This window comes from Streptomyces sp. YS415 (assembly GCF_023544665.1).
Lineage (GTDB): Bacteria > Actinomycetota > Actinomycetes > Streptomycetales > Streptomycetaceae > Streptomyces.
The window spans coordinates 1-43,698 of sequence record NZ_JAMJFL010000042.1; the positions used below are offsets into that span (position 1 = coordinate 1).

Sequence of the window (43,698 nt, forward strand, 5' to 3'; positions counted from 1 at the left end):
GCCCCGTACGTCGACACCTCCCTCTACCCGGCCTTCGACCTGCTCTCCACCGCCGAGGCCACCGGGGTGAAGGACTACAACCTCGCCTTCGTCACCGACGGCGGCGGCTGCACGCCCAAGTGGGGCGGGGTGACCGACCTGGCGAGCGACGCGGTGGCCGCGCAGATCAGCGCCCTGCGCGCCAAGGGCGGCGACGTCCGGGTCTCCTTCGGCGGCGCGGCCGGCAGCGAACTGGCGACGACCTGCTCCTCGGCGGACGCCCTGGCGGCGGCGTACGGCAAGGTCGTGGACGCCTACGACCTCACCAAGGTCGACTTCGACGTCGAGGGCGGCGCGCTGCCCGACACCGCGGCCAACACCCGCCGCGCACAGGCCATCGCCAAGCTCCAGAAGGCCCACCCGGGCCTCGACGTCTCCTTCACCCTCCCGGTGATGCCGGAGGGCCTGACCCAGCCCGGCGTGGACCTGCTGGCCGACGCCAGGAAGAACGGGGTGGGCATCGACACGGTCAACATCATGGCGATGGACTACGGGCCCGCCTACAGCGGCGACATGGGCACCTACGCCGAGCAGGCGGCCACCGCCACCCAGGCGCAGCTCAAGGGCGTCCTCGGCCTCTCCGACAGCGCCGCCTGGAAGACCGTCGCGGTCACCCCGATGATCGGCGTCAACGACGTCGTCACGGAGATCTTCACCGTCGAGGACGCCGCCCAGCTGGTGAACTTCGCCAAGGCCAAGGGCCTCGGCTGGCTGTCGATGTGGTCGGCGACCCGCGACAAGGCCTGCCCCGGCGGCCCGAAGCCGGCGGCCGACGCGACCTGCAGCTCCGTCGACCAGGACAAGAACGCCTTCGCCAAGGCGTTCGCGGCCTACAAGTAAGGCCCACGAGTAAGGCCTACAGACAAGGCCTTCAAGCAGCCGGAAGGACCGGGGCGCGGCGCCCCCGCAAGGCGCCGCGCCCCGCCCCCCGTCAGACCGACTCCACCTCCGGCAGGGCCCCCGACCGCGCCGCCTGTCCGTACCACAGGGCGCTCGACTTCGGGGTCCGCTCCAGGGTCGTGTAGTCGACGTACACCGCGCCGAAGCGCTTGCTGTAGCCGTAGGACCACTCGAAGTTGTCCATCAGGGACCACAGGTAGTAGCCGCGCACGTCCGCGCCGTCCTCAATGGCGCGGCGGACCGCCGAGAGGTGGCCGTGGAGGTAGGCGATCCGCTCCGGGTCGTGGACGCTGCCGTCGGGCTCGGGCTTGTCGTCGTAGGCCGCGCCGTTCTCCGTGATGTACAGCGGCAGACCGGGGGCCATGCGGGAGTAGCGCATGATCAGGTCGTGCAGGCCGGTCGGGTCGATCGTCCAGCCCATCTCGGTGCGCTCGCCCGGGGTCTGGTGGAACGCGACGTCCTCCGCGGCCGGCCAGGGGGAGTGCGCGCTCTCGCCGTGACCGTCCGCCCGGGGACCCGCGGGGGCCGACGCGGCGGACGACACCAGGCACGGCGTGTAGTAGTTGAGGCCCAGCGCGTCCAACGGCTGGTGGATCAGCGCCAGATCGCCGTCCTCCACGAACGACCAGTCCGTCAGCGACTCCGTCGCCGTCAGCAGCGACTGCGGGTAGGCGCCCTGCATCATCGGGCCGTGGAAGACACCGTTGGCCAGGTCGTCGATCCGCTGCCGGGCCGCCAGGTCCTCCGGGCTGTCCGAAACCGCCCTGACCACCGACGAGTTCAGGCTCACCGCCACCGAGTTGCGGGCCGGCATCACCGAACGCAGGGCCGAAGTCCCGAGGCCGTGCGCCAGGTTCAGGTGGTGCGCGGCGCGCAGCGAGGCCGCCGGGTCGGTCCGGCCGGGCGCGTGCACGCCCGAGGCGTACCCCAGGAACGCGCTGCACCAGGGCTCGTTGAGCGTGATCCACTGCTCCACCCGGTCGCCGAGCGCCTCCCCGACGATCTGCGCGTACTCGGCGAACCGGTAGGCCGTGTCCCGCTCCGGCCAGCCGCCCGCGTCCTCCAGCTCCTGCGGCAGGTCCCAGTGGTAGAGCGTCACCGCGGGCTTGATGCCGTGCGCCAGCAGCTCGTCCACCAGATTGCGGTAGAAGTCCAGACCCCGCTGCACGGCCGGGCCCCGGCCGGTCGGCTGCACCCGCGACCAGGAGACCGAGAAGCGGTACGCGGTCAGGCCCAGGTCGGCCATCAGCGCCACGTCGTCGCGGAAGCGGTGGTAGTGGTCGACAGCGATGTCACCGGTCTCACCGCCCGCCGTCTTGCCCGGCGTATGGCTGAAGGTGTCCCAGATCGAGGGGGTACGGCCGTCCTCCCGCACCGCCCCCTCGATCTGGTACGCGGAGGTGGCTGCCCCCCAGAGGAAGGCGGGTGGAAAGGTCACCGGTGTCGCCGGCTGTGCGGACTCAGGCATGGAAGCGCTCCCAGTGAAGGTCGTGGAGACCGACGGGTAGGGGGAAGTGGGGTGGAGGCGGGGGAGAAGGGGCCGGAGCGACGGTGGCCCGGCCCCTGGGAATCAGGGGCGGTACGGCGGCGTCAGCCCTTGACCGCGCCCTGCATGATGCCGCCGACGATCTGCTTGCCGAAGATCGCGAAGACGAGCAGCAGCGGCAGCGTGCCCAGCAGTGCGCCCGCCATGATCAGGGACTGGTCCGGCGTGTAGCCGCGGCCCAGGCCCGCGACCGCCACCTGCACGGTCGGGTTGCCGTTCTGGGTGAGCACCAGGAAGGGCCACAGGAAGTCGTTCCAGGTCTGCACGAACATCAGCATGCCCAGCACCGCCATCGCGGGCCGGGCCGCCGGGAACACCACGTGCCAGATCACGCGCCAGCTGCTCGCGCCGTCCACCCGCGCCGCCTCGATGATCTCGTCCGGCAGCGCCTGGATCAGGTACTGCCGCATGAAGAACACGCCGAACGCGCTCACCAGGGAGGGCAGGATGACCGCCTGGAGCTGGTCGGACCAGTCGAGCTCGGCGACCATCATGTACAGCGGGATCACACTGAGCTGCGGCGGCACCATCATGGTGCCGATCACGATCAGCATCATCGCGCCACGGCCCTTGAAGCGCAGCTTGGCGAAGGCGAACCCGGCGATCGTCGACAGGAACACGATCGTCAACGATGACACGCCCGCCACGAAGGTGGTGTTGAGGAACGCCTCGCCCAGGTTCGCGTCGTTCCAGGCGAGATCGAGGTTGTCGAAGAGGTTCGAGCCGAACCAGAACGGCGGCGGTGTCTCGGCCAGCCGCTGGTTGTCGCGGGAGGCGGCGATCGCCGTCCACACCAGCGGGAACAGCGAGCCGATGGTGAACAGCGCGAGGATCACGTACGCGATCGGTCCCGCGTGCAGGGTCCCGCCGGCCCGTGCCGCCTTGGGCCCTCGCACACGTCGGCGCTCCTGCGGAGCCTCGGGTTTCGTCAAGGTCGTCGTCACGGCCGGTCTCCTAACTACTGGCGCGCAGCCGGCGCGAGATGACGTAGTTGATGATCCCGACCAGGATGAGGATCAGGAACATCGTCCAGGCGATGGCGGAGGCACGGCCCAGATGCTGGTTCACCCAGCCCTGTTCGTACAGATACAGGCCGAGCGTCTGGAACTGGTGCTGGGATCCGCCCGAGGCGCCCTTGTTCGCGTCGAACAGCAGCGGCTCGCCGAACACCTGGGAGGCACCGATGGTCGACACGACGACGGTGAACAGGATCGTCGGGCGCAGCGAGGGCAGCGTGACATGGAGGAACTGCTGCCAGCGGCTCGCCCCGTCCAGCGCGGCCGACTCGTACAGGTCCTGCGGGATCGCCTGCATCGCGGCCAGGTAGATCAGCGCGTTGTAGCCGGTCCAGCGCCAGATGACGATCGTGGAGACCGCGATCTGCGAGGCCCACTTGTCGTTCTGCCAGTCGATGTTGTCGATCCCGACCGTGCCGAGCGCCCAGTTGATCATGCCGTAGTCGCGGCCGAAGAGCAGCACGAAGACCAGCGAGGCGGCGGCGATCGAGGTCGCGTACGGCGCCAGCATGGCGACCCGGTAGAAGGTCGAGGCGCGCAGCTTGTAGTTGAGGATGTGCGCGATGCCCATCGCCATCAGCAGCTGCGGAACGGTCGAGATGATGCCGATGGTCAGGGTGTTCTGGGCCGCGTTCCAGAAGAAGTCGTCATCGAAGATCCGGGTGTAGTTGCGCATGCCGACCCAGTTCATGTCGGTCGGCGCGGTCAGCTCCACCTGGTGCAGCGAGGCCCAGCCCGTGTACAGCAGCGGGAACAGGCCGAAGGCGAGGAACAGCAGGAAGAACGGCGAGACGAAGGCGTACGGGCTCCACCGCACGTCCCGCTGCCAGCGGCGGGAGAGCCGCTTGCGGCGCCGCAGCTCCTCCTCGGGTACCGGACCGCCGCCCAACGGGCGGCCCGGGGCCGCGCCCCCCTCCTTGGAGGGGGACGCGGCGGCGGTGTCGTGCCCAGTGGTCATACGGGTCACTGGTCCAGGGCGTTGTCGATGGTCTTGACGGCGTTGTCCCAGGCCTCCTTGGGCGACTTGCCCTGGGTGACGAGAACCACACCGTTGTCGGTCAGGCCCTGCTGGATGATCTGGTCCTTCGGGCCGATGGTCTGGACGGGGATGTTCTCGGCGGCCTGCGCGAAGATCGTGCCGATCGGCGCGTCACCGGTCATGTCGTTCTTGGCGCTCGTCACCTCGGCCGACTCGTAGGCGGCCGGGGTGGACGGGAAGCTGCCCTGCACACCGAAGAGCTTGGCCTGCTGCTCGGGAGCGGTCAGCCAGGCGGCCAGCTTCGCCGCCTCCTCCGCGTTCTTGCCGGACTTGGGCACCGTCAGGAAGGAACCGCCCCAGTTGCCGGACTGCGGCGCCTGGGCGATGTCCCACTTGCCGGCCGCGTCGGGCTTCGACTTGCCCTTGATGTAACCGAGCATCCACGGCGGGCAGGACATCGCGGCGAACTTGCTGTTGGCGATCGTGGTGTCCCAGGCGGGCTGGAACTGCGTCTGGTTGCCGATCAGCCCGGCCTCGGCCGCTTCCGCGGTGAGGTCGAAGGCGTCCTTCACGGCCGGGTTCGTCTTGTAGATGACCTCACCGGAGGAGTCGTAGAACCGCTCCTTCTCGCCGCTGAGGATCGCCTGGAGCAGACCGCCGGGGGAGTCCAGGAAGGTGGTGCTCTCACCGGCCTTCTTCTGGTACTGCTTGCCGACGTCGACGAACTTCTCCCAGCTGCCCTCCCACAGCTTGCCGACCTCCTCGCGGTCGGTGGGCAGACCGGCCTTCTCGAAAAGGTCCTTGCGGTAGCAGATGGCCATCGGGCCGATGTCGGTGCCGACACCGATCGTCTGGCCCTCGGGCGTGGTCGCCTGCTGCCACTTCCATTCCAGGTAGTCGCTCTTCTTGCCGTACTTCGACAGGTCGAGCAGCTTGTCCGACTGCGTCTGGACGATTTCGGCGATGTTGCCGACCTCGACCATCTGGATGTCCTGGAGGCCGCTGTTGGTGGTGAGGTGGTTGAGCAGCGCCGGGTAGTAGTTCTCGTTGCGCTCCACGACCGTCTGCTGGATGTCGATGTCCGGGTGGAGCTTCTCGTACTCCTTGTACAGCCCGGACTCCTCGAATCCGGCGGTGCCGAACAGGCCAAGAGTGATCTTGGTCTTGCCGCCACCGCCCTCGGTCGACGAGCTGTCGTCCTCTTTGCCGTCGTCGGCACAGCCGGCCAGCAGCCCGGTGCCCAGCGACGCGACCGCCGCGAGGACTACCGCCTTGCGGCGGATTCGGGTAGATGCTCGCATTGCGTCCTCCTGTTGCCCTGACGTGCCGACCCCCCGGCCAACTGCACTGTTGGGCCCGTTTGTTCTCGCTGCGGCTCGGGCGGGGAACGTGCGGGATGTGTATGTGTCAGGTACTGTGGGAGCGCTCCCACAAGTGATGTGTTGAAGAGTCGTCGGTCCGGGCGGGGGTGTCAAGGGCACGGGGGCGGAGAGATGCGTTCAGTTATCGGGACGTTAACTGAGGGGTCAGGGCACGCCACGGGAAGCGCGGCCACCGGCTGCCCGCCGCCGGTCGGCTCCGGGCAGCCCGTCCGCCGGACGGTCACGACCGGGGGCTGGGCTGTTAAATTCCAGGCCAGCGACAAGACGACGGCGAAAGGCGGAGCCCATGGCAAGCCACGGAGCGCGGGGGCGGAGTGGCGGGCGGCCTACTCTCGAAGAGGTCGCCGCGCGGGCCGGCGTCGGTCGCGGGACGGTGTCCCGGGTGATCAACGGTTCGCCCCGGGTCAGTGACGCCACCCGTGCCGCCGTGGAGGCCGCCGTCGCCGAGCTCGGTTACGTCCCGAACACCGCCGCCCGGGCTCTCGCCGCCAACCGCACCGACGCCATCGCCCTCGTGGTGCCCGAGCCGGAGACCCGGTTCTTCTCCGAGCCGTACTTCTCCGACATCCTCAAGGGCGTCGGGGCCGAACTGTCCGAGACCGAGATGCAGTTGCTGCTGATCTTCGCGGGCAGCGACCGCGAGCGGCAGCGGCTCGCCCAGTACCTCGCCGCGCACCGGGTCGACGGTGTGCTGCTGGTCTCGGTGCACGCCGACGACCCGCTGCCCGACCTGCTGGCCCAGCTGGAGATACCGGCCGTGATCAGCGGCCCGAGATCCGCCGCGGAGACGCTCACCTCGGTGGACTCCGACAACTACGGCGGCGCCCGCCAGGCCGTGGAGCATCTGCTCTCCCGCGGCCGCCGCGAGATAGCCCACATCACCGGCCGCCTCGACGTGTACGGCGCCCAGCGCCGCGTCGACGGCTACCGCGACGCCCTGCGGGAGGCGGGCCAGACCGTGGACGAGCGGCTGATCGAGCCGGGCGACTTCACCGAGGACGGCGGCCGGCGCGCGATGACCGCGCTGCTGGAGCGCCGGCCCGGCCTGGACGCCGTCTTCGCCGGCTCGGACGTCATGGCGGCGGGCGCCCGGCAGGTGCTGCGCGAGGAGGGCCGCCGCATCCCCGAGGACGTGGCGCTGGTCGGCTACGACGACTCGGCCATCGCCCGGCACATGGAGCCCCCGCTGACCAGCGTGCGCCAGCCGATCCAGGAGATGGGCCGCCGGATGATCGACCTGCTGCTGGAGGAGATCGCCGACCGGCGCCCGGCGGTCTCCCGGGGCCTGGAGCGGCGGCAGGTGGTGCTGGCCACCGAGCTGGAGGAGCGGGCGTCGTCCTGAGCGGCCTCAGCGGTGCCAGCCCCGGCGGGCGCGCCGTGCCGGGCGTTCGGTGTGGTGGGTGACCAGCCAGGCGGCGCCGAGCAGGACCGCGCCGGTCAGCCAGACGGAGGCCACCAGCCAGGTGCCGGTGGAGCTGCCGGGGTTGTTGGCCTCCCCCTCGGCCGCGGCCAGCGCGACCACGAGCCACAGCAGCATCGCCAGGTTGAACGTCAGGACCAGCCACGTCAGCAGCCGCCACCGATGAATCCGCTGCGACCCCATGGCGAGCCTCCCTGCTTCACAACCGGCTCATGAGCAAGGGTACGCGGGGTCGGGAACGCGATCAGCCGGTGACCTTGATGCAAGGTCACCGGCTGATCGCTCAGGGTGAGTGACGGGACTCGAACCCGCGGCATCCTGGACCACAACCAGGTGCTCTACCAGCTGAGCTACACCCACCATGACCGGCGGTTTCCCTGGTGGTTCACCGACCGGCCGAGAAAAAGTGTACAGGGTCCGAAGGGGTGCTCGCGCCCGGCTTTTCCGGGGGCCCGGGCGCGGGCCTCTCCCGGCGCTACTGAGCAGGCAGGACGTGCTTCGCGGCGATCGTCCGGGCGGTCTCGCTGTCCGGCCCGGGCTGGGGCACGAAGACGGCCTCGCGGTAGTAGCGCAGTTCCGCGATGGACTCGCGGATGTCGGCGAGGGCGCGGTGGTTGCCGTTCTTCTCCGGGCTGTTGAAGTAGGCGCGCGGGTACCAGCGGCGGGCGAGCTCCTTGACGCTGGAGACGTCCACGATCCGGTAGTGGAGGTAGTTCTCCAGCGTCGGCATGTCCCGCAGCAGGAAGCCGCGGTCGGTGCCGACGGAGTTGCCGCACAGCGGGGCCTTGCCCGCTTCCTTGACGTGTTCGCGTACGTACGCCAGGACCTGGGCCTCGGCCTCCGCCAGCGTCGTACCGCCGGCGAGTTCGTCCAGGAGTCCGGACGCGGTGTGCATCTGACGCACCACTTCCGGCATCGTCTCCAGGGCCGACTCCGGCGGCCGGATGACGATGTCCACACCGTCACCGAGGATGTTGAGCTCGGAGTCGGTGACGAGGGCGGCAACCTCGATGAGCGCGTCGTCGGACAGCGAGAGGCCGGTCATCTCGCAGTCGATCCACACCATGCGATCGTTCATGCGACCACCCTAAAGCTGACGTCGGCTTTTGCAGCACCCCGTGTCGCCTCCGGCCCTCGCCGAGGGCTGGCACGCGAACGCCGGACGGGCTGGTGGGCCCGTCCGGCGTGCGGTCCGTCACGTCGGCTCAGGTCGCGCTGCGCTGCCCCGGCAGGCTGGCCCGCGCCGCATAGGCCTCCCGGCCGTTGTCCGAGGACGCCGCCGCCAGCGCCTGGCCCACCGTGCTCGGGGTGCGGCGGGCCTGGAGCGGGACCGGCCCGGGCTCCGGGTGGAGCGTGGGCGTCGGACCGGGGGCGGTGTCGGCGTCCGCCGTCGGCCGTTCGGCCTGCGGGCGACGGGCCCGGTAGGCCGCCCGGTACGCCGCCGGGGAAGAGCCCAGCTGGCGGCGGAAGTGGCCGCGCAGCGCCACCGGCGGGCGGAAGCCGCAGCGGCCCGCGACCTCGTCCACCGAGTAGTCGGACGTCTCCAGCAGACGCTGTGCCTGGAGCACCCGCTGGGTGATCAGCCACTGCAGCGGGGCCGACCCGGTCAGCGAGCGGAAGCGCCGGTCGAAGGTGCGGCGCGACATGTACGCCCGCGCGGCCAGCGTCTCCACGTCGAACTGCTCGTGGAGATGCTCCAGCGCCCAGGCGACGACCTCGGCGAGCGGGTCGGCGCCGATCTCCTCCGGTAAAGAGCGGTCCAGGTAGCGCTCCTGGCCTCCCGTCCGGCGCGGCGGGACGACCAGGCGACGGGCCAGCGCACCGGCCGCCTCGTTGCCGTGGTCCGTCCGCACGATGTGGAGACAGAGATCGATTCCGGCCGCCGTACCGGCGGAGGTCAGTACGTCTCCGTCGTCGACGAACAGCTCTCTGGGATCCACGTGCACCGACGGATAGCGCTTGGCCAGCGTCGGTGCGTACATCCAGTGGGTGGTCGCGGGGCGGCCGTCCAGCAGGCCTGCCGCCGCGAGGACGAAGGCGCCGGTGCACAGCCCTACGATGCGGGCGCCCTCCTCGTGTGCCCGGCGCAGTGCGTCGAGCGCGTCGTCCGGCGGTGGCGAGGTGATCGAGCGCCAGGCCGGCACGACGACCGTGCCCGCCCGCGCGATCGCCTCCAGGCCATGTGGCGCGGTGAGTTCCAGCCCCCCTGTGGTCCGCAGCGGGCCCTCTTCGCCGGCGCAGACCAGCAGTCGGTAGCGCGGCACGCCGGCGTCCTGGCGATCGATGCCGAACACCGACAGTGGTATGGAACTCTCGAAGATGGGGCCGCCGCTGAACAGCAGCACCGCGACGATCTCCTTGCGGCGTCGCCCGGAAAGTTTCCGGGCCGCGGCTTCCGGCGCGGCAGTGGAGTCGTGGCTCATACTGCTAAGCCCCCCTCGGTGGTCGCGGCTCCTCGGTTGTGTCGCTCCTGCACGTTTCCCCTCGGTCCTGCACGAGTCCCCCGCCGTAGACAGTCAAGATCGAATCTACTGTGTCGCCTCGCGCCGGAGTGGCCGGTTCGCCACTCGGCACATTGTCGACTTGGCAACTTGGCGTGAAGCATTCGATCACGAAGCGTTGCACTCGCGGGCCGTGCAGGGAAGTGCGCCTCGTCGCAGTGGCCAATCCACGTAGGGTGCGCAGCACCCCCGACACCCTTTTCGTGCAGGTCGAACGGGGGTTGGGGGGTGGTTCGGGCAACCGATGCCGGGTGGCCGGAAGTTGGCTGAAAAGAAGCGCCCGAGGGCATAGAAACCGGTCAACCGCCCGGTGTATTTCCCCCGGAGTGGCGTCCGCCCCGGTGCCCGCCCGTTCCACCGCGGTGGTGGCGTCCGTGACGGGGCGCGAGCGCGGCGGGTTCCTCGGCGAGCGAGCGGGCCGCGCCGCGCTCGGACCGGCGCAGCAGGACCCGGCAGACGGCGGTGACGGCGGCCAGGCCCAGGGCGGTGCCGGTGGCGCCGGCCAGGGAGGTGCCGTACCAGAGGAGGACGACGGGGACGAGGACGCAGGAGAAGGCCGCCCAGCGGACCACGTCGGTGGTGCTGTCCTGGTGCTGCTGTCCGGCCATGCCTGCTCCCGGTGTCGGTGGCTCACGGAGATCAACGCGTGGTCGGACGGTCGGTCACTGTGCGGTCCGCCGGAGGGCGGACGACCTGCCTCGCGCGGGCACCCTGGGCAAACCGCCTGTACGGCGCAGCAACCATTGCGTTACGGGCACACCCTCGTGCATGCTCCCTGGAACCCCCGCGGAGCACATCGCGGGATATGGGCTAAGGAGGCGTGCCGCCGTACCCTTGGGGGTATGGGGTTGGGAAGATGATTCCCGGACACAGCTCCGTCGCACCCTGTCATCCCACCCACACAAGGATCACAACGCCGAGACAGCCATGGCCGGTCACGAATTCTTCGAACCCGCGGACCGCAAGCGGCCCGTCGCCGATCCCACGGCGGCCGAGCCCCTGGCGGCGGAAGAGCCACGTCATTCCTGCGACCCCGCCTTCAAGCACGGCGTCGTGGTCGGCTTCGACGGCTCCACCTCCAGTGAGCGCGCCCTCGCCTACGCCATCGGCATGGCCCATCGCTCCGGCTCGGCCCTGATCATCGTGCATGTCGCCAACCGGCTGCCCACCACCGTGTGGGCCGGCTGCGAGCCGCCGGTCTTCGTGGACGTCCCGGACCACCGCACCGAGGTGCTGGGCCTCGAGCTCGCCTGCGCGGACTATCTGGCCGAGGTGCCGTGGATCCTCGTCGAGCGCGGCGGTGACATCTGCCACGAACTCGAAGAGGTGGGCCGCGAGTACGAGGCGGACGCGATCGTCGTGGGCTCCACGCACGGCATCGTGGGGCGGATCTTCGGCTCCGTCGCGGGGCGGCTCGCCAAGCGGGCGAAGCGGCCCGTCGTCGTCATCCCGTAACTCCCGCCCGTTTCGGGCGAGATGCGCCCTCCGCGCGTCCCCCCTCCCCTCCCTGATGCATGAATCCACTGCCGCGCACAGGTGTTTGTGCCTTTGTGAAGGGCATATGGCCAGTACGCGCGTGCCGCCGGCCGGGGTTGTGACGGCCACCGGCCAGCAGCGCAGGCCGGGGGGCGGGCGGCTCCCCGGCGAAGGGAACGGCCCCCCGCGTGGTGGGTGGCAACACGCGGGGGGCCGTTCCTGAGGGGTCGACTACTCGACCGTCACCGACTTGGCCAGGTTCCTCGGCTTGTCGATGTCCCGGCCCAGGGCCAGGGCCGTGTGGTAGGCGAGGAGTTGGAGCGGGATGCCCATCAGGATGGGGTCCAGTTCGTCCTCGTTCTTCGGGACCACGATCGTCTGGTCGGCCTTCTCCTGGGGCTGGTGGGCCACCGCGAGGATCTTGCCGCTGCGGGCCTTGATCTCCTCCATGGCCGCGCGGTTCTTCTCCAGGAGGTCGTCGTTCGGGACGATCGCCACCGTGGGGAGGGCCGGCTCGATCAGGGCCAGCGGGCCGTGCTTGAGCTCGGAGGCGGGGTAGGCCTCCGCGTGGATGTAGGAGACCTCCTTGAGCTTCAGCGAGGCCTCCCGGGCCACCGGGTAGCCGCGGACCCGGCCGATGAAGAGCATCGAGCGGGCCTCGGCGTACTCCTCGGCCAGCTTCTTGATCTCGTCCTCCTGCTCCAGCATCTCGGAGATCTGGCCGGGCAGCTTGCGCAGGCCCTCGATGATCCGTTTGCCGTCGCGGACCGAGAGGTCACGGGTGCGGCCCAGGTGCAGGGCGAGCAGGGCGAAGGCCACCGTGGTGTTGGTGAAGCACTTGGTGGAGACCACGCAGACCTCGGGGCCGGCGTGCACGTAGATGCCGCCGTCCGCCTCGCGGGCGATGGCCGAGCCGACGACGTTGACGATGCCGAGGACCCGGGCGCCCTTGCGCTTGAGCTCCTGGACGGCCGCGAGGACGTCGTACGTCTCACCGGACTGGGAGACCGCGATGTAGAGGGTGTCGGGGTCCACGACCGCGTTGCGGTAGCGGAACTCCGAGGCCGGCTCGGCGTCCGCGGGGATCCGGGCCAGCTCCTCGATCATCTGGGCGCCGATCATGCCCGCGTGGTACGAGGTGCCGCAGCCGAGGATCTTCACGCGGCGGATCCGGCGCGCCTCGCGGGCGTCCAGGTTGAGGCCGCCGAGGTGCACGGTGGAGAAGCGGTCGTCGATCCGGCCGCGCAGCACCCGGTCCACGGCGTCGGCCTGCTCGTGGATCTCCTTGTGCATGTAGGTGTCGTGGCCGCCCATGTCGTAGGAGGCGGCCTCCCACTCGACGGTGGTGGGCTCGGCCGTCGTCCGTGTGCCCTCGGTGGTGTAGGTGCGGAAGTCGTCGGCCTTGAGGGTGGCCATCTCGCCGTCGTCGAGGGTCACTATCTGCCGCGTGTGGGCGACCAGCGCGGCGATGTCCGAGGCGACGAACATCTCCTTCTCGCCGATGCCGAGGACGACCGGCGAGCCGTTGCGGGCGACCACGATCCGGTCCGGGAAGTCGGCGTGCAGGACGGCGATGCCGTACGTGCCCTCGATCAGCCGGAGCGTCTCGCGGACCTTGTCCTCCAGCTTCTCGCCCTGCGCGCGGGAGATGAGGTGGACGAGGACCTCGGTGTCGGTCTCGGAGAGGAACTCGACACCGTCCGCCTCCAGCTTGCGGCGCAGGTCGGAGGCGTTGTCGATGATGCCGTTGTGGACGACGGCGACCTTGCCCTCGGCGTCCAGGTGCGGGTGGGCGTTGACGTCGGAGGGGGCGCCGTGGGTGGCCCAGCGGGTGTGGGCGATACCGGTGGTGCCCTTGAAGCGGACCGGGACCTTGGCCTCCAGGTCACGGACCCGGCCCTTGGCCTTGACCGTCCTCAGACCGCTGCTCTTGGGCGAGGTGACCGCGATGCCCGCCGAGTCGTAGCCGCGGTACTCCAGGCGCTGGAGGCCTTCGAGCAGCAGCGGGGCCACGTCGCGCTTGCCGATGTAACCGACGATTCCGCACATGTATGGGTATTCCTAGCCGTAGACGATCCGGCGCAGCTGCCGGAGGGTGAGCTCCGGCGGTGCCACCGCCCGGTATTTCAGGTCCGCCTCGATCCGTTCGAAGATCGCCGTGTTCACCAGGCCCTGGGCCTGGAGTTCGCGGTGGCGGCGACGGACGTACTCCTCGGTCGTCTCGTCGAAGTAGGCGAGCACGTCCTGGATCACGCGCAGCGCCTCGCCCCGGTTGAGGGGCGTGGACCGCGTCAGATGATCAACAAGTTCGTCGTGCACCCGCTAGATCCTGGGGTACCGGCCGTTCATTCGCAAGAATCCTGCCCGATTTCGGGCAGGGTCGTGTCGGTGGCTGGGGAAGAGCGTCACATTCGCTTGAGAATCGCCTGTTTTGCCAGGGCGAACTCCTCGTCCGTCAGGACGCCCGTGCGGTGCAGCTCGCCGAGCTCGCGCAGCCGTCGCAGCAGCGCGTCGTGGTCGTCCTCGGCGGTGGCCGGCAGCGCGGGGCGGGCGTCCGCCGGCTCCGGCCGCCGTACGTCCGCGGCGGCCGCCGGGTGCGGGAGCCGGGCCTGGACGGCCGCCGCGACCAGGGCCATCAGCGGGTCCTTCTTGAAGCCCCACAGCTCCACGGCGTTGGGGTCGTACTTCGGCGGGGCCTTGGTCGGGGCGTTGCGGACGGTGAAGCGGAGGTGGCCGTTCTCCAGGCCCACCGCGGGATGCCACTCCACGGCGGTGATGTCGGTGAGGCCGAGGACGCGGGCCCCCGCGGCGGCCTTGGCGTCCTCCGTCTTCCAGTTCCACTCCAGCCGGATCCGCTCGCCGTCGAAGCTCGCGGTGCCGTCACCGGCGGACACCGACAGCGGCACCGCCGGGCCCGGCAGCAGGTAGGCGTCCACCGGGTCGGCCGGGACCTGGTCCAGCAGGAGGGCGTTGCGGACCTCGTCCGTGAAGTACTCGGCGACGCCGTAGCGGTCGGACTCCACGAGCAGCTGGTAGGGGTCGTGGGGCTCGGTGAGCCGGCCGCCCGAGGCGTGCAGCAGGGGGTCGGCGCCGTCGCGCAGCCGCAGTCTGAGCCGCCCGGCCTTCTTGCCCTGCTCGAACGAGATGCCCGCCAACGCGCCCAGGGGGACGACGAGTTCGCCGAGGGTCTTGCGGAAAAGGCTGACGTTCTTGTCCCGGCCGGGCGTCAGCCGCAGCGCCTCCCCGTCGAAGACCCAGGTGCCGTCCTTCTGGATGATTTCCGCCATGGGGGTGATTGTTCCACCGGACTCGCGAGAGAGTGGTCTGTACCTATCGGAGCTCACCGAAGGGACCGACTGTGAGACAGCGCCACAGAACGCTTCGCCTCCTCGGCTCGCTGCTGCTCGTCGCGGCGGCCGGCGTCTCCGCGACCGGCGCGGTGCCCGCGGGGCCGGGGCCGACCGCGATCCCGCTCGACCGGGTGGTTCCCGCCCCGGCCTCCGTCGCGCCGGGCGGTTCCCCGTACCGCATCACCGACGGCACCCGGATCCGGGTCGACGACTCGCGCGAGGTGCGCCGGGTCGGGGAGTACCTCGCGGGCATCCTGCGGCCCTCCACCGGCTACCGGCTCCCGGTCACCACCCACGGCGGCGGCATCCGACTGCGCCTCGCCGAGGGGGCGTTCGGCGCGGAGGGCTACCGCCTCGACAGCGACCGCCGGGGTGTCGTCATCACCGCGGCCAGGCCCGCCGGGCTCTTCCACGGCGTCCAGACCCTGCGCCAGCTCCTCCCCGCCGCCGTGGAGAAGGACTCCGTGCAGCCCGGGCCCTGGCTGGTCGCGGGCGGCACGATCAAGGACACCCCGCGCTACGGCTGGCGCGGCGCGATGCTCGACGTCTCCCGGCACTTCTTCTCCGTCGACGAGGTCAAGCGGTACGTCGACCAGTTGGCGCTGTACAAGTTCAACAAGCTGCACCTGCACCTCAGCGACGACCAGGGCTGGCGGATCGCCATCGACTCCTGGCCGCGGCTCGCGACATACGGCGGCTCCACGCAGGTCGGCGGGGGTCCCGGGGGCTACTACACCAAGGACGACTACAGGGAGATCGTCCGCCACGCCGCCTCCCGGCACCTGGAGGTCGTCCCCGAGATCGACATACCGGGCCACACCAACGCGGCACTGGCCTCGTACGCCGAGCTGAACTGCGACGGGGTGGCGCCCCCGCTCTACACCGGCACCGAGGTCGGCTTCAGCTCGCTGTGCGTCGGCAAGGACCTCACGTACGACTTCGTGGAGGACGTGATCCGGGAGCTCGCCGCGCTCACCCCGGGCCGCTATCTGCACATCGGCGGGGACGAGGCGCACTCCACGCCGCACGCCGACTACGTGAAGTTCATGGACCGGGTGCAGCCCGTCGTCGCCGAGTACGGCAAGACGGTCATCGGCTGGCACCAGCTGACCGGGGCCTCGCCGGCGAAGGGGGCGCTCGCCCAGTACTGGGGGCTCGACGGCACCAGTGCGCAGGAGAAGGAGCAGGTCGCCGCGGCGGCGCGGGCCGGAACGGGGCTGATCCTCTCGCCGGCCGACCGGATCTACCTCGACATGAAGTACGACGAGAGCACTCCGCTGGGGCTGTCCTGGGCGGGGTACGTCGAGGTGCGGCGGTCGTACGACTGGGACCCCGGGGACTATCTGGCCGGGGTGCCCGAGTCGGCGGTGCGCGGGGTCGAGGCGCCGCTGTGGAGCGAGACGCTGCGGACGTCGGAGGACATCGAGTACATGGCGTTCCCGCGGGTTGCCGGGGTGGCCGAGCTGGGGTGGTCGCCTGCGGTGACGCATGACTGGGACGCATACAAGGTGCGGCTTGCTGCGCAGGCTGAGCGGTGGGAGGCGCTGGGAATTTCTTTCTACCGGTCGCCTCAGGTGCCTTGGTTGTGATTCGGGTGCGGGGCGGTGGGGGTTGATCGCGCAGTTCCCCGCGCCCCTAGGGAGTTTGTGCTGACGGGTGCCCAGGAGGACCGTCTCCTGGGCACCCGTCTGGCTTTGTCAGAACCCTGCTATGGGGTTCTTCAGCGTGCCGATCAGTTGGAGGGCGCCTGCTGGGTCCGCGAGGTCGACCATCTGCTGGTTGTTGCGGAGCTGGAGGCGGTTGAGGCAGGAGAGGGCGAACTCCGGGGCGAACATGTCGTACTGGCGGAACTTGTCCGCCAGTTCCGGCACCGTCGCCTGGTACGCGCGCGTGACCTCCGCGACCGTGCGCCAGAAGTCTTCCTCCGTCAGGACGCCCTCGGTCGCGAGGTTCGCGGCGAGGAAGCGGAAGTAGCAGTCGAAGACGTCCGTGAAGATCGACAGCAGTTTCGTGTCCTCGGGGACGTCCACGCGCAGCCGCTCCACCGTCGGCGGCAGCACCGCGTCCGGGTCCATGACCGCGATCTCCTCGGCGATGTCCTTGTAGATCGCGCGCTGGACGACACCGTCCTTCAGGACGAGGATCACGTTCTCGCCGTGCGGCATGAAGACGAGGTCGTAGGCGTAGAAGCTGTGCAGCAGCGGGGTGAAGTACGCCGTCAGGTAGCGGCGCAGCCACTCCGTCGGCGCCAGCCCCGACTGCTCGATCAGGGCGGTCGCGAAGGATGTGCCCTCGTGGTCGACGTGGACCAGGGAGGCCATGGTGGCCAGCGTCTCGCCGTCGCGGAGGGAGGGCACCGGGCTCTCCCGCCACAGCGCGGCCAGCATCTTGCGGTACGGCGAATAGCGGTCCGTCGCCGCCTCGTACTCCAGGTGCCGGTAGCCGACCGCCGCGCGCTCGCGGATGATCGACAGGCCCGTCTCCTTGAGCACCGGGTCGTTCTCGATGAGCTGGGCGAGCCAGTCGTTGATGGCCGGGGTCGCCTCCATGTACGCCGCCGACAGGCCGCGCATGAAGCCCATGTTGATGACGGACAGAGCCGTCTTCACGTAGTGCTTCTCGGGGCTGGAGGTGTTGAAGAAGGTCCGGATGGACTGCTGGGCCAGGTACTCGTCGTCGCCCTCGCCCAGGCACACCAGGTGCCCCCGGGCGACCTCGGCGGCGAAGGTGACCGTCAGCTTGTTCCACCACTGCCAGGGGTGGACGGGGATGAGGAAGTAGTCGGCGGGGTCCAGGTCCTGCGCGCGCAGGATGCCGTGGAACCGCTCGACGGTGTCCTCGCCCAGTTCGTCCCGGATGAAGGACTCGTACTCCAGGCCGACGCCGGCCGTGAACGCGGCCCGCGACCTGTGCGCGGCCAGCCAGATCAGCCGGACCGGGCTCGCGGTCTCGGGGGCGTACGCCAGGTATTCGTGGATGCCGAAGCCGAGCCGGCCGTTGTTGGCGACGAAGCAGGGGTGGCCCTCGGTCATCCCGGTCTCGATGGCCTGGAAGCCGCTGCGGGCCAGCTCGGCGGCCGGGATCTGCGGCTTGGTGAGCTTGAAGCAGATGCCGGAGAGGGTGGAGGAGATCTCCTCCAGGTAGACCGGCAGGATGGCGTCGCTCAGCCCGAGCGCCTGCTTCAGCTCGATGAAGAAGTCGAGTGCGGCGAGCGGCAGTTCGGCGCCGTCGCGGTGCCGGGAGATGGAGCCGGCGTCGACCTGCCAGTGGTCCAGGGCGCGGCGCACGGCGGTGAACCGGTACCGGGTCAGGCCGTCGTCGCTGCGGACCTCGAAGCCGCCGTCGGCGGTGGCCTCGGGCGTGATCAGCCGCTCGTGCGCGAACTCGGCGAGTGCCTTGCGGACGAGGAGGCGGTTGGCCTGCTCCCAGCGTTCGGGGGAGAGGTGGGCCACGGAGTCGGCGAGGGTCATGCGGTCACCCCCGTCGCCACCAAGAACTGTTCCCGGGTGCAGAAGCTCAGCAGCGCCTTCTTCTCCGGCTTCTGGATCTCGTGGGAGGGCACGAATCCGACGGCCTCGTTCAGCGCGTGGACGGCCTTGTTGGCGATGTCGGGTTCGACCACGACCCGCTGGACCGCCGGGTCCTCGAAGAGGTGCGCCATCACGGCGGTGATGACGGAGCGGGTGAAGCCGTGCACGGGGGTGTCGGTGGGCGGCGTCAGGAAGTGCATGCCGATGTCGCCCGGCCGCGGCTCGTACAGGCCGACCAGTTCGCGGTGGGCCGGGTCGTACTTCTCCATCAGGAAGGCGGGCTCGCCGTCCTTCAGCCCCAGCAGGGCGTGATGGTGCTCGTCGGCCGCGATCTCCATGTAGGCGCGCTCGACGTCCTCCAGTCTGGCGTCCTGCATCATCCAGAAGGCGGCCTTGGGGTGCGTGACCCAGCGGTGCAGCAGCTCGGCGTCCTTGAGGGGGTCGAGCGGGCGGAAGGTGAAGGTCATACGGCGAACTCCTGGAACGCGATGGTCTTCTCGACCGGGTAGTACTCGCTGCCGAGCAGCTCACTGATGATGAAGCTGTTGCGGTAGGCGCCCATCCCCAGGTCGGGGCTGGTGATGCTGTGGGTGTGCACGCCGGCGTTCTGGAGGAACACACCCCGGCCCGTCACGTCGATGGCGTAGTTGCGGGCGACGTCGAAGTTGCCGCGCGAGTCCCGCACCAGACGGTCGCTCACCGGCTTGAGGAAGTCCGGCTCGGTGTACGCGTAGCCGGTGGCCAGCACCAGGCCCTGTGTGTCGAGCTCGTAGTCCTTGTCCTGCTCCTCCTGGTGGAAGGAGAGGGTGTAGGTGCCGTTCTCGTAACGGGCCGCCTCGAGCGAGGAGTTGGTGAGCAGCCGGGTGGGCACCGGGCCGCCGAGGTTCTTCTGGTACAGCAGATCGAAGATCTCGTTGATGAGATCGCCGTCGATGCCCTTGAACAGGCCCTTCTGCTGGGCGGTGAGGCGGTAGCGGGTGGCCTCCGGCAGCGCGCGGTAGTAGTCGATGTACTCCGGCGAGGTCATCTCCAGCGTGAGCTTGGTGTACTCCAGCGGGAAGAAGCGCGGGGAGCGGGTCACCCAGTTCAGCCGGTAGCCGTGGACGTCGATCTCGGTGAGGAGGTCGTAGTAGATCTCGGCGGCGGACTGGCCGGAGCCGACGATGGTGATCGACTCCTTCTTCTGCAGCTCCGCCTTGTTCTGCATGTAGCGGGAGTTGTGGAAGAAGTCGCCGCCCAGGCCGCGTACGGCTTCGGGGTAGTGCGGGGAGGTGCCGGTGCCGAGGACGAGGTGCCGGGCGCGGTAGGTGTCCCCGGCGGTGGTCCGCACGACGTACAGCTCGTCCTCGTACGTCACCTCGGTGACCGTGGTGGAGAAGCGGACGCTGCTCAGCCTGTTCGCGGCCCAGCGGCAGTAGTCGTCGTACTCCACCCGCAGCGGATAGAAGTTCTCGCGGATGTAGAACGAGTACAGCCGACCCTTCTCCTTCAGGTAGTTGAGGAAGGAGTACGGCGAGGTCGGGTCGGCGAGGGTGACCAGGTCGGACATGAACGGGGTCTGCAGGTGGGCGCCGTCCAGGAACATGCCCGCGTGCCACTCGAAGTCGGGCTTCGACTCCAGGAAGACACCGTGGAGTTCGTCGATGGGCTCGGTGAGGCAGGCCAGGCCGAGGTTGAAGGGGCCGAGCCCGATGCCCACGAAGTCGTAGGTCGTGTGCGTGGGTTCAGGAAGCGCGGTCAAGGGACTCTCCCAGGTACTGCTCGGCGTGGCCGGCGATCAGGTCGAGGACGGCGGCGATGTCATCCGTCGTGGTCTCGGGGTTGAGCAGGGTGAACTTCAGGTAGTGGCGGCCGCCGACCTTGGTGCCCGCGACGACGGCGGCACCGGAGGCGAACAGGGCCTTGCGGGCGTAGAGGTTGGCGCGGTCGATCTCGGCCGGGTCGGTCACCGCGGCCGGGATGTAGCGGAAGACGAGGGTGGACAGGCGGGGCTCGACCACGACGTCGAAGCGCGGGTCGGCGGCCAGCAGCTTCCAGCCCTCGGCGGTCAGGTCGACGACCTCGTCGAAGAGCTGCCCGATGCCGTCGGCGCCCATCACGCGCAGGGTCATCCACAGCTTCAGCGCGTCGAAGCGGCGGGTGGTCTGCAGGGACTTGTCGACCTGGTTGGGGATGCGTTCCTGCACCATCCGCCGCGGGTTGAGGTACTCCGCGTGGTAGGTGGCGTGGCGCAGGGTGGCCGCGTCCCGGACCAGCACGGCGGACGAACTCACCGGCTGGAAGAAGGACTTGTGGTAGTCGACGGTGACCGAGTCGGCGCGCTCGATGCCGTCGATCCGGTCCCGGTACTTCACGGAGGCGAGCAGCCCGCAGCCGTAGGCGGCGTCCACGTGCATCCACGCGCCGTACTGGTCGCACAGCTCGGCGATCTCCGGCAGCGGGTCGATGGAGCCGAAGTCGGTGGTGCCGGCGGTGGCGACGACGGCCATCGGGACGAGACCGTCCTGCTTGCAGCGCTCCAGCTCCCGGGCGAGGGCGACGGTCTGCATGCGCTTGTCGTGGTCGACGGGGACGGAGACCACGGCGTCCGGGCTCAGGCCGAGGAGTTTGGCCGACTTCTTGACGCTGAAGTGGCTGACCTCGGAGGCGAAGATGCGCAGGGTGTCGAAGGACTCCGCCTTGGCCTCCTCGCGGGCCAGCAGCAGCGCCTGGAGGTTGGACTGGGTGCCGCCGGAGGTGAACACCCCGTCTGCGGCCGGGCCGAGGCCGATCCGGGCGGTCGTCCAGTCGATGAGCTTGCGCTCGATCAGGGTGCCGCCGGCCGACTGGTCCCAGGTGTCCAGGGAGGAGTTGACCGCGGACAGGATCGCCTCGCCGAGCACCGCCGGGATGACGACCGGGCAGTTGAGGTGGGCCAGGTAGCGCGGGTGGTGGAAGTAGATCGCGTCGCGGAGGTAGACGTCCTCCAGCTCGTCGAGGGCCGCCGCGGTGTCCAGCAGCGGCTTGTCGAGGTCGATCGCGTCGATGGTGGGGGCGAGGGCGTCGACCGTGACGCCGGTGAACGGACGTTCGGTGGCGGCGATTTTGGCGGCCACCCGCTCGATTCCTTCGGTCACGGAGCTGCGGTACTGCTCCGCGGTCGTGTCATTGAGCAGGTGCGAGCGCATGGGGGGTCCTCCGAGGGGAAGTCCGTGCGGGACGAGGTGAAGCGGAGTGGGGAGGGAGCGAGAAGGTCGATCAACTTAGGTAAGCCTAACCTAATTTCATCGTCCGTCAGGCAGCCGGAACCCGACCCCGTCCGTGACGGTGGTCACTTCCGTCACTTCACTCGCCGAGCTCCCGCAGCTGCTCCTCCGTCAGTCCGCGCCGCCAGTAGCCGACGAAGGTGACCCGGCGCCGGTCGATGCCGCGCTCCCCGACGAAGTGGCGGCGCAGCGCCTTCACGCACCCCGACTCGCCCGCGATCCAGACGTACGGGTGCTCGGCGGGCGGGAGTTGAGCATCGCGCAGGGCGTCGAGGGCCATGGGGGAGCCCTCGGCGCCCTGGTCCTGGCGGACCAGCCAGGTGATCTCGGCGTCCGCCTCGGTCACCGGCTCCTGGATGTCCCCGAAGTGCCGCACCTCCAGCCAGACCCGGGCTCGGGTGCCGGCCGGCAGCGACTCGACGATGGCGCAGACGGCCGGTACGGCGGTCTCGTCGCCCCACAGCACCATGAGGTCGGTGTCGGCGGGCGGGCGGAACCGGATGGCGCGGTTGTCGGCGACGGCGGGCCCGATGAGCAGGACGCGGTCCCCGGCGGCGGCCCGTGCGGCCCACCCGGAGGCGGGCCCGGCGGGCTCGTGCAGCACGAAGTCGATGTCGATCTCGTCCGGCTCCCGCCGCAGTTCGCGCAGGGTGTACGAGCGCATCACGGCCCGTACGTCCTCCGGCAGGTCGCGCCAGCCCTGCCACCACCCGTCCCCGAGTTCGACGGGGACGGCCGGAGCGTCCTGCCCCGGGTGCGGCAGGAACAGCGACAGCGACTGGTCCCGTCCGTCGGAGTGGAAGTCGCGCAGCTCCTCCCCGCCGAACGTCACCCGGACCAGAGACGGGCCGAGCCGCCGAGTCCGTACGACCCGAAGGGAGAAGAAACGGAATTCGGCGGCAACGGCCGTGCTCATGGCTGCTCCTGGGTGAGCGTCAGGGGGAGACCGGCAGGGAGGTCAGCTGACCTTCTTCGCGTTCTCGATGGCCTCGGCCAGGTTGTCCAGCAGCGGCGTGCACTTGTCGTAGGACAGGATCGGCTCGGGCGAGCGCGGGATGACCTGGCCGGCCTTGACGGCGGGCAGCTTCTTCCAGGTCGCCTCGGTGATGTCCGCGGGCTGGATCGTCGAGGAGCGGTCGTCCATCAGGATGATGTCGGCGTCGTACTTGTCGACGTTCTCCCAGCTGAGCGCCTCGTACCAGCCGGCGCTCTCGGCCTTGGCCTTCTCCGAGGGCTCGACGAAGTTCACGCCGAGGGACTTGAAGTACTCCAGGTCGATGGAGAAGTTGGTGCCGGAGACGTAGAAGATGCTCTCCGCGGCGGAGCCGGCCATCACCTTGATCTCGGGCTTCGCCTTGGCGGCGGCGCGCAGCCGGGCGGCGGCGGTCTCGAACTTCTTCTTCGACTCGGCGATCTCGGTGGACTTCATGTCCGCGCCCAGCGACTCGGCCAGCTCCCACATGCGCTGCAGCGGCTCGGTGATCTGGCGGTCGAAGACGGAGACGGCGACGCTCGGGGCGAGCTTGGCGATCTTGTCCGCGGACTCGACGGGCACGGACCACAGGGTGCCGGCGTCGTCGAACGTCGTGGTGATGAGCACGTCGGGGGCGAGGGCCGCGTACTTCTCGATGTTGAGCTTGCCCCACTCGTTGCCGAGCACGGTGACCTTGCTGACGTCGAGGTCGCCGGCCTGGACGTCGGGCTTGCCGTCCGCGGTCGTGGTCGGGCCGAAGACGCCCTTGACCTGGATGCCGTAGTCGAACAGGGCGGCGGCGACACCGGTGAAGGCGACGATGTTCGCCGGCACCCTGTCGAGCTTCACCGTGGTGCCGCGGTCGTCCTTGAAGGACCACGGGCCGGACTTCGCGGCGGCCGTCCCCTGGTCAGAGCCACCGCTTTTGGTGTCGTCGTCTCCGCAGGCCGCGAGCACGGCACCGAGGCCGAGGGCGCCGCCCGCGGCGAGGATGCCACGGCGGGTGAGGTGGGTGGCGCTGGCGTTGGACATGGTGTGGCTGCTTTCGAACGGGACGGAGCGTCCGCCGGACAAGTTCGAAGGTAGGTTAGCCTAACCTCACGCGCCGGCCCACTGGGGGCGGCCGGGAAGACGCCCCTGGTGTGCGGCCGCCCTCATTTCTCTGACCGTGACACGCCCCGTTCGGGTCTCGTTTGCCGATTGTTCTTCCGCTTCTTGGTCTCTATTCCGTGAATTGTTCAAGGTGTGAGCAATTCGCGGATAAATCTTGACTGCGATCAATCAAGGTACGTAGAAATTACGCCTGTTGGGGACTTGGGGATCACGGGGGTCAGCAGTGACGCGTGTTCTGGCATGCCGTCAAAGACCGCGCTCCCACCAGTCTCTCCGGCACCACCGGCTACGTCCTGGGCGTCAGCTACTCCGCCCTGGGCCAGACGGAACAGCTCACCCTGGGCACCTCCGCCGCGACCGGCACCAAGAAGGCCTACCTCACCAACACCTACGAGGAGGGCACCGGCCGGCTCACGCAGGCGGTGCTGACCGACCAGACCCACCCGTACGAGGTGCAGGAGCTCAACTACGCCTACGACGACACCGGCAACGTCATCTCCATCAAGGACCCGACGACGCTGGGCGGCACCTCGGCGGCGGACAACCAGTGCTTCGCGTACGACGGCCACCGCCGACTGACCGAGTCCTGGACGCCGTCCGACGGCAACTGCGCGGCGACGCGCGCCACTTCGGGCCTGGGCGGGCCGAGCCCGTACTGGACCTCGTACACCTACACCGATGCCGGCCTGCGCGCGACGGAGACCACCCACACCACGTCCGCGACCACCACGAAGACCTACTGCTACAGCGCCACCCAGCCGCACGCCCTCACCGCGACGACGACCGCCGCGTCCTGCACCGGCGTCACCCCCGTCTACGCCTACGACACCGCGGGTCACACCACCGCCCGCCCCGACGGCAGCGCCACCCAGTCCCTCACCTGGTCCCCCGAGGGCAAGGTCGCCGAGCTGAAGGAGGGCGCGTCCACCACCGGCTACGTCTACGACGCCGACGGCAACCTGCTCATCCGGCGCAACGCCTCCGGTGAGACCGTTCTCTACCTGGGCACGACCGAGGTCCACCTCGACAACGCCACCGGCAAGTACTGGGGACAGCGCTACTACGGCTTCGACGGCAACGCGGTCGCCCTGCGCACCAACAAGAGCGGCACCGACACCCTGTGCTGGCTCGCCGCCGACCAGCACGGCACGTCCAGCGTGGCGCTCAACGCCTCGACCCAGGCGATCACCAAGCGCTACACCACGCCGTTCGGCGCGACCCGCTCCGGCGGGACGGGCAGCTGGCCCGACGACAAGGCGTTCCTCGGCAAGACGGCGGACGCGAGCACCGGACTGACGCACATCGGAGCCCGCGAGTACGACCCGTCGACGGGCCGCTTCATCAGCGCCGATCCGCTCCTGGAGGCCGACAAGCCGCAGACCCTCAACGGTTACACCTACGCCGCGAACAACCCGGTCTCCTTCTCCGACCCGAGCGGCGAGCAGCTCATCGAGTGCGCGCAGGGCCTGATCGAGTGCCGGGGTGGGATGCCGGTCAGTCACCACAAGAAGAAGTCCTCCACGTCCTCCTCGTCCTCCGGCTCCAGCGGCGGTAACGGACACAGCGGCAAGACCGTCGTCCGCAACGGAGGCCAGAGCAACGTCGGCTCCGCCTGCGCCCTGACGTTCCACATGAGCGGCCACGACGCCGCCGTCTGCCAGTCCGGTTACGCGGCACAGGTGTGGGCCATGGAGATGAAGGTCGAGGGCTACGTCACGGTGGACATCGGCGACGGCGGCACGACCGCCAACTCCATCCCGGGCGCGAGCGGTAACGACACGGGCAACGACGGTGCCGCCGACGTGATCCTCTGGACCAAGGACAAGGTGTACATCTGGGAGGTCAAGCCGGGGAACGCCTACGGCAAGACGGATGGCCCCAAGGACCTGACCAGGTATGTCGAGGGCATGCAGGACTATCTGGAGGACGAGGGCGACGACCGGACCGTGGAACGCGGGGCCGGCCTGCTCTCGGGCCGGGCGGCGTCCCGGGAGGGCGTCGTGAACGTCTGGTCCAAGGCGGAGTACCCGGGCATGCGCTTCTACGGGCGCAAGAACCGGGACAACCCCACGCCCAAGCCCGGGCCCAGCCCCACACCCAAGCCCACGGCGAGCACCGCGGCACCGGTCGAGGAACCGGCGCCGGGAACGGTGGACGCCCCGGCCGTGGAACCGGCGCCGGGCCCGACCGGGGTGGCCTCGGCCGGCGGGGCGGCGGGTGGCTTCCAGATCTCTCCGGATGCGCAGAAGGCCGGAGCGGGAGCGGTCATCTTCACCGGCGTGCTGTTCACGGTCGGCTTCTTCGTCAACGGCCTCACGGGCGGGGCCTTCGCCTAGCGGGGCTCCCAGTAGGGTCGAGGACGACGGGAGAAGGGGAAGGCCATGATGGATGAGGGAGCACCCGGCATGGACGTGACCATCTGGGCCACGCTCGACGAGCAGGCGCCCGTGCCGCGCGGCGACCTGGTCGTGCTCTGGTTCCGGACCGCGATCGACTTCCTCTTCTCCGGTGAGGCGAAGGAGACCGCCGACTCGTATGCGGTTGTCACCGAATCGTTCAGTGGCGGGCGGGAGACCCGACTCAGGGACGTTCGGCAGAACTGGCCGACGCTCGCCGACGCATTGCGTCCGCATCCCTTCCACGCAAGCGTCGGCTTCCACGAGCCGTCGGTGGACGAGGAGGAATGGGTCGACGACTTCGGGCGCGTCGGCAGCAGCCACAAGGGCCGCGGCGGCAGCCACACCGAGCTGTCCGCGGCTGTCCGGGCGGGAGACCGCATCGGCGACCCGGAGTTCTGTGCCCGCCTGGTCGACTTCCTGGCCGCCGCTCTTGACGGCGCCGACCCGGCCTTCGCGCGCGTCGACCACCTGAACTTCCATGACACCCCCGACCTGGAGGCGGCCCTGCGCCGGGGACACCGCAAGTACCTGCGTGAGTGCCGCAGCCACCTCCGCGGCTACTCCTGGGTCACCGGCGTACCCTCCGAACTCGCCGCCCGGCTCGGCGGCGCCTCGCGGCTCGCGGTCAGCGGCGCCTTCCACGCCGTACGGGAGCTACGCGGTGGCGGGCTGCTGTTGCAGGCGACCGAGACGCTCGCCGGGTACGACGACAGGGCGATGCGCGAGGTGTTCCGTGCCCTGGCGCCGGTACTGCCGCCCGGCATCCCCGAGCACGACCCCGCCCGCGAGAACCTCCGGGTCGTCTTCGAGGACGCGAGCGGGGTCTGACGTCCGCCTGAGGGTCAGCCCACCAGCCCCAGCTCCCGGGCGATCAGCATCCGCTGGACCTCGCTCGTGCCCTCGCCGATCTCCAGGATCTTGGAGTCGCGCCACATCCGGGCCACCGGGTACTCGTTCATGAAGCCGTAGCCGCCGTGGATCTGGGTGGCGTCGCGGGCGTTGTCCACCGCGATCGTGGAGGAGTAGAGCTTGGCCAGCGCCGCCTCCTTCTTGAAGGGTTCGCCGGAGACGAGGCGGCTGGCGGCGTCGCGCCAGGCGAGGCGGGCCGTGTGGGACTTCATCTCCATGTCGGCGATCTTGAACTGGATGGCCTGGTTGGCGCCGATCGGGCGGCCGAACGCCTGGCGTTCCTTGGCGTACTTCACCGACTCGTCCACACAGCCCTGCGCCAGGCCCGTCGCCAGCGCCGCGATGGCGATGCGGCCCTCGTCCAGGATGCGCAGGAACTGGGCGTAGCCGCGGCCCAGCTCGCCCAGAAGGTTCGACGCCGGGACCCGGACGTCCTGGAAGGACAGCTCGCGGGTGTCCGAGGCGTTCCAGCCGACCTTGGAGTAGGGGGCCGCGACGGTGAAACCGGGGGTGCCGGACGGGACGATGATCGAGGAGATCAGCGGCTTGCCGTCCGGCCCCCGGCCGGTCACCGCCGTCACCGTGACCAGGCCCGTGATGTCCGTGCCGGAGTTGGTGATGAAGCACTTGGTGCCGTTGATCACCCACTCGTTCGTCGACTCGTCGAGGCGGGCCGTGGTGCGGGTCGCGCCCGCGTCGCTGCCGCCGTCGGGTTCCGTAAGGCCGAAGGCGCCCAGCATCTCGCCCGAGCACAGCCGGGGCAGCCACTGGCGCTTCTGCTCCTCGGTGCCGAACAGATGGAGCGGCATCGCGCCCAGCGAGACGCCCGCCTCCAGGGTGATGGCCACCGAGGAGTCGACGCGGGCCAGTTCCTCCAGCGCGATGCCCAGCGCGAGGTAGTCGCCGCCCATGCCGCCGTACTCCTCGGGGAACGGCAGCCCGAACAGGCCCATGCGGCCCATCTCGCGCACGATCTCGTACGGGAACTCATGGCGCTCGTACAGGTCGCCGATCTTCGGCGCCACGACGTCGTGAGCGAACTCCGCGACCGTGCGGCGCAGTTCTTCGAGCTCGGGGGAGAGCTTGTGGTCCATCGGGGTCACTCCTTGTGGGAGAGGGCTCGTACGGTGCGGGACGGGCTGGGTCGGCCCAGTCGGCCGGCCATCCACTCGCTTGTGGCGACGAGACGGCCGAGGTCGACCCCGGTGTCGATGCCGAGGCCGTGCAGCATCCACACAAGGTCTTCGGTGGCGAGGTTGCCGGTGGCGGACTTCGCGTACGGGCAGCCGCCGAGGCCTCCGGCGGAGGCGTCGACGGTGCTGACGCCGTGCTGGAGGGCGGCGTAGGTGTTGGCGAGGGCCTGGCCGTAGGTGTCGTGGAAGTGGACGGCGAGCCGGTCGACGGGCGTGCCGTGCCCGGTGAGTTCGGCCAGGAGCGCCCGGACGTGCCCCGGTGTGGCCACGCCGATGGTGTCGCCCAGGCTCAGTTCGTCGCAGCCCATGCCGAGCAGGACCCGGCAGACCCCGGCGACCTGCTCGACGGGGACCGGGCCCTCCCAGGGGTCGCCGAAGCACATGGAGAGATAGCCGCGCACCTGCAGGCCCTCGGCCTTCGCCCGGGCGACGACCGGCTCGAACATCGCCAGCGCCTCGTCGACCGTGCGGTTGAGGTTGGCCTTGGCGAACGACTCGGTGGCGCTGGCGAAGACGGCGACGCGGCGGGCGCCCAGGGCCAGGGCGCGGTCCAGTCCGCGCTCGTTGGGGACGAGGACGGGGAGCTCCACCGGCAGGTGGCTGACGCAGGGGAACAGGTCCTCCGCGTCGGCGAGTTGGGGCACCCACTTCGGGTGGACGAAGCTGGTGGCCTCGATCGTGGTGAGGCCCGCGTCGGCGAGACGCCGGACGAACTCCGCCTTCACCTCGGTGGGAACGGTCGTCTTCTCGTTCTGCAGTCCGTCCCGGGGGCCGACCTCGTGGATGCGCACGCGGGCGGGCAGACCGGGTTCGGGAACGGTCATGGGCAGGGTCACGGGGCCGTCTCCTCGTGCGGTGCGATCACGGCCAGCACCTGGTCCATCGCGACCGTGGTGCCGGGCGAGACGTCGAGCTCGGCGACCGTGCCGGCGTGCGGGGCGGAGATGACGTGCTCCATCTTCATCGCCTCCACCACCAGCAGGCTCTGACCGGCGCTCACCTCGTCGCCGACGGCGACCTTCACCACTGTCACCGTGCCGGGCATGGGCGCGGTGAGCGAGTCGGCGCCGGAGTGCGCGGCGCGGGTCAGGGACGCGGCGACCGGGTCGTGGTCGCGCACGTGCCAGGCGTCGCCGTCCCGGCCGATCCAGTCGGCGGCGCGGTGGAAGGTGTGCCGGACGCCGTCGAGGGTGACGGAGACCCGGTCGCCGGTGACGGTGTGGGTGCCGCGCGGGACGTGGTCGACGGGGTCGCCGGCCGCCCGCAGGGGGAAGGCGAGCGGCTTGGGCGTACCGCCCAGGCGCCAGCCGCTCGGCACCGAGAAGGGGTCCGTCCACCCCTCGCCGCCGGGCCGCAGCGCCTCCAGGCGTACGGCGGCCGCCGCCTCGTACACCTCCTCCGGCACGCCGGCCGGGACCAGCCCGTCGACCTCCCGCTCGACCAGACCGGTGTCCAGCTCACCGGCCACCACCGCCGGATGGGCCAGCAGCCGCCGCAGGAACCCGGCGTTGGTCTGCACCCCCAGCGTCACCGTCTCCGCGAGCGCCGCCCTCAGCTTGCGCAGCGCGGTCGCGCGGTCGGGGCCGTAGGCGATGACCTTGGACAGCATCGGGTCGTACAGGCTGCCGACCTCGGTGCCCTCGGTGAGCCCGGAGTCCGTGCGCACGCCGTCGCCCTGCGGCTCGCGCAGGCGCAGGACCGTGCCGCCCGAGGGGAGGAACCCGCGCGCGGGGTCCTCGGCGCAGACCCGGGCCTCGACCGCGTGCCCGGTGAGCGTGATGTCGTCCTGGGTGAAGGCGAGCCGCTCCCCGGCCGCCACCCGCAGCTGCCACTCCACCAGGTCGATGCCGGTGATCAGCTCGGTGACGGGGTGCTCCACCTGGAGGCGGGTGTTCATCTCCATGAAGCAGTACGCGGACGGGTCGCCGCCGGGGACGATGAACTCCACCGTGCCCGCGCCCCGGTAGCCGCAGGAGCGGGCCGCCTGGACGGCCGCCTCGCCCATCGCCGCCCGGGTCTCCTCGTCCAGCAGGACGCTCGGCGCCTCCTCGATGATCTTCTGGTGGCGCCGCTGCAGGGAGCACTCGCGCTCGCCGAGGTGGACGACATTGCCGTGGCCGTCCGCCAGCACCTGGATCTCGATGTGCCGGGGCCGGTCGATCCACCGCTCGACGAGGAGCGTGTCGTCGCCGAAGGAGGCCGCGGCCTCGCGCCGGGCCGCCGCGATCTCCTCCTCCAGCACCGACAGGTCCCGCACCAGGCGCATGCCCTTGCCGCCGCCGCCCGCGCTCGGCTTCAGCAGCACCGGAGCGCCCAGCTCCCGGGCCGCCCGGGCCAGTTCCGGGTCGCGTCCGCCGGGGACGACGGGGACCCCGGCCGCCTGCACGGTCTCCTTGGCGCGGATCTTGTCGCCCATCAGGGCGATCGCCTCGGCCGGCGGTCCGATGAAGACCAGGCCCGCCGCGGCGCACGCGCGCGCGAAGTCGGCGTTCTCGGCGAGGAAGCCGTAGCCGGGGTGGACGGCCTGGGCGCCGGTGCGGACGGCGGCGTCGAGGATGCGCTCCGCCGACAGATAGCTCTGCGTCGCCGGCGCCGGCCCGATCCGTACCGCCGTGTCGGCCTCCCGCACGTGCCGCGCGTCGGCGTCGGCGTCGGAGAAGACGGCGACCGAGCGGACGCCCAGGGTGCGCAGGGTGCGGATGACGCGGACCGCGATCTCGCCCCGGTTGGCCACGAGGACTGTGTCGAACATGGTCATCGGTAAATGCCCCTCACATCCGGAAGACGCCGAACTGGGGGTCACCCAGGGGCGCGTTGGCGCAGGCCGTCAGTGCCAGGCCCAGCACCTGCCGGGTCTCCAGCGGGTCGATCACTCCGTCGTCCCAGAGGCGGGCCGTGGCGTAGTAGGCGTTGCCCTGACGCTCGTACTGGGCGCGGATCGGCGCCTTGAACGCCTCTTCCTCCTCGGCCGGCCACTGCTCGCCGCGCCCCTCCAGCTGGTCGCGCTTGACGGTGGCGAGGACCGAGGAGGCCTGCTCGCCGCCCATGACGGAGATCTTGGCGCCCGGCCACATCCACAGGAAGCGGGGCGAGTAGGCCCGGCCGCACATGGAGTAGTTGCCGGCGCCGTAGGAACCGCCCACCACGACCGTCAGCTTCGGCACGCGGGTCGTCGCCACCGCCGTCACCATCTTGGCGCCGTGCTTGGCGATGCCGCCGGCCTCGTAGTCCCGGCCGACCATGAACCCGGAGATGTTCTGCAGGAACACCAGGGGGATCCCGCGCTGGTCGCACAGCTCGATGAAGTGGGCGCCCTTCTGGGCGGACTCGGAGAACAGGATGCCGTTGTTGGCGACGATGCCGACCGGGTGGCCGTGGATCCGGGCGAAGCCGGTGACCAGGGTCTGCCCGAACTCGGACTTGAACTCCGCGAAGCGGGAGCCGTCGACCACGCGCGCGATGATCTCGCGGACGTCGTAGGGCGTGCGGGGGTCCGCGGGCACCGCGCCGTACAGGCCGTAGGGGTCGACCTTGGGCTCGGTGGCCGGCCGCACCTGCCAGGGGAGCGCCCCGCGCGCGGGGAGGGTGGCGACGATGTTCCGGACGATGCGCAGGGCGTGCGCGTCGTCCTCCGCGAGATGGTCGGTCACGCCCGACACCCGCGCGTGGACCTCGCCGCCGCCGAGCTCCTCGGCGGTGACGACCTCACCGGTGGCGGCCTTCACCAGCGGGGGGCCGCCGAGGAAGATCGTGCCCTGGTTGCGGACGATGACGGCCTCGTCGCTCATCGCGGGGACGTACGCCCCGCCCGCCGTGCAGGAGCCGAGGACGGCCGCGATCTGCGGGATGCCCGCGCCGGACATCCGGGCCTGGTTGTAGAAGATCCGCCCGAAGTGGTCGCGGTCGGGGAAGACCTCGTCCTGCATGGGCAGGAAGGCGCCGCCGGAGTCGACGAGATACAGACAGGGCAGCCGGTTCTCCAGGGCCACCTCCTGCGCCCGCAGATGCTTCTTCACCGTCATCGGGTAGTAGGTGCCGCCCTTGACGGTGGCGTCATTGGCGACGATCACGCACTCGCGCCCGCTGACCCGGCCGATCCCGGCGATCACGCCGGCCGCCGGGGCCTGTCCGTCGTACATGCCGTCGGCCGCGAGGGGCGCCAGCTCCAGGAAGGGCGAGCCCGGGTCGAGCAGGGTGTCCACCCGGTCCCTGGGCAGCAGCTTTCCGCGCGCGGTGTGCCGGGCGCGCGCCTTCTCCCCACCGCCCTGCCGGGCGGCGGCGAGCTTGGCGCGCAGCTCCTCCACCAGCGCGAGCTGCGCCTCTTCATTGGCCTTCCAGGCCTCCGACGCGGGATCTGCCGCACTCGTCAGCTCGGGTGCCTCGTGCATCCTGCGGTCCCCTCACCTTGTTAATGAGCGTTAACGCATTTCCTTCAGGTTAACGACCGCTAACCTCCCTGTCTAGAATTGGCGCATGGCCACCAGAACCGACGCACCCACCCGTCGTGAGCAGATCCTCAAGGAGGCCGCGCGGCTCTTCGCCGAACGCGGCTTCCACGGCGTGGGGGTCGACGAGATAGGCGCCGCCGTCGGCATCAGCGGCCCCGGCCTCTACCGGCACTTCGCGGGCAAGGACGCGATGCTCGCGGAGCTGCTGGTGGGCATCAGCGGCCAGCTGCTGACCGGGGCCAAGCGGCGCCTGGCGGAGGCCGACGGCGGGGGTCCCGACGAGATCCTGGACTCCCTCATCGAGGGCCACATCGACTTCGCGCTCGACGACCGTCCCCTGATCACCCTGCACGACCGCGAGCTGGACCGCCTGCGCGACAGCGACCGCAAGCTGGTCCGCCAGCTCCAGCGCCAGTACGTCGAGCTGTGGGTGGACGTGGTCCGCAAGGTCTACCCGGCGCTCACCGAGCCCACCGCCCGCTCGGCCGTCCACTCGGTGTTCGGCCTGCTCAACTCCACGCCGCACCTGGGGCGGCCGGGTGCGCTGCCGGGGCGCGCGGTGACGGCCGGGCTGCTGCACCGGATGGCGCGGGGGGCGTTCGGGGCGGCGAGCGGGCAGGCGTGACGAGCGTTACGGGGCCGATCCTCTGGACGGGTGTTCATACTCGCCGGTACGGTGAGTGAGCAAGCGCTTAGACACAGGTGGAGGTGGCGGCCGTGCGCCGTACGGTGTTCAACGAGGATCACGAGGCGTTCCGGGAGACCATCCGCGCCTTCATCGAGGCCGAGGTCGTACCGGTGTACGACGAGTGGTTCGCGGCGGGCCAAGCGCCCCGCGATTTCTACTACAAGCTCGGTGAGCTGGGCGTCTTCGGCATCAACGTGCCCGAGGAGTTCGGCGGCGCGGGCCTGGACACCCACAAGTTCGAGGCCGTCCTCTACGAGGAGACCGCCCGCGCGGGCGTCCAGTTCGGCGGCTCCGGGGTGCACGTGCTGCTCGCCCTGCCGTACATCAAGTCGCTCGCCTCCGACGAGCAGAAGAAGCGCTACCTGCCCAAGTTCGTCTCCGGCGAGGAGATGTGGGCGCTGGCGATGACCGAGCCGGGCACCGGCTCCGACCTCGCGGGCATGAAGACCACCGCCAAGCTCTCCGAGGACGGCACCCACTACGTCCTCAACGGCTCCAAGACCTTCATCACCGGCGGCGTCCACGCCGACCGTGTGATCGTCTGCGCCCGCACCGCCGCGCCCACCGCCGAGGACCGCCGCTACGGCATCTCCCTGTTCGCCGTGGACACCAAGTCCGAGGGCTACTCCATCGGCCGCAAGCTCGACAAGCTGGGCCTGCGCACCTCCGACACCGCCGAGCTGGCGTTCGTCGACGTCAAGGTGCCGGTCGAGGACCTGATGGGCGAGGAGAACCGGGGCTTCTACTACCTCGGCAGCAACCTCCCCTCCGAGCGCTGGGGCATCGCCTTCGGCGCGTACGCGCAGGCCAAGGCCGCCGTCCGGTTCGCCCAGCAGTACGTCACCGAGCGCACCGTCTTCGGCAAGCCGGTCGCCGCGTTCCAGAACACCAAGTTCGAGCTGGCCGCCTGCAAGGCCGAGGTGGACGCGGCCGAGGCCGTCGCCGACCGCGCCCTGGAGGCGCTGGACGCCGGTGAGCTGACCGCGGCCGAGGCCGCCAGCGCCAAGCTGTTCTGCACCGAGGTCGCGCACCGCGTCATCGACCGCTGCCTCCAGCTGCACGGCGGCTACGGCTTCATGAACGAGTACCCGATCGCCCGCCTGTACGCGGACAACCGGGTCAACCGGATCTACGGCGGCACCAGCGAGATCATGAAGACGATCATCGCGAAGGACATGGGTCTGTAAGGTCCCGGACATTACCGGCCGGTACAACCTTCACATGAGCCAGGCACTACAGGATCTCCTCGATCTGCTCGACCTGGAGCAGATCGAGGAGAACATCTTCCGCGGCCAGTCCCGGTCCGCCGTCGTCCCGCGCGTCTTCGGCGGGCAGGTCGCGGCCCAGGCGCTCGTCGCCGCCGGGCGGACGGTCCCCGAGGACCGGCTCGCCCACTCCCTGCACGCGTACTTCCTGCGCATCGGCGACCCCGGCGCGCCCATCGTCTACACCGTCGACCGCATGAACGACGGCCGCTCCTTCACGGCCCGCCGGGTGGTCGCCGTCCAGCACGGACAGCCGATCTTCGCCCTGTCCGCCTCCTTCCAGCGCCCGGAAGAGGGCTTCGAGCACCAGGCCCCGATGCCCGGCGCCCCCGACCCCGCCACGCTGCCCACCTCCGAGGAGCGGCTGCGGGGCTACGGCCATCTCGACCGCGGCATCCTGGAGAAGTTCCTGGAGGCCCGGGCCGCGGTGGACGTGCGCTACGTCGACGAGCCGCCGTTCGGCAGGTTCGGCGAGCCGCGCGAACCGCACTCCCAGGTGTGGTTCCGCACCAACGGCAAGCTCGACAGCGAGGTCGACGACCCCCTGATGCACGTCGTCCTCGCCACGTACGTCTCCGACATGACGCTGCTGGACTCGGTGCTGCTCGCGCACGGCCGGGGCGGCTGGGCCGTCGGCGACGTGGTCGGCGCGTCCCTGGACCACGCGATGTGGTTCCACCGGCCGTTCCGCGCCGACGAGTGGCTGCTGTACGACCAGCACTCCCCGTCGGCCTCCGGCGGCCGCGGGCTGGGGCAGGCCCGCATCTACACCCAGGACGGCCGCCTGGCCGTCTCGGTCATCCAGGAGGGCGTGGTCCGCGCCCCGCGGACCTGAGCGCCCCTCCCGGACCCGGGCCCTACGCCAGTCCCGCCTCCGCCAGCAGGTACGCCGTCATCGGGTCGTAGTAGCGGGGGCTGACCACGTGGTCGTCGAGGGGCACCGTCACCTGGAGGGTGCCCTCCGACTCGGCGAGGAAGAGGGCCGGGTCGTTGGAGTCGGCGTAACCCACCGAGTCGACGCCGTGCTGTCCGGCGTACCCCGCCCAGCCGTGGTCGGCGACGACCAGGTCCGGCAGCGGGTCGCCGTGCCGCTCCAGGGCCGTGAGGATGGCCTTCATCGGCTCCCCGGAGTGGGTGTGCCACAGCGTGGCGCCGTGCTCCAGCATCGCCACGTCCGCGAACTGCATGACGTACCCCTCGTCCGTGCGCAGCCCGTCGGGGATCACCACGATGTCGCAGCCGGCCGTGCGCAGGGCGGCGGCGGTGGCGCGGTGCACGTCGAGCAGGCCGCCGGGGTGGCCGGTGGCGAACAGCACCCGCTGGCCGCCGTCGGCCGCCTTGCGCAGCCGGCCCGCCATCCGCTCCAGCGCGGCGACCGTCAGTTCGGGGTCGATGGTGTCCTGGCCGTACCGGTACTCGGGGTCGTCGTTCACCCCGACCCGCTCCGCCATCACCGCGAGCACGTCCTGCTCGTCGGTCCAGCGGTCGCCCAGCTCCAGGCCGAGCCAGAAGTTGCGGTCGCCGTTCGCGAGCTTGCGGTAATGGGAGAGGTTGTTCTCGCGGGGAGTGGCTACGTCGCCCGCGATACGGGTTCTGACGAGGTGTTCGACGAGCTCGGCGCGGCTGGGTGTCCCGGGTATCGGCATGTGTCCCATTGTGAGGCAGACCCCTGTCCACGCGCGGGGTGTCCCGGACGCTGGGACGTGGGTCACTGCCGCAGCGCGAACCACAGCTCCATGCGGACGTCGGGGTCGTCGAGGTCGGTGCCGAGCAGGGCCGCGCAGCGGGCGATGCGCTGGCGGACGGTGTTGCGGTGCACGGCGAGGGCCACCGCGGTCCGGTCCCAACTGCCGTGCAGGGAGAGCCAGGCGCGCAGCGTGTCGACGAGCGCGGGCGTGTGCGCGAGCGGGCCGAGGAGGGCGCGGGCGTGGGACGCGGCCTCGTCGTGCGGCACGAGGTCGGCGAGTCCGGGGCGGGCGCCGTGGCGGACCAGGGGGGTGCGGGTGGCGCGGGCGCGGGCCAGCGCGCGGGCGGCCCGGGTGTCTGCGGCGGGCCACTCGGCGGGGGTGGCGGGGTCGCTGACGCCGAGGGTCCAGCCGGGCTGGGGGGCGGGTTCGCGGTCGGCGGGGACGAGGACGCGTACGACGTCCCCGGCGAGGTCGACGAGGGGGGAGCCGAGCGCGGCGCCGAGTGCGGAGGCGGCCACCGGGTCCGGGGCGCCGGGGGAGTCGGGGCGGGCGTGCACGACGAGCCAGGGGTCGGTGCCGAGGAGAGGGGCGACGGCTTCCGGGGCGGCGCCGAGGAGGAGCCGCACGAGCGCGGAGGTGCGGGCCGCTCCGGTGCCGCTCTGCTGTTCCCCGGTGAGCAGGGAGAGGAGCACGGCGGCGACGGAGGCGATGGTGTGGTCGGCGGGGTCCCTCCGGGGGGCGGCCACGCCGAGGACGAAGCCGTGGGAGGGGGCGAGCGCGTAGGCGGCGAGATGAGCCCCGGCGACGGTGTCGGTGGCGGAGGCGGGGGCGGCAGTGCTGCGGGCAGGTGCTGTTGGGGCGGGGGCGGCTTGCCCGCGCTCGCGGGGCGCCACTCCGGCGGCACGGATGCCCGGGGCTGCGGGTGCGGCTGCGCCGGAGGCGGGAGCAGGTGCCGCTTGCCCGCGCTCGCGGGGCGCCTCCCGGTCGGCGGGCGCCGCCCCGGCTCGACCACCCCCGGCTGCGGTACGGCCGTCCACGGCTGCCGTCGAGTCCGGGGTGCTCGCGGTGGCGTCCGTCCTCGGGCGTACCACTCCCGTCAGGTCGGCCAGCGCCGCCCGCGCCTCCGCCCCGGGCTCGCGGCCCGCTGCGGCGATCAGCGTGCCCTCGGGGCCGTAGAGGCCCGCCCAGCCGCCCACCCGCTGGGCCAGCTGCCGCAGCACCGACGGCACCGGGTCCGGGCGGGACGCCGCCGCGGCCAGGCTCTGCTGGGCCTCCGTCACCCGGCGCAGCTCGGCCAGCCGGGCCTGGGCCATGAGCTGCCAGACCGCCCGTGCCACGCCGGAGAAGGTCGTCCGGGGCGGGACCTCCAGCAGCGGGAGGCCGAAGGACTCGCAGGCCGCCACCAGGGCGCGCGGCACCGTGTCGTGGACCGGGGCGAGACCGAAGCCGAGGGCCGTGCCGCCCGCCTCGACGATCCGCGAGACGTAGTCGTCGAAGTACGTGCCCGAGCCCGCCGCCTCGGGGATGTGGACGCCCGCCGTGAGCAGCAGCTCCCCGCCCAGCAGGTACGGGTAGGGGTCCGCCATCTCCGAGGTGTGCGCCCAGTGGATCACCACGTCGGGGTCGGTCGGGCCCGCGATCTGCCGCAGCGCCAGGTCCTCGCGGGCCAGCAGCGCCGACAGCGGCACCGCCGGGGTGGGTGGGACGGACGGGTCCGGCATGGTGTGCGATCCCTCCACTCCGTACAGCCGCAATGGATGAAACGTACACTTCGCAGTCGCTTTCCGGCCACCTAGTGTCGGTCCCGACCGGCAGCCGCGGGTACGGGCGGATGTCCCCGCGAGCCGCTGCCGTCGTCCCCACCCCCACGTATCTGCACGACACGCCACCGGGACAAGCGCGAGGGAGGCCCCACCATGGCCGTCGACTACACAGTGATCGTCGTCTATCTGGCCGGCATGCTGGCCATGGGCTGGTGGGGCATGCGCCGCGCCAAGTCCAAGAGCGAGTTCCTGGTCGCCGGGCGCCGGCTCGGCCCGGCCATGTACTCCGGGACCATGGCCGCCATCGTCCTCGGCGGCGCGTCCACCATCGGCGGGGTCGGGCTGGGCTACCAGTACGGGCTCTCCGGCGCCTGGATGGTCTTCACCATCGGCCTCGGGCTGCTCGCCCTCTCCGTCTTCTTCTCCGCCCGGATCGCCCGGCTGAAGGTGTACACCGTCTCCGAGATGCTCGACCTGCGCTACGGCGGCCGGGCCGGGGTCATCTCCGGGGTCGTCATGTGGGCGTACACCCTCATGCTCGCCGTCACCTCGACGATCGCCTACGCCACGATCTTCGACGTGCTCTTCGACATGCACCGCACGCTCGCGATCGTCCTCGGCGGCTCGATCGTCGTCGCCTACTCCACGCTCGGCGGCATGTGGTCGATCACCCTCACCGACATGGTGCAGTTCGTCGTCAAGACCATCGGTGTCCTGCTCCTGCTGCTGCCCATCGCCGTCGTCAAGGCGGGCGGGTTCGCCGAGATGAAGGCGCAGCTGCCCACCGAGTACTTCGACCCGCTGGGCATCGGCGGCGAGACGATCTTCACGTACGTGCTCATCTACACGTTCGGCATGCTCATCGGGCAGGACATCTGGCAGCGCGTCTTCACCGCCCGCGGCGATCGGACCGCCAAGTGGGGCGGCACGGTCGCCGGCACCTACTGCCTCGTCTACGCCCTCGCCGGTGCCGTCATCGGTACGGCGGCCAAGGTGCTCTACCCGAACCTGGCCAACGCCGACGACGCCTTCGCCACCATCGTCAAGGACGAGCTGCCCATGGGCGTGCGGGGCCTGGTGCTGGCCGCCGCCCTGGCCGCCGTGATGTCGACGTCCTCCGGCGCCCTCATCGCCTGCGCCACCGTCGCCAACAACGACATCTGGTCCCGGCTGCGGGGCCTGGCGAAGGGGGCGGCCGAGGAGCACGGCGAGGAGCGCGACGAGGTCCGGGGCAACCGCGCCTTCATCCTGATCATGGGTGTCGCGGTGATCGCCACGGCCATCGTGCTGAACAACGTCGTCGAGGCGCTGACGGTCGCCTACAACCTCCTCGTCGGCGGACTGCTCGTGCCGATCCTCGGCGGCCTGCTGTGGAAGCGCGGCACCGCGCAGGGCGCCCTCGCCTCGGTGGCCGTCGGCGGACTCGCGGTCGTCGGCCTGATGGCGACCCACGGCATCCTGGCCAACGAACCGGTCTACTACGGCCTGCTGTCTTCCCTCGCGGCCTACCTCGCCGTCTCCTTGATGACGAAGCCCACCGACGCCGCCGTCCTCGCCGCCTGGCGCGAGCGCCTCGCCGGCCGGACCCCCGAACTCGTGTCCGAACCAGTCCCGGCTCACCAGTAGAGTCGGGGACACATGCACATACGCGACGAAGCGTAGGAAAGAAGGCAGTTCCCCATGAGCAGCAACGAGACGCCCCGCGGCCCCGTCGACTCCTCGCGCATCCCGCGCTACGCCGGACCCGCGACCTTCGCCCGGCTGCCGCGCCTGGACGAGGTCGGCACCGCCGACGTCGCCGTGGTCGGCGTGCCCTTCGACTCGGGAGTCTCCTACCGGCCCGGCGCCCGCTTCGGCGGCAACGCCATCCGCGAGGCGTCCCGGCTGCTGCGCCCCTACAACCCCGCGCAGGACGCGTCCCCGTTCGCGCTGGCCCAGGTCGCGGACGGCGGCGACATCGCGGTGAACCCGTTCAACATCAACGAGGCCGTCGAGACCATCGAGGCCGCCGCCGACGACCTGCTCGGCACCGGCGCCCGCCTGATGACCCTGGGCGGCGACCACACCATCGCGCTGCCGCTGCTGCGGTCCGTCGCCAAGAAGCACGGCCCGGTCGCCCTGCTCCACTTCGACGCCCACCTCGACACCTGGGACACCTACTTCGGCGCCGAGTACACGCACGGCACGCCGTTCCGCCGCGCGGTCGAGGAAGGCATCCTCGACACCTCGGCGCTCTCCCACGTCGGCACCCGCGGTCCGCTCTACGGCAAGCAGGACCTCACCGACGACGAGAAGATGGGCTTCGGCATCGTCACCTCCTCCGACGTCTACCGCCGGGGCGCCGACGAGATCGCCGACCAGCTGCGCCAGCGCATCGGCGACCGCCCGCTCTACATCTCCATCGACATCGACTGCCTGGACCCGGCGCACGCGCCCGGCACCGGCACCCCCGAGGCGGGCGGCATGACCTCCCGCGAGCTGCTGGAGATCCTGCGCGGACTCGCCTCCTGCAACCTCGTCTCGGCGGACGTCGTCGAGGTGGCGCCCGCGTACGATCACGCCGAGATCACGTCGGTGGCCGCGTCCCACACGGCGTACGAGCTGACCACCATCATGTCCCGCCAGATTGCAGAGGCCCGCGCGAAGTGACTCACGACCACGACCTGGTGCTCCGCCCCACCGCCGCCCAGACGGAGGCCGCGCTGAACCCTCCCCCCGGCCGCAACGGCGGAGACCTGGTCGTGGAGACGCTGGCCGGGCTCGGCGCGACCACCGTCTTCGGCCTCCCCGGCCAGCACGCGCTCGGCATGTTCGACGCGCTGCGCCGCTCGGACCTGCGCTACGTGGGCCTGCGCGTCGAGAACAACGCCGGGTTCGCGGCGGACGCCTACGGCCGGATCACCGGGGAGGCGGCGCCGCTGCTGCTCTCCACCGGCCCCGGCGCGCTGACCTCGCTGGCGGCGCTCCAGGAGGCGGCGGCCGCCTCGGCGCCGGTGCTGGCGATCAGCAGCCAGGTCCCCACGGCGGGCCTGGGCGGCGGACGCCACGGCTATCTGCACGAACTCCCCGACCAGGCGGCCTCGTTCCGGGGCGTGGTGAAGTCCGTGCACACCGTGCGCACCCAGTCCCAGATCCCGTCGGCCGTCGAGGCGGCCTGGAAGTCGGCGCTGACCGCCCCGCACGGGCCGGTGTGGGTGGAGATCCCGCAGGACGTGCTGCTCGCCGAGACGACGATCCCGGTGGTGACCGTCGGCGACGCCTTTCCCGAGGACCTGCCTCCGCGGCCCGAACTGACGGCCGTGGCGGCCGACTTGCTGTCGAGGGCCGCCCGCCCGGCGATCATCGCGGGCGGGGGAGTCGTACGAGCGGACGCGAGCGGCAAGCTGAAGCAGCTGGCGGAGCTGCTGCAGGCCCCCGTGGTCTGCACGCCCGGCGGCAAGGGCGCGTTCCCGTGGACGCACCCGCTGTCCCTGCAGTCCTGGATCGAGGACCGGTACACGACGGACTTCCTGGAGGACGCGGACGTCCTGCTGGTGGTCGGTTCGGGACTCGGCGAACTCTCCTCGAACTACCACACGTTCAAGCCGCGGGGCCGGGTCGTCCAGATCGAGGCGGACCTCGGCAAGCTGGAGTCCAACCATCCGGCGCTCGGCATCCACGCGGACGCGCGGCTCGCGCTGCAGGCGCTGCTGGAGACGGTGACGCAGCGCACCGACGCCTCGGCGCCCGAGCGGGTACGGGCGGTGCTCGCGAAGGTCGGCGAGCGCATCGCCGCTCAGGAACTCACCCTGGAGCAGGAGGTGCTGGCGGCGGTCCGCAAGGCCCTGCCCGCCGACTCGCCGTCCTTCTGGGACATGACGATCCTGGCGTACTGGGCCTGGTCGGCCTTCGACGCCAAGGGCCCGAACCGGATGCACTCCGCCCAGGGCGCCGGCGGCCTCGGCTACGGCTTCCCGGCGGCGCTGGGCGCGGCGGCGGCGGACCCGACCCGCCCGGTCCTCGCGGTCTCGGGCGACGGCGGGGCGCTGTACTCGATCGCGGAGCTGGCGACGGCCCGCCAGTACGACCTGAACGTCACCTGGCTGATCGTCGACGACGGCGGCTACGGCATCCTGCGCGAGTACATGACGGACGCGTTCGGCCGGGCCACGGCGACCGAGCTGACCCGCCCGGACTATGTGGCGCTGGCCGAGTCCTTCGGCGTCCCCGGGGTGCGGACCACCCCGGAGACACTGGAGTCCGACCTGGCCAAGGCGCTGTCCGCGCCCGGCCCTTCGGTGGTCGTGCTCCCGGCGGTGCTGCGCATGTTCGCGCCCACGCACCTGGGAGAGTGACCTACCACCCGGGAGGGTGACCCACCCCCTGGGAGGACGGCCTACCAGATCGCCTCGACCCACTCCGGGTGGTCGATGAACGGGTTCCGGTTGCCCTGGTAGTTCGTGTAGATGAGCTGGTTGCGGCGCTCCTCGAAGGCGTCCGGCGGGTCCTCGTCGTTCCAGGCCTTCAGCACCGAGAGCCGGCCGTGGTACGGCACGGTGCCGTTGGTGACGGTGTCGTTGGGCTCCAGGTCGGGCCAGCTGTCGGTGCCCTCGTAGCGGACGGCCATGTAGAGGATCATGCGGGCCACGTCGCCCTTGACGGCGTCGCGGGGCTCGAAGGAGTTGGAGTCGGTCAGGCTGCCGCCGGAGTTGGTGAAGCCGCTGCCGCCGTTGTCGAAGTCCTTGTTGCCGCGGATGCTGTTGACCTGCACGTCCTCGGGACGCAGATGGTGCAGGTCGGTGCCGGGACCGGCGGAGGTGCCGAAGTCGCCGTGGGACTGCGCCCACACGTGCTCGCGGTTCCAGTTGCCGGTGCTGCCGCCGTTGAGCGACTTGCTGCGGGAGATGCCCGAGTACAGCAGCTTCACGTTGCCGCTGTTGTTCGGGTCCTGGTCGGTGACCTTCAGCGCCTCCCAGACGGCGGAGTACGACAGCTTCGTCTGGGGGCTGATGATCGTGTGCAGCGCGCTCTTGAGGCTCGTACCGGTCTTGCCGACGGCGTTCTTGTAGTACGTGCTGTCGTAAGCGGTCGTGGTGGCCGCGGCGGGGGTCGCGGTGAGGGCGGGGGCGCTGAGTCCGACCAGCACGGTGGCGGTGGCGAGGGCCAACGGCTTCCAGCTGCGTATGCGTGTCGCCGGCATGAGGGGGAGTCCCATCTACGCGGGTTGAATGGAGGCGGCACTTGGGAGAGTGACATGGACATGCGGCGGTGTAAATGGACGTCGCGTGTCCATTGAGTGACCTGAAACGGCAAACCGGGGCGTGTCCACGCGAGTCAGCCCGCGAGGACGCCCCGGCCGGTGACCTGGCCCTCAGTCCCCGCCGCCACCGCCTCCGTCGTCGATGTCGGGCAGGCCGGACACACCGGGCGCACCGCCGGCCTCATCGCTCGGGCGCACGCGGTCCGCGAGGGCCACCGCGGTGATCAGACCCGCGATCGACGACAGCATGAAGGCGGTGCCGCCCAGGAACACGGCCTGGAACTCGGTTCCGTCGGTGTCGTGGCCGGTGAGCATCAGTACCGCCCCGGTGGGGAACACGCCGACGATCCACAGCAGGCACAGGACGGACACGGTCGCGCTCTCGTGCCCCTCGGTGATCTCGCGCGAGCCCGCCTCCGCGCCGGGCCACAGCACCGCCGCCACCGCGACCGCCTGGCAGGCGCCACAGGCCGCCAGGGTCACGAGCCAGGTCCCGAGGGAGATGTCGCGGTGCCAGGCGTACCAGAGCGCGGCCAGGGCGCAAAGCAGTTGGGCGCCCACGCCGACCAGCACCCAGAACGTGCGGGGCTCCATCAGATCTCTCGGGTCCGGCAGATCCCTGAATTCCATCGGCTT

37 protein-coding genes and 1 tRNA gene are annotated in these 43,698 nt (G+C 70.7%); 12 read left to right on the forward strand and 26 right to left on the reverse strand.

Annotation, left to right across the window (positions count from 1 at the left end):
* The coding region (locus M8H82_RS33200) for a chitinase (protein WP_250078872.1) at window positions 1-879 on the forward strand (879 nt) is incomplete at its 5' end.
* Window positions 880-970: 91 nt separating this feature from the next.
* On the opposite strand, the gene M8H82_RS33205 is transcribed toward M8H82_RS33200, so the two are convergent.
* From M8H82_RS33205 to M8H82_RS33220, 4 genes are all read right to left on the reverse strand, one after another.
* Window positions 971-2,407, reverse strand: coding sequence for a GH1 family beta-glucosidase (locus M8H82_RS33205; RefSeq protein WP_250078873.1), 1,437 nt, complete (start codon window positions 2,405-2,407; stop codon window positions 971-973).
* Window positions 2,408-2,529: 122 nt separating this feature from the next.
* Window positions 2,530-3,429, reverse strand: coding sequence for a carbohydrate ABC transporter permease (locus tag M8H82_RS33210; protein ID WP_250078875.1), 900 nt, complete (start codon window positions 3,427-3,429; stop codon window positions 2,530-2,532).
* Between the two features lie 10 nt (window positions 3,430-3,439).
* Window positions 3,440-4,459 carry a carbohydrate ABC transporter permease gene (locus M8H82_RS33215; protein WP_250078877.1) on the reverse strand — a complete coding sequence of 340 codons (1,020 nt, stop codon included), beginning with the start codon at window positions 4,457-4,459 and terminating at the stop codon, window positions 3,440-3,442.
* A gap of 5 nt (window positions 4,460-4,464) precedes the next feature.
* A complete protein-coding gene (locus M8H82_RS33220) occupies window positions 4,465-5,781 on the reverse strand; it encodes an ABC transporter substrate-binding protein (protein ID WP_250078879.1) in 1,317 nt (438 codons plus the stop codon).
* A gap of 367 nt (window positions 5,782-6,148) precedes the next feature.
* Here M8H82_RS33220 and M8H82_RS33225 point away from each other — a divergent pair, with 367 nt between their 5' ends.
* The gene (locus M8H82_RS33225) at window positions 6,149-7,204 is read left to right on the forward strand and encodes a LacI family DNA-binding transcriptional regulator (protein ID WP_250078881.1); all 1,056 of its coding nucleotides are present in this window, start codon (window positions 6,149-6,151) and stop codon (window positions 7,202-7,204) included.
* Window positions 7,205-7,210: 6 nt separating this feature from the next.
* Here the strand turns inward: M8H82_RS33225 and M8H82_RS33230 are convergent, their stop codons facing one another.
* From M8H82_RS33230 to M8H82_RS33250, 5 genes are all read right to left on the reverse strand, one after another.
* The gene (locus tag M8H82_RS33230) at window positions 7,211-7,465 is read right to left on the reverse strand and encodes a hypothetical protein (RefSeq protein ID WP_250078882.1); all 255 of its coding nucleotides are present in this window, start codon (window positions 7,463-7,465) and stop codon (window positions 7,211-7,213) included.
* Between the two features lie 104 nt (window positions 7,466-7,569).
* Window positions 7,570-7,642: transfer RNA gene (locus M8H82_RS33235), tRNA-His, on the reverse strand.
* 115 nt (window positions 7,643-7,757) lie between these two features.
* Window positions 7,758-8,360 carry an oligoribonuclease gene (orn, locus tag M8H82_RS33240; protein WP_250078884.1) on the reverse strand — a complete coding sequence of 201 codons (603 nt, stop codon included), beginning with the start codon at window positions 8,358-8,360 and terminating at the stop codon, window positions 7,758-7,760.
* A 127-nt stretch (window positions 8,361-8,487) separates the two neighbouring features.
* The gene (locus M8H82_RS33245; protein ID WP_250078885.1) at window positions 8,488-9,705 is read right to left on the reverse strand and encodes a helix-turn-helix domain-containing protein; all 1,218 of its coding nucleotides are present in this window, start codon (window positions 9,703-9,705) and stop codon (window positions 8,488-8,490) included.
* Window positions 9,706-10,082: 377 nt separating this feature from the next.
* The gene (locus M8H82_RS33250) at window positions 10,083-10,391 is read right to left on the reverse strand and encodes a hypothetical protein (RefSeq protein ID WP_250078888.1); all 309 of its coding nucleotides are present in this window, start codon (window positions 10,389-10,391) and stop codon (window positions 10,083-10,085) included.
* Window positions 10,392-10,710: 319 nt separating this feature from the next.
* On the opposite strand from M8H82_RS33250, the gene M8H82_RS33255 reads away from it, so the two are divergent.
* The gene (locus M8H82_RS33255) at window positions 10,711-11,238 is read left to right on the forward strand and encodes a universal stress protein (RefSeq protein ID WP_250078890.1); all 528 of its coding nucleotides are present in this window, start codon (window positions 10,711-10,713) and stop codon (window positions 11,236-11,238) included.
* 252 nt (window positions 11,239-11,490) lie between these two features.
* On the opposite strand, the gene glmS is transcribed toward M8H82_RS33255, so the two are convergent.
* From glmS to M8H82_RS33270, 3 genes are all read right to left on the reverse strand, one after another.
* The gene (glmS, locus tag M8H82_RS33260; protein ID WP_250078892.1) at window positions 11,491-13,308 is read right to left on the reverse strand and encodes a glutamine--fructose-6-phosphate transaminase (isomerizing); all 1,818 of its coding nucleotides are present in this window, start codon (window positions 13,306-13,308) and stop codon (window positions 11,491-11,493) included.
* 12 nt (window positions 13,309-13,320) lie between these two features.
* Window positions 13,321-13,578, reverse strand: a complete 258-nt coding sequence (locus M8H82_RS33265; protein ID WP_250078894.1) for a hypothetical protein — start codon at window positions 13,576-13,578, stop codon at window positions 13,321-13,323.
* Window positions 13,579-13,664: 86 nt separating this feature from the next.
* Window positions 13,665-14,546 (reverse strand): DUF4429 domain-containing protein, encoded by an 882-nt coding sequence (locus tag M8H82_RS33270; RefSeq protein ID WP_250078896.1) that lies wholly within the window; start codon window positions 14,544-14,546, stop codon window positions 13,665-13,667.
* A gap of 71 nt (window positions 14,547-14,617) precedes the next feature.
* On the opposite strand from M8H82_RS33270, the gene M8H82_RS33275 reads away from it, so the two are divergent.
* Entirely contained in the window at window positions 14,618-16,198 is a 1,581-nt protein-coding gene (locus tag M8H82_RS33275) for a beta-N-acetylhexosaminidase (protein ID WP_250078898.1), read from the forward strand.
* 108 nt (window positions 16,199-16,306) lie between these two features.
* Here M8H82_RS33275 and M8H82_RS33280 read toward each other — a convergent pair whose 3' ends face one another.
* The 6 genes from M8H82_RS33280 to M8H82_RS33305 all read right to left on the reverse strand — a co-directional run bounded on the left by M8H82_RS33280 (window position 16,307) and on the right by M8H82_RS33305 (window position 23,389).
* On the reverse strand, window positions 16,307-18,079 hold the full coding sequence (locus M8H82_RS33280; protein ID WP_250078900.1) for an IucA/IucC family siderophore biosynthesis protein: 1,773 nt from the start codon (window positions 18,077-18,079) through the stop codon (window positions 16,307-16,309).
* A complete protein-coding gene (locus M8H82_RS33285; RefSeq protein ID WP_250078902.1) occupies window positions 18,076-18,606 on the reverse strand; it encodes a GNAT family N-acetyltransferase in 531 nt (176 codons plus the stop codon). Before M8H82_RS33285 ends, M8H82_RS33280 begins: the two co-directional genes overlap by 4 nt.
* Window positions 18,603-19,880 (reverse strand): lysine N(6)-hydroxylase/L-ornithine N(5)-oxygenase family protein, encoded by a 1,278-nt coding sequence (locus M8H82_RS33290; RefSeq protein ID WP_250078904.1) that lies wholly within the window; start codon window positions 19,878-19,880, stop codon window positions 18,603-18,605. The genes M8H82_RS33285 and M8H82_RS33290 overlap by 4 nt, the downstream gene beginning before the upstream one ends.
* Window positions 19,864-21,306: a lysine decarboxylase DesA gene (gene desA, locus M8H82_RS33295; RefSeq protein WP_250078906.1), complete on the reverse strand. Its 1,443-nt coding sequence runs from the start codon at window positions 21,304-21,306 to the stop codon at window positions 19,864-19,866. The genes M8H82_RS33290 and desA overlap by 17 nt, the downstream gene beginning before the upstream one ends.
* 157 nt (window positions 21,307-21,463) lie before the next feature.
* A complete protein-coding gene (locus M8H82_RS33300; RefSeq protein WP_250078908.1) occupies window positions 21,464-22,300 on the reverse strand; it encodes a siderophore-interacting protein in 837 nt (278 codons plus the stop codon).
* 42 nt (window positions 22,301-22,342) lie between these two features.
* A complete protein-coding gene (locus M8H82_RS33305; RefSeq protein WP_250078910.1) occupies window positions 22,343-23,389 on the reverse strand; it encodes an ABC transporter substrate-binding protein in 1,047 nt (348 codons plus the stop codon).
* 311 nt (window positions 23,390-23,700) lie between these two features.
* On the opposite strand from M8H82_RS33305, the gene M8H82_RS33310 reads away from it, so the two are divergent.
* Together M8H82_RS33310 and M8H82_RS33315 are read left to right on the forward strand one after the other, a co-directional pair.
* Window positions 23,701-25,806: an RHS repeat-associated core domain-containing protein gene (locus M8H82_RS33310; RefSeq protein ID WP_308293298.1), complete on the forward strand. Its 2,106-nt coding sequence runs from the start codon at window positions 23,701-23,703 to the stop codon at window positions 25,804-25,806.
* A 69-nt stretch (window positions 25,807-25,875) separates the two neighbouring features.
* Window positions 25,876-26,697 carry a hypothetical protein gene (locus tag M8H82_RS33315; protein ID WP_250078912.1) on the forward strand — a complete coding sequence of 274 codons (822 nt, stop codon included), beginning with the start codon at window positions 25,876-25,878 and terminating at the stop codon, window positions 26,695-26,697.
* A gap of 14 nt (window positions 26,698-26,711) precedes the next feature.
* Here the strand turns inward: M8H82_RS33315 and M8H82_RS33320 are convergent, their stop codons facing one another.
* The 4 genes from M8H82_RS33320 to M8H82_RS33335 are packed head-to-tail and all read right to left on the reverse strand — an operon-like array spanning window position 26,712 to window position 32,359.
* On the reverse strand, window positions 26,712-27,872 hold the full coding sequence (locus M8H82_RS33320) for an acyl-CoA dehydrogenase family protein (protein ID WP_250078914.1): 1,161 nt from the start codon (window positions 27,870-27,872) through the stop codon (window positions 26,712-26,714).
* Between the two features lie 5 nt (window positions 27,873-27,877).
* Entirely contained in the window at window positions 27,878-28,807 is a 930-nt protein-coding gene (locus M8H82_RS33325; protein WP_250078916.1) for a hydroxymethylglutaryl-CoA lyase, read from the reverse strand.
* Window positions 28,804-30,723 carry a biotin carboxylase N-terminal domain-containing protein gene (locus tag M8H82_RS33330; protein ID WP_250078934.1) on the reverse strand — a complete coding sequence of 640 codons (1,920 nt, stop codon included), beginning with the start codon at window positions 30,721-30,723 and terminating at the stop codon, window positions 28,804-28,806. Before M8H82_RS33330 ends, M8H82_RS33325 begins: the two co-directional genes overlap by 4 nt.
* A 19-nt stretch (window positions 30,724-30,742) precedes the next feature.
* The gene (locus tag M8H82_RS33335) at window positions 30,743-32,359 is read right to left on the reverse strand and encodes a carboxyl transferase domain-containing protein (protein WP_250078917.1); all 1,617 of its coding nucleotides are present in this window, start codon (window positions 32,357-32,359) and stop codon (window positions 30,743-30,745) included.
* An 85-nt stretch (window positions 32,360-32,444) separates the two neighbouring features.
* On the opposite strand from M8H82_RS33335, the gene M8H82_RS33340 reads away from it, so the two are divergent.
* From M8H82_RS33340 to M8H82_RS33350, 3 genes are all read left to right on the forward strand, one after another.
* Window positions 32,445-33,044: a TetR/AcrR family transcriptional regulator gene (locus M8H82_RS33340; protein ID WP_250078919.1), complete on the forward strand. Its 600-nt coding sequence runs from the start codon at window positions 32,445-32,447 to the stop codon at window positions 33,042-33,044.
* 92 nt (window positions 33,045-33,136) lie between these two features.
* Entirely contained in the window at window positions 33,137-34,294 is a 1,158-nt protein-coding gene (locus tag M8H82_RS33345; RefSeq protein WP_250078920.1) for an acyl-CoA dehydrogenase family protein, read from the forward strand.
* 34 nt (window positions 34,295-34,328) lie between these two features.
* Complete coding sequence (locus tag M8H82_RS33350) at window positions 34,329-35,207, forward strand: acyl-CoA thioesterase II (protein WP_250078923.1); 879 nt, start codon at window positions 34,329-34,331, stop codon at window positions 35,205-35,207.
* A gap of 22 nt (window positions 35,208-35,229) precedes the next feature.
* Here M8H82_RS33350 and M8H82_RS33355 read toward each other — a convergent pair whose 3' ends face one another.
* Window positions 35,230-36,018 (reverse strand): phosphatase, encoded by a 789-nt coding sequence (locus M8H82_RS33355; protein ID WP_250078924.1) that lies wholly within the window; start codon window positions 36,016-36,018, stop codon window positions 35,230-35,232.
* Window positions 36,019-36,080: 62 nt separating this feature from the next.
* Complete coding sequence (locus M8H82_RS33360) at window positions 36,081-37,781, reverse strand: PucR family transcriptional regulator (RefSeq protein WP_250078927.1); 1,701 nt, start codon at window positions 37,779-37,781, stop codon at window positions 36,081-36,083.
* A gap of 195 nt (window positions 37,782-37,976) precedes the next feature.
* On the opposite strand from M8H82_RS33360, the gene M8H82_RS33365 reads away from it, so the two are divergent.
* From M8H82_RS33365 to M8H82_RS33375, 3 genes are read left to right on the forward strand one after another with little or no spacing between them, the layout of a single operon-like run.
* Window positions 37,977-39,449 (forward strand): sodium:solute symporter, encoded by a 1,473-nt coding sequence (locus tag M8H82_RS33365; RefSeq protein WP_250078928.1) that lies wholly within the window; start codon window positions 37,977-37,979, stop codon window positions 39,447-39,449.
* Between the two features lie 54 nt (window positions 39,450-39,503).
* Window positions 39,504-40,472: an agmatinase gene (gene speB / locus M8H82_RS33370; protein WP_186287739.1), complete on the forward strand. Its 969-nt coding sequence runs from the start codon at window positions 39,504-39,506 to the stop codon at window positions 40,470-40,472.
* Window positions 40,469-42,157 (forward strand): thiamine pyrophosphate-binding protein, encoded by a 1,689-nt coding sequence (locus tag M8H82_RS33375; protein WP_250078929.1) that lies wholly within the window; start codon window positions 40,469-40,471, stop codon window positions 42,155-42,157. Before speB ends, M8H82_RS33375 begins: the two co-directional genes overlap by 4 nt.
* A gap of 41 nt (window positions 42,158-42,198) precedes the next feature.
* On the opposite strand, the gene M8H82_RS33380 is transcribed toward M8H82_RS33375, so the two are convergent.
* Window positions 42,199-43,002, reverse strand: coding sequence for an endonuclease I family protein (locus M8H82_RS33380; RefSeq protein WP_250078931.1), 804 nt, complete (start codon window positions 43,000-43,002; stop codon window positions 42,199-42,201).
* 171 nt (window positions 43,003-43,173) lie between these two features.
* Window positions 43,174-43,698: hypothetical protein (locus tag M8H82_RS33385; RefSeq protein WP_250078933.1), on the reverse strand; the 525-nt coding region annotated here is incomplete at its 5' end.

Coding starts and splice junctions, on each gene's coding strand:
- M8H82_RS33215 (WP_250078877.1), bottom strand. CDS start 4,459: ATGACCACTGGGCACGACACCGCCGCCGCGTCCCCCTCCAAGGAGGGG.
- glmS (WP_250078892.1), bottom strand. CDS start 13,308: ATGTGCGGAATCGTCGGTTACATCGGCAAGCGCGACGTGGCCCCGCTG.
- M8H82_RS33285 (WP_250078902.1), bottom strand. CDS start 18,606: ATGACCTTCACCTTCCGCCCGCTCGACCCCCTCAAGGACGCCGAGCTG.
- M8H82_RS33340 (WP_250078919.1), top strand. CDS start 32,445: ATGGCCACCAGAACCGACGCACCCACCCGTCGTGAGCAGATCCTCAAG.
- M8H82_RS33380 (WP_250078931.1), bottom strand. CDS start 43,002: ATGCCGGCGACACGCATACGCAGCTGGAAGCCGTTGGCCCTCGCCACC.
- M8H82_RS33365 (WP_250078928.1), top strand. CDS start 37,977: ATGGCCGTCGACTACACAGTGATCGTCGTCTATCTGGCCGGCATGCTG.
- desA (WP_250078906.1), bottom strand. CDS start 21,306: ATGCGCTCGCACCTGCTCAATGACACGACCGCGGAGCAGTACCGCAGC.
- M8H82_RS33280 (WP_250078900.1), bottom strand. CDS start 18,079: ATGACCCTCGCCGACTCCGTGGCCCACCTCTCCCCCGAACGCTGGGAG.
- M8H82_RS33330 (WP_250078934.1), bottom strand. CDS start 30,723: ATGTTCGACACAGTCCTCGTGGCCAACCGGGGCGAGATCGCGGTCCGC.
- M8H82_RS33270 (WP_250078896.1), bottom strand. CDS start 14,546: ATGGCGGAAATCATCCAGAAGGACGGCACCTGGGTCTTCGACGGGGAG.
- orn (WP_250078884.1), bottom strand. CDS start 8,360: ATGAACGATCGCATGGTGTGGATCGACTGCGAGATGACCGGCCTCTCG.
- M8H82_RS33335 (WP_250078917.1), bottom strand. CDS start 32,359: ATGCACGAGGCACCCGAGCTGACGAGTGCGGCAGATCCCGCGTCGGAG.
- M8H82_RS33300 (WP_250078908.1), bottom strand. CDS start 22,300: ATGAGCACGGCCGTTGCCGCCGAATTCCGTTTCTTCTCCCTTCGGGTC.
- M8H82_RS33205 (WP_250078873.1), bottom strand. CDS start 2,407: ATGCCTGAGTCCGCACAGCCGGCGACACCGGTGACCTTTCCACCCGCC.
- M8H82_RS33230 (WP_250078882.1), bottom strand. CDS start 7,465: ATGGGGTCGCAGCGGATTCATCGGTGGCGGCTGCTGACGTGGCTGGTC.
- M8H82_RS33225 (WP_250078881.1), top strand. CDS start 6,149: ATGGCAAGCCACGGAGCGCGGGGGCGGAGTGGCGGGCGGCCTACTCTC.
- M8H82_RS33360 (WP_250078927.1), bottom strand. CDS start 37,781: ATGCCGGACCCGTCCGTCCCACCCACCCCGGCGGTGCCGCTGTCGGCG.
- M8H82_RS33255 (WP_250078890.1), top strand. CDS start 10,711: ATGGCCGGTCACGAATTCTTCGAACCCGCGGACCGCAAGCGGCCCGTC.
- M8H82_RS33320 (WP_250078914.1), bottom strand. CDS start 27,872: ATGGACCACAAGCTCTCCCCCGAGCTCGAAGAACTGCGCCGCACGGTC.
- M8H82_RS33355 (WP_250078924.1), bottom strand. CDS start 36,018: ATGCCGATACCCGGGACACCCAGCCGCGCCGAGCTCGTCGAACACCTC.
- M8H82_RS33305 (WP_250078910.1), bottom strand. CDS start 23,389: ATGTCCAACGCCAGCGCCACCCACCTCACCCGCCGTGGCATCCTCGCC.
- M8H82_RS33220 (WP_250078879.1), bottom strand. CDS start 5,781: ATGCGAGCATCTACCCGAATCCGCCGCAAGGCGGTAGTCCTCGCGGCG.
- speB (WP_186287739.1), top strand. CDS start 39,504: ATGAGCAGCAACGAGACGCCCCGCGGCCCCGTCGACTCCTCGCGCATC.
- M8H82_RS33245 (WP_250078885.1), bottom strand. CDS start 9,705: ATGAGCCACGACTCCACTGCCGCGCCGGAAGCCGCGGCCCGGAAACTT.
- M8H82_RS33250 (WP_250078888.1), bottom strand. CDS start 10,391: ATGGCCGGACAGCAGCACCAGGACAGCACCACCGACGTGGTCCGCTGG.
- M8H82_RS33350 (WP_250078923.1), top strand. CDS start 34,329: ATGAGCCAGGCACTACAGGATCTCCTCGATCTGCTCGACCTGGAGCAG.
- M8H82_RS33315 (WP_250078912.1), top strand. CDS start 25,876: ATGGACGTGACCATCTGGGCCACGCTCGACGAGCAGGCGCCCGTGCCG.